The organism is Pseudomonas sp. Nvir, from assembly GCF_963778085.1.
In the GTDB taxonomy this organism is placed as follows: Bacteria; Pseudomonadota; Gammaproteobacteria; order Pseudomonadales; family Pseudomonadaceae; genus Aquipseudomonas; species Aquipseudomonas juntendi.
On sequence record NZ_OY970405.1, the window covers coordinates 230,687 to 286,500 of the forward strand.

The following is a 55,814-nucleotide window of genomic DNA, read 5'->3' on the forward strand; positions in this document are numbered from 1 at the left end:
AGCCAGGGCGGCACTGGTAAGGGCACGACCTCGAACTGGAATGATTCAGCCTCGAATACGACCGACAGCTTCGTGCTGTTGGGAGGCAGTTCTACAGTTCCCGGTTTGAGCAAGGTCTACGCTATTGGCTTGAACGACGACATCAGCCTCAATGATCTGAAGCCTTACGACAGCGCAGGCAAGCCGCAGACCAACATCGACCCGTCCGACCTGGCGAAGGCGATTCTCGGTCATACCGAAGCCACTTTGCCAGGTGCCGATACCATCGACGGTGGCAACGGCAACGACATCATCTTCGGCGACCTGATTACCCTCAATGGTGTCGTCAGCGAGGGCTACCAGGCACTGCAAACCTACGTTGCACAGAAGAGCGGCGTTGATGTCAGCTCCATCACCACCAGCAATGTCCACCAGTACATCACTGAGCATTACAACGAGTTTGACATCTCCGGCGCCAAAGACGGCAACGACATCCTGTCGGGCGGCAACGGCAACGACATTCTCTTTGGCCAAGGTGGTAACGACACGCTCGATGGTGGCAAAGGCAACGATATTTTGCTGGGCGGTACCGGGAACGACACCCTCATCGGTGGCCAGGGCGACGATATCCTGATTGGTGGCAGCGGCGCAGACACCTTCGTGTGGAAGGCGGGTGATTTCGGTAACGACGTCATCAAAGACTTCAAGATGGGGGACAAGGACAAGATCGACTTGAGCGATCTGCTGCAAGGCGAGAAGGGCAGCACCATCGACAATTACCTGAAACTCACCACGGTTGAAGGTACAACCACCTTGCAGGTCAGCAGCGAAGGCAAGCTCAACGCCGCAGGGGGTATCGCCAATGCCGATGTGACCATCAAGCTCGAAGGGGTGAACTGGTCCAACACCACGATCAACTCGTTGATCAGTGGTGCTGACCCGACCATCATCATCCATAACAAGGACAGCTGATGTGTTGAAGGGGCCGCGCCTTACCGTCGTGGCCCCTGCTTGATCCCACAAAGCCGCGCCCGCAAGGGCCCCATCAACCGGGTAATGGCCGTGCCGGCTCTTTCCCGGCATCTTCCGACAGCGCATACTCAGGCGTTGGGCCTGCGTGCCCGCTGATCTTTGCCTATGCTGCTGCCTACCAACAAGGAACCAAAGTGACGAGGGACACCGCCATGTTCTACGTGCAACGCAATGCCGCCGGTGAGTTGCTGCGTGTAGAGGCAGCCGCTTTTGATGCGTTCACCGAGATGCTCCCCGCCGACCACGCCGATATTCAGGAATGGTTTGCCGATGATGTCGTGGAAAACAGCCTCAATCAGCTCAAGCAAAGTGACCTGGACATGATCCGCGTACTTGAAGACCTGATCGATGTGCTGACTGCCAAAGGGGTATTCAAGATCACTGACCTGCCGCCGGGGGCACAGGCCAAGCTGCTGAACCGCGCTACCGCGCGCAAGGCCCTCAGCAGCCTGAATAACCTGATCGACGAAGATGAGCAGGGCGGGTTGATCTGAGGCTATGACGCCTCGGTTGCGATGCTATTGATATTCCTTAACGGTATTTAAAATATCTTGTTTATGACTTTATAGTTGCTTCCACTGCGTACCCGTCGACCAATCGATGCGCCGCACGACTTGAACCCACACGGGAAATCCCCGTGCGTTTCTGATCGTTGCGCGAATTGAAGTCGCGCACTGCGTGGGAGTGAATAATGTCAGCCGCCTCGAACGCATTGTCGATCATCGACAGCGCCCAGCCGCAACCCTTCGAAATCCGCCCGTTCGCCGGAGCCACCGGTGCCGAAATCATCGGCCTGGATCTGGCCAGGCCTGTCAACGCCGAGGATTTCAGCCGAATCCGTCGTGCCCACCTCGATCATCATGTGCTGGTGTTCCGCGACCAGCGCATCAGCCCGGAACAGCAAATAGCCTTCAGCCGACGTTTCGGCGAATTGCAGATCCACGTGCTCAAGCAGTTCCTGCTTGCTGGCCACCCCGAGATCCTGATCGTTTCCAACATCATCGAAAACGGCCAGCACATCGGTCTGGGTGACGCCGGCAAGTTCTGGCACTCGGACCTGTCATACAAGGAACTGCCTAGCCTGGGTTCCATGCTGCATGCGCAGGAGTTGCCCAGCGAAGGTGGCGACACCCTGTTTGCCGACATGCATAAAGCCTGGGACGCCGTGCCTGACGCCCTGCGCAAAGTGGTCGAAGGCCGCAGTGCCGCTCACTCGTACACTGCCCGCTACGCAGAAACCAAGTTTGAGGGCAACTGGCGCCCGACCTTGACTGCCGAGCAGCTGGCTCAGGTGAAGGAGGTCATCCACCCGGTGGTGCGTACCCACCCGGAAAACGGCCGTAGGGCGCTGTTTGTCAGCGAAGGCTTCACCACTCGCATTGTTGGCCTGCCAGACGACGAAAGCCGCGACGTGTTGCAACAGCTGTACGCCCTGAGCGTACTGGAGCAGAACCTCTATCGCCACCAGTGGCAGCCCCATGATCTGGTGTTCTGGGACAACCGCTCGCTGATCCACCTGGCTACCGGTTGCCCCTCCCACCTGCGGCGCAAGCTCTACCGCACCACTATCCAGGGCGATGCCCCTTTCTGAAGACTGAGGAAACCATCATGCGCAAACCCATCAGCCGCCTGGCGGCAAGTATCGGCTTGGGCGTTAGCCTGGTCGCCAGCAGTCTGGCAGCCCCTGCCGTGGCACGAGCAGAAGGCAAGATCCGCATAGCCGAGCAGTTTGGCATCGTCTACTTGCTACTTAACGTGGTACGCGACCAGCACCTGATCGAGAAGCACGGTAAAGAGCAGGGCATCGACATCGAAGTCGACTGGGCCCAACTGTCGGGTGGTTCGGCCATCAATGACGCTTTGCTGTCTGGCTCGGTGGACATCGCCGGCGCTGGCGTCGGCCCGCTGCTGACCGTCTGGGACCGCACCAAGGGTCGGCAGAACGTCAAGGCCGTGGCTTCGCTGGGCAACTTCCCGTATTACCTGGTCAGCAGCAACCCCAATGTGAAGACTATTGCCGACATCTCCGACAAGGACCGCATCGCGGTGCCGGCGGTAGGCGTTTCGGTGCAGTCGCGCTTCCTGCAGTACGCCGCTGCCCAACAGTGGGGCGACAAGGAATACAACCGGCTCGACAAGTTTACCTTGGCGGTACCGCACCCAGACGCCACTGCCGCGTTGCTGGCCGGCGGCACCGAACTGAACGGGCACTTCTCCAATCCGCCGTTCCAAGATCAGGTACTGGCCAACAAGAACGTGCACGTGGTGCTCAACAGCTATGACCTGCTCGGCCCCAACTCGCCGACGTTGCTGTTTGCCACCGAAAAATTCCGCAAGGACAACCCAAAAACCTACAAGGCCTTTGTCGACGCCCTGGCCGAAGCGGCAGACTTCGCCCAGAACGATAAGGCAGCCGCTGCCGATACCTACATCCGCGTGACCAAGGCCAAGATCGACCGCGACGCGCTGATCAAGCTGATCGACAACCCGCAATACGAGTTCACAATCACGCCAAAGAATACCTACAAGCTGGCCGATTTCCTGTATCGGGTCGGCGCCATCAAGCACAAGCCCGAATCGTGGAAGGACTATTTCTTCCAGGATGAACGCCCGTTGCAGGGGAGCTGAGCGATCATGACCGCCCCTTTGCCAGGCCACGCGGCCAGCAACCTGAGCCGTGTCGCCACACCGCCTTTGCTCAAGGTGGACAACCTCAGCCTCGAATACCGCACCGCGCAGCGCGTGGTGCGCGCTACTCACCAAGTCAGCTTCGAAGTCGACCTTGCCGACCGTTTTGTGTTGCTCGGGCCGTCCGGTTGCGGCAAGTCCACCTTGCTCAAGGCAGTAGCCGGGTTCATTGCGCCCGAGGAAGGGCAGATGCTGTTGCAGGGCCAGGCGATCCGCGGCCCAGGGCCTGACCGTATTGTGGTGTTCCAGGAGTTCGACCAGCTGCCACCGTGGAAAACGGTCAAGCAGAATGTCATGTTCCCGCTACTGGTGTCGGGCCAGCTAACACGTGCCGAGGCCCAGGAGCGAGCGCTGCATTACCTGGACAAGGTCGGCCTGGAGGCTTTCGCCGATGCCTACCCACACACTTTGTCGGGCGGCATGAAAGCTCGCGTAGCGATTGCTCGCGCCTTGGCCACGCAGCCGAAGATCCTGCTGATGGACGAGCCGTTTGCTGCTCTGGACGCCCTGACCCGGCGAAAGATGCAGGAAGAATTGCTGTCGTTATGGGAGGAAGTCCGCTTCACCTTGCTGTTCGTGACCCACTCCATCGAAGAAGCACTGGTGGTCGGCAACCGCATCCTGTTGCTGTCGCCCCACCCAGGGCGGGTGCGTGCTGAGGTGCACAGCCATCAGTATGACCTGGGCAGCTTGGGCGGGAGTGACTTCCAGGCCAGTGCCCGGCGCATTCACCGCTTGCTGTTCGACGAGGCGGATACGCCCGAGCCGCATGAAGGTCTTGGCTTCAACGATATTCGCGTTGCTTACTGAAGGAGTCTCAGCCATGACCACTACCCCTTTACGCCGGGAATATGAAGTGCAACTGCAGCCCCTGCTCAGTGTGCCTGTGGAGCGGCAATTACCCTTGGCCCAGCGCCTGTGGCAGCAGCGCTGGCTGCGCAAGGCGGCACTTCTGTTGGTTATCGCCGTACTCTGGGAGGCGGTCGCCCGCTATCAGAGCAATGACTTGCTGCTGCCCGGCTTCTTGCAAACCGCCGTGGCCCTCTGGGACGGCCTGGTCAGTGGCGAGCTGCTGGCCAAGGTCGGGGTTTCGCTGGTAATCCTGATCAAAGGGTATGTGCTGGGTATCGTCCTTGCCTTCGGCCTGACCAGTCTGGCCGTTTCGACCCAATTGGGGCGTGACTTGCTGGGCACGCTGACCTCGATGTTCAACCCACTGCCGGCCATCGCGCTGTTGCCACTGGCCTTGCTGTGGTTCGGCCTGGGTGATAACAGCTTGATCTTCGTGCTGGTGCATTCGGTGCTCTGGGCGCTGGCGCTCAACACCTACGCTGGGTTCCTCGGCGTGTCCGAGACCCTGCGCATGGCAGGCCGCAACTATGGCCTGAAAGGTCTGCGGCTAGTGCTGTACATCCTGGTGCCGGCGGCCTTGCCATCGATCCTGTCGGGTTTGAAGATCGGTTGGGCATTTGCCTGGCGCACCCTGATCGCTGCTGAGCTGGTGTTCGGGGCCAGCAGTGGCAAAGGCGGGCTTGGCTGGTACATCTTTCAGAATCGCAACGAGCTGTATACCGACAAGGTGTTTGCCGGGTTGGCGGTGGTGATCCTGATTGGTCTGCTGGTAGAAGGACTGGTGTTCAATACCCTTGAGCGGCTGACCGTGCGGCGCTGGGGGATGCAGCGCTGACCTGTACCGGCCCGGACGCCGGCAAGCCAGCGCCTAAGGTCGGCGACAATCTTGCTTGCGGCGTTTGGCGTGCCCGAGCTGGCTTGACGGGGATAGGGGCAGTACAGGCTACAGCTTCTGGTACTGCGCAGCCGCATTGCTCAGGGTTTTGCCAATCTCCTCGCGTAACCCCGTCGGCTGCTCCACCACCACCCCATCACCCTGGCTCAACAGCCACCAGCGCAGCGGCCAGCCATCGCTGACCGTGGCTCGCAGCCGGTGCCCATGCTCCAGCGCCGTCAGCTGCATGTCGCTGCTCAGCGGCGCTTCGCGCAACTGCCGCGCCAATGCATCCCTGATCCACGCCACCAACTCCACGCCCTCCCCCTGGGCCGGTTGCAATGCATCGCCGCGCAAGTGGCTCAACAAGTCGAAATTACCGCGCAGTTCGCCCACGGCACTGGCCGCCCAGTGCCAGCCGAACGGTATGCTCTTGTCATTGCGCTCCAGCGGAAAAATCAACGAAAGCTCATTCAGGTCGCGTTCAACGGTACGCTTGCTGACAGTGAAGCCCACGTCGCGCAGGCGCCACACCAGCTCGGCGCTGGTAATGCCCGGGGAGCGACTGGGTAGCTGACGCAGCAGCGCCCATTGACGGCTGAGGGTGGCGCGAGTGGTGGCGAACGGCAAAAGATAACGTCCTTGTCTAGGCTTGCCGTCATAGCATGGCGGCAGGCGAGGGGCATGGCAATTGGCCACGACCTGCTCAGATCAAGTAAGTCGCATTTGGTTGCCTGGTGCCGAATCGTTCGCGACAGGTTTTGACGTGACATCACGCAGAATCACGCCTCATCACAGCCGAAGGTTGGGGTTGTGCGTCGTTCAATGAGGATGAACATGTCTGCTGCCAGCAATATCCATTCGCTGCTTGCCCGCCTTTTGCCCGAACGGGTCATCGCCGCCCCGGCACCGGCCGGCAGGCGGCATCGGTTGTTCGCCGGGGTAGGCTTGCCCAGCCAGCGCTCGCTGCTGATCAACCGCCTGGACGAAGCCAGTGACCTGCAGGCGGTTTACGCCGACCTGCGCCGCCAGGCATTGCAAGGTAGCGTAGCGGCACTCAACGACCTCGGCTGGATCTGGCTCAACGGCAAGTATTGGCGCGCTGACACCGTGTTGGCCGGGCACCTGTTGCGCATGGCGGCACTGCAGGGCAATGCTGCTGCGTGGTTCAACCTGGGGCAGCAGCATTACTTCGGCAAGGGTATCGACCCCTCCTATGCCCAGGCGGCGGATTGCTACCGGCAGGCCTTCGAGCGCGGCATGCTGCATGCCGCGGCGGCCCTGGGTGACCTGTATGAAGAAGAAGTGTGCGATGGCGAGCAGCAATGGCAGGTAGACCTGGTGCAGGCCTACCAGTGGTTCATGCGCGGGGCCGAGCGTGGCGAAGCGCGTTGCCGCTTCGAGGTGGGTTATCGCTTGATGCACGGGTTGTACGTGGAACCCGACATCAAGGCTGCATCGTACTGGCTGGAACTGGCGGCAGCCGCAGGGGTGGTACAGGCGGCCGAAGAGCTGGCGGTGCATTTCAGCAGCCGTGACAGCGTGCGCTACCTGCAGTGGCGCGACCGCGCCTTGCAGATGGGCAGCACACTCGCCCTGACCATGAAGCTGGAAGACCAGATACACCCCTGATTCCCCCGCTCGCACAGGCGACCACAGGCTGCAGTATGTGTGCAATACCTGTGGGAGCCGGCTTGCCGGCTATAGGGCCAGCACAGGCAATACACCCTCCAGCATGCACAACCATTCATCCATACCCCTCGTCACCCGCTGTTGACGACAGGGGGAGGTACGAGCGTATATTGATAGTTAGCAAACTATGAATATACCTGGATACTGTTCATGTCCCTTGATCTCCTGCGCCTGCAGGTCAGCAGTGGCATGGTAGTTGCGGCTCGCCATTGGCGGCGCATCTGCCATTGCGCGTTGACCAGTTACGGCATCTCCGAGGCCTGCGCTGCGCCGCTGCTGATGATCGTGCGCCTCGGCGACGGTGTGCATCAGGTAGCGGTGGCCCAGGCAGCCGGCCTGGAAAGCCCGTCACTGGTACGCCTGCTCGACCAACTGTGCAAGGCCGGCCTGGTCTGCCGCAGTGAAGACCCCCTCGACCGTCGCGCCAAGGCCCTGAGCCTCACCGCAGAAGGCCGCCGCTTGGCCGAAGCTATCGAAGCCGAACTGGTGCGCGTGCGCAGGGATGTGCTGCAAGGCATCGATCAGGCTGACCTGGAAGCCGCCTTGCGCGTGCTGCGCGCCTTCGAGGCTGCCGGCCTGGGCGGTGCAGGCGGGGTGGCATGAACGGCTTCTTCAGCTCGGTCCCCCCGGCGCGGGACTGGTTCTACGGTGTGCGCACCTTCGCGGCCTCGATGATCGCCCTGTACATTGCCCTGCTCATGCAGTTGCCGCGGCCCTACTGGGCCATGGCCACGGTGTACATCGTTTCCAGCCCCTTCGTTGGCCCAACCAGCTCCAAGGCGCTGTACCGTGCCGTGGGCACCTTGCTCGGTGCCGGGGGGGCGGTCCTCCTGGTGCCACCGCTGGTACAGTCGCCGTTGCTGCTGAGCATTGCCATCGCCCTGTGGACCGGCACCCTGCTGTTCCTTTCGCTGAACCTGCGCACGGCCAACAACTACATGCTGATGCTGGCCGGCTACACCTTGCCGATGATCGCACTGGCGGTTGTGGATAACCCCCTGGCGGTGTTTGAGGTCGCGTCTTCCCGCGCCCAGGAAATCTGCCTGGGGATTGTCTGCGCAGCCGTCGTTGGCGCCATTTTCTGGCCTCGCCGGCTGGCCCCAGTGGTGGTCGGCGCCACCGGCAACTGGTTTACCGAGGCCCTTAACTACAGCGATACCTACCTGGCCCGCGCTGGCAGCACCGCCAAGGTCGGCGGCATGCGCGGGGCGATGGTCACCACCTTCAACTCGCTGGAGCTGATGATCGGCCAGCTCGGCCACGAAGGGGCTGGCCCGCACACCCTGAAAAACGCCCGTGAACTGCGTGGGCGGATGATTCACCTGCTGCCGGTCATCGATGCGCTCGATGATGCGCTGGTTGCACTGGAGGGCCGCGCCCCGGCTCAGTTCGCCCAGTTGCAGCCTGTGCTCGCCAGCGCTCGCGAATGGCTGCAAGGGACTGCCGCCAGCGCTTCTGTCGCCCGCTGGGCTGCGCTGCACGAGCAGATCGAGCGCCTGCAGCCCGCTGCCGCCATGCTCGACCAGCGCGCCGAGCTGCTGTTATCCAACGCCCTGTACCGGCTGACCGAATGGGCCGACCTGTGGCAGGACTGCTGCACCTTGCAACATGCCCTGCGCACCGACGATGCCACGCCCTGGCGGGCCGTGTACCGGCACTGGCGCCTGGGCCGCCTGACACCGTTCTTCGACCGTGGCCTGATGCTGTACTCGGTGGCCACCACGGTGCTGGCGATCATCGTCGCTTGTGGCCTGTGGATTGGCCTGGGCTGGAACGACGGCGCCAGCGCGGTAATTCTCGCGGCCGTGTCGTGCAGTTTCTTCGCGGCCATGGACGACCCGGCACCGCAGATCTACCGGTTCTTCTTCTGGACCTTGCTGTCGGTGATCTTCTCCAGCCTGTACCTGTTCCTGGTGCTGCCCAACCTGCACGACTTCCCGATGCTGGTGCTGGCCTTTGCTGTGCCGTTCATCTGCGTCGGCACCCTGACCGTGCAACCGCGTTTTTACCTGGGCACGTTGCTGACCATCGTCAACACCTCGACTTTCATCAGCATCCAGGGCGCCTATGATGCCGACTTCTTCACCTTCCTGAATTCCAACCTGGCCGGCCCTGTCGGCCTGCTGTTCGCCTTCATCTGGACGTTGGTCATGCGCCCCTTTGGGGTAGAGCTGGCTGCCAAGCGCATGACCCGCTTCGCCTGGCGCGACATTGTCGAAATGACCGTGCCGGCGACCCTGGCCGAACACCGCAAGCTTGGCGTGCAGATGCTCGACCGCTTGATGCAGCACCTGCCGCGCCTCTCGCAAACGGGCCAGGACAGCGGTGTAGCACTGCGTGACCTGCGTGTTGGGTTGAACCTGCTCGACTTGCTGGCCTACCTGCCGCGCGCTGGTCAGCAGGCCCGTGAGCGGCTCAATACCGTGGTTGACGAAGTGGGTGCGCACTACGCCGCCTGCCTGCACGCTGGCCAGCGCCTGCATGCGCCGGCTGCGCTGCTGCGCAACATGGAGCGGGCGCGGCTGGCGCTGAACCTGGATGAACTGTACGAGCGTGGCGATGCCCGCACCCACCTGCTGCATGCGCTGAGCGGCCTGCGCCTTGCCCTGCTGCCAGGTGTGGAGGTGATGCTCGAACCCGCCGAACAACTGCAACTGCCTGCCGGCCTCGACGGAGCGCCCCTGTGATTGGTGAACTGGATATCAGCGGGGTGTTCCTGCCCACGCTGTTGGTGATGATGCTTGGCACCTACCTGCTGTTCCTTGGGTTGCACGCGGTGCTGGTGCGCATGCATTTCTACCGCCTGGTCTGGCACCGGGCGTTGTTCAACGTTGCCCTGTATGCCGTGCTGCTTGGCGCGGTGGACCACTTTTGCCGAAACCTGATGCTGCCATGAAAAAACCTTTGCTGACCCTGGGCCGTGTGGTCCTGACCTTGCTGGTAGTGACCTTCGCCGCCGTGCTCGTATGGCAGATGGTCGTCTACTACATGTTTGCGCCCTGGACGCGCGACGGCCATATCCGCGCCGACGTGATCCAGATCGCCCCCGATGTGTCGGGCTTGATCCAGAAAGTCGAGGTGCACGACAACCAGACAGTCAAGCGCGGCGACGTGCTGTTCACCATCGACCAGGACCGCTTCACCCTGGCCCTGCGCCAGGCCAAGGCCACCCTCGGCGAGCGCCAGGAAACCCTGGCCCAGGCCTCCCGCGAAGCACAGCGCAACCGCAAGCTGGGCAACCTGGTGGCGGCCGAGCAACTGGAGGAAAGCCAGTCCCGCGTGGCCCGCGCCCGCTCGGCCGTCAGCGAGGCACAGGTGGCAGTCGATACCGCCCAGCTCAACCTCGACCGCTCGGTGGTACGCAGCCCGGTGGACGGTTACCTGAACGACCGTGCGCCGCGTAACCACGAATTCGTCACCGCCGGCCGCCCGGTGCTGTCGGTGGTCGACAGTGCCTCGTACCACGTCGACGGTTACTTCGAAGAAACCAAGCTTGGCGGCATCCACCTCGGCGATGCCGTGGATATCCGCGTGATGGGCGACAACACCCGCCTGCGCGGCCATGTGCAGAGCTTTGCCGCCGGCATCGAAGACCGCGACCGCAGCAGCGGCGCCAACCTGCTGCCCAACGTCAACCCGGCGTTCAGCTGGGTGCGCCTGGCCCAGCGTATTCCAGTGCGCATTGCGTTTGATGAAGTGCCAGAGGAATTCCGCATGATCGCCGGGCGTACCGCCACGGTGTCGATCATCGAGGGCCAGCATCCATGAAACAGCTCATCCTGGCTGGCCTGTGCCTGTCGCTGGGGGCCTGCATGATGGTCGGCCCCGACTATGAGGTGCCGAAGGACGCGGCGGTGCAACGCAGCGACCTCAATGGCCCGCTGCGCCAGGATGCCGACAGCGTGGTTTCGGCGCCGGTGCCCGAGGACTGGTGGCAGCTGTATCAGGATCAACGGCTGAACGAGCTGGTGCGCCAGGCCCTGAGTGCCAATACCGAGCTGCGCGTAGCCGCGGCCAACATCGCCAAGGCCCGCGCCCAGGTCGAAGTGGCCGAGTCGCAAGGTGGCTTCAACGGCGGCGTCAAACTGGGTGCCCAGCGCTTGCAGGAGTCTGGCGAAGCTTTCCTGCAACCTGAGAAGGTGCCGGTGGCCAACATTGGCGAGGCCATCATCAGCGCTTCGTATCAGTTCGACCTGTGGGGCACGTTCAAGCGTGGTACCGAGGCTGCAAAGGCCAATGCAGACGCGGTGCAGGCTGCTGCCGATACCGCCCGCATCACCTTGGTGGCCGACGTGGTCAAGGCGTATACCCAAGTGTGCTCGGCCAACGAGGAATACCACATCGCCCGCCAGTCGCTCGACTTGCAGGAGCAAAGCGTAAAGCTTAACCAGCGCTTGCGTGATGCAGGTCGTGGCGATGAAACCCAGGTCACCCGCTCGCAGACCCAGTTCAAGTCCTTGCGCGCCGAACTGCCGCGCTTCAAGGCCGAGCGTGAAACCGGCCTGTACACCTTGGCTGCGTTATTGGCCAAACCGGTAGACCAGTTGCCCGCCGGAACCGCCGATTGTGCCGAGCTGCCGCACCTGAACCAGTTGGTGCCGGTGGGCGACGGTGCTGCGTTGCTCAAACGCCGGCCTGATGTGCGCCAGGCCGAACGCCAGCTGGCCGCAGCAACTGCCTCTATCGGGGTTGCTACCGGCGCGCTGTACCCGGACATCAGCATCGGTGCCCAGGTGGGCACGATTGGTATTCTGGAAAACCTTGGTGAGCCGTCGACCAACCGCTGGGGTTTCGGCCCGCAGATCAGCTGGAGCATCCCCACCAACGGCACACGCGCCCGCATCCGCATGGCCGAAGCCTCTACGCAAGCAGCCTTGGCGAATTTCGACGGTGTGGTGCTGAACGCCATCCGCGAGACCCAGACTCGCCTGGCGCAGTACAGTGCCCTGCTGGACCGGCGTGACGCACTGGCCGAGGCAGAGAAGTCGGCCAAGGATGCGGCTGACCAGACGCACCGGTACTACCAGGCCGGGCGTGAGTCGTTCCTGGCGGACTTGCAGGCGACCCGCACCTATACTGACATGCGCGCGCAACTTGCAGCGGCCGATAGCCAAGTGGCGTTGGGGCAAATTGGTGTGTTCCTCGCCCTCGGTGGTGGCTGGAAGGACACCTTAAAGCCTTGAGGCCCAATCGCCGGCAAGCCAGCTCCCACAGGGAAAGCGCCAGCCCTGAAGGTTGTGCAGTACCTGTGGGAGATTCTATGGTTCCTGGCAAGGGTAGCCGGAGCATCTTCAGCGCCTGTGAGATCGAGCGCCGCCCGCGCGGCGCAATCGCGAGCTGCGCTCGCTCCTACGTTTGTTTCGGGCCAGTAACGCCTGTGACAGGCGCGCGCGGCCGCCTTGTTTGTACGGCGCGATATTGAGGCATGCACCAAGGCGTTCGCGCGCGAATCCCACAGGAATAATTGGCCCGAAACAAACGTAGGAGCGAGCGCAGCTCACGATTGCGCCGCGCGGGCGGCGCTCGCTCTAACAGGCGCTGCCATACCTTGTGGCAAACACCTGTCAGCCCTAAGGCGATCCCTGCGGGGCTTGCCTGCGATAGGGCCCCCGCAGGCAACATCTGGTCAGAGCCAAATCGCATCCCAATGCGGATAATCCCCAGCCCTCGCAACAAGACCCGCCCGCTTGGGGTTCATGACGATATATCGCGCCACATCCTGCACATCCTCCTCACGCCGCACGGCCCGGTCATGAAACCCCTTCTGCCAGAGCTGGCCGCTTCGCCCTCGATGCCTGTTGATCATCATGGTGCTACGGGACTTCACCCTGCGCATCAGCCGCTTCAGGCTGGCCGGCCCGAGCTCGACCAACCAGTGGAAATGGTCAGGCATCACCACCCAGGCAAGCGATCGGGCGCGACCTTCCTCTTCAGCCTGGCGGAACTCGGCCACCAGCAAGCGGGCTGAGCGAAAGTCATTGAAGATTGGGGCTCTTGCCAGGGTGGTGCTGGTAAGCAAATACAACCGACGGGTTTCCGAAAACCGGCCAAGCCGTAGCTGCTTTGAATGGGGACGATCCATGTTCCCTGCCTCTTGAATAGTGGCTCAACAGGCTAGTGGGTAAGGACCTACCCGCGGTGAATCATTTGGTACCCGGTGTTTCCTGTGGCATCGGTGCCTCCTTCATCGCCGGCAAGCCTGCCCCCAGATACCGTGCCATCCCGCGTGATCTTATTTGTACCAAGATTTTTCATGAAATCCGCCCAGCACCCTTGAGTGAAGCAAAGTGGAAGTGAACAATGTTCTCTTTCGCATTCCCTTCGAGACTGGCCATGAAAACCCGTTCCCGTCCGCTTACCTCGCTGCCGGCTTTATTGCTCGGCACGGTGCTGGCGCTGTGCAGCGCTGCGGCATTGGCCGAAGCCCCCGCCGAGGCTACCAAGGCCCTGCACCTGCTTGACTACATTGGTGCCGACTACCCGCCAACCGTGAGTGACGGCAAGGTGGTCGACAGCGGCGAATACGACGAGCAGCGCGAGTTCGGCGCGGTACTGGCCGAACTGGTCAAAGGCCTGCCTGCAAATGCCGAGCACGCGGCACTGGAGCAGGGCGTGCAAGCGCTGCGCCAGGCCATCGACCAGCGTCTGGACGGCCCAGCGGTATCCAGGCAGGCCCGGCAACTGGGCGCACGCCTTGCGGTGGCTTATGAGGTGAGCCAAGCCCCGATAATCACCCCGGACCCGGCCCGTGGTGCTGCCCTGTACGCACAAAACTGTGCCATCTGCCACGGTGAAAGCGGCGCGGGCGATGGCCCGGCAGGCGTCGGCCTGGAGCCCGCGCCGGCCAACCTGCGCGACGTCGCGCGCCTTGACCAGTTGAGCCTGTTCGACCTCTACAACACCCTTGCCCTGGGCATCGACGGCACCGAGATGCCGTCCTTTGCCGACCAGCTGGACGACCGCCAGCGCTGGGACTTGGCGGCCTACATCGCCAGCTTCACCGCCAAGCCGGAAGCCGGCAAAGGCGACAAAACCTGGAACATCGCCGACCTGGCCCGCCAGACCCCGGCCGAAATCGCCGCCCACGAAGGCGCCGCGGCCGTGGAAGCATTCCGCGCCCAGCGTGCCCAGCCGCCGCAGGTCAAGCGTGGCCCTGCGCAATTGCTCGAATACACCGCCAGTACGCTCGACAAAAGCCTGGCCGCTTACCGTACAGGCGACCGCGACCAGGCTTATGACCTGTCGGTTGCGGCCTATCTTGAGGGCTTCGAGCTGGTAGAAAGCTCGCTGGACAACATCGATACCCAGGCGCGCAAGGCCACTGAAAAGACGCTGATGGCCTACCGCCAATCCTTGCAGGATGGCCTGCCCGTGGGCCAAGTCGAGCAGCGCCTGGGCGAAGCCAAGGTCAAGCTTGAGCAAGCGGCAAAGCTGCTGGGTAGCGACGGCCTGAGCTGGTCGCTGAGTTATGTCTCAGGCCTGCTGATTCTGTTGCGTGAAGGCCTTGAGGCGATTCTGGTGCTGGCGGCGATCCTGGCGTTCCTGCGCAACACCGGCCAGCAGTCAGCGGTACGCAGCGTCAACATCGGCTGGGGCCTGGCGCTGGTCGCTGGCTTCGCTACCTGGGCGCTGGCGGCCTATGTGATCAATGTCGGTGGTGCCCAGCGTGAGTTGCTGGAGGGCTGCACGGCGCTGTTTGCGGCCGTGATGGTGCTGTGGCTTGGGGTATGGATGCACGACCGACGCCACGCCGCTGCGTGGACGGACTACATCAAGAACAGCCTGGTCAGTGGTGGCGGGCGCTTTGGCTTCGCGGTGCTGGCGTTCTTCTCGGTGTACCGCGAGTTGTTCGAAGTGATCCTGTTCTATGAAACCTTGTGGCTGCAGGCGGGCCCTGCCGGGCACCAGGCGGTGCTGGCAGGCGGCGCCACGGCGTTGGTGCTGCTGGTGGGCCTGGCTTGGGTGATATTGCGCGGTTCGGCCAAGCTGCCCCTGACGCTGTTCTTCAGCATCAATGCGGCACTGCTGTGCACGTTGTCAGTGGTGTTCGCCGGGCATGGCATAAAGGCGCTGCAAGAGGCTGGGGTATTGGGCACGCGGCCGGTGGCGTTCTTCGAGTTCGACTGGCTGGGGATTCATCCCGACGCCTACTCGCTGTCGGCGCAGGCGGTGGCGTTGCTGGCGATCATCTTGCTGTACGGGCGCTCGCGCTTGGCAGAGAAGCGCAGGGCAACTGCTAACTAAAACCCTGCGCCGTCCCCCTGTAGGAGCGGCCTTGTGTCGCGATCGGGCCGCAAAGCGGCCCCAGGATTTCGGCAGCGCTGCACAAATTGTCGGGGCCGCTCTGCGGCCCGATCGCGACACAAGGCCGCTCCTACACACTTGACCGCGAAGGGCACTCAGGCCGGCTGTGGCGCCTTGAGAATGTTCTGCAACAGCTGCACACTTTCAACCGCGTCATGACCCAGGCTGGTCAGGTAGCCGCCATCCGGTTGGTCGGTCAGCCCCTTTTCATGCAGGCGTTGCGCAGCGGCGACCAGGGCGGGGGATGCAGTGCTGGTTATCTTGATGCCTTCCTGGCTGCTGTCGTGCTTGAACAGCGCGAGTACTTCCATTTCATCGATAAGATCGGGGGTAAAAGGCATGGTAACTCCTGACTTCCAGACGAGGATTACGGCACTTTCTACGGTGCCTGATCTTCGAGTGTAGCCGGGTTATTCGTCCTCGCCTTGATCCATCTCAGGTGGCAGCTCGGGCAGCGCACGCAGGGCTTTTTCGTACCACTCGCCGTTGAACGCGCGGTCTTCTGCCAGCATGTTGTCAATCTCGTAGGCCAGCACATGGGCCATCACATTGAGAATGTCTTCACGTTCCCAACCAACCAGGGTCAGCTTGTTGAAAGTGGCCTTGGCCGCCGGCGGCTCGCCGCTTTCGATCTGGTTCTCGATGGCTTGGGTCAGCGTTGCCTCGGCGAAGGCTTCGTCGTCATTGTCGATGTCGGTGGGCTCGCTCATTGGCGGTACTCCTGTGGTGGGATGCACAGTGTGCCACGCCTGTAGCGGCAATGCCCGGTCATAGACGAGGTGCATGACGCTGGTCAGGAACAGGCTTACGGTCTATAAAAGCCGAGCCAAACCCCTTACGGCCCGGAGGCTGTTACCTCATGCTCAAGCTTCATGGATTCTCGGTCAGCAACTACTACAACATGGTCAAGCTGGCGCTGCTGGAAAAAGGCCTGCCTTTCGAAGAGGTCACCTTTTACGGCGGCCAGGCGCCAAAGGCGCTGGAAGTGAGCCCGCGGGGCAAGGTACCGGTGCTGGAAACCGAACACGGTTTTCTCAGCGAAACCAGCGTGATCCTTGACTACATCGAGCAGACTCAGGGCGGCAAGGCGCTGCTGCCGGCCGACCCGTTCCAGCAGGCCAAGGTACGCGAGTTGCTCAAGGAAATTGAACTGTACATCGAGCTGCCAGCCCGTACCTGCTACGCCGAGTCCTTCTTTGGCATGGCGGTAGAGCCACTGGTCAAGGATAAGGCACGTACCGACCTGCTGGCCGGCTTCGCCACGCTCAAGCGTAACGGGCGCTTTGCGCCGTATGTAGCGGGTGAGCAACTGACGCTGGCAGACCTGATGTTCTGCTTCTCGGTCGATCTGGCTTATGCGGTGGGTAAGAAGGTGCTGAACATCGACCTGCTGGCGGACTTTCCGCAAGCCAAGGCGTTGCTCCAGCTGATGGGTGAGAGCCCGCACATGGCGCGGATCGTGGCAGACAAGGAGGCAGCGATGCCGGCCTTCATGGAGATGATTCGCAGCGGTAAGCGCTGAGCCTGGTGTTGAGCCCTTCGTGGGCACGCCCGCTCCCACAGTGGGAGCGGGCGTGCCCACGAACGAGGGCGAAGCCCTCGCCTTGGGGCTTAGCGAGACGCCAACAGGGCTTTGCCACGAACAACGGCAGCCCGCACCTGCGCCGGCGCCGTACCACCAATATGGTCACGCGCATTGACCGACCCTTCCAAGGTCAGTACGGCAAACACATCCTGCTCGATCTGGTCGCTGAACTGGCGCAGTTCGTCCAGGCTCATCTCGGCCAGGTCCTTGCCGGTATCCACCCCATACTTCACCGCATGGCCAACGATTTCGTGGCAGTCGCGGAACGGCAGGCCACGGCGTACCAGGTAGTCGGCCAGGTCGGTTGCCGTGGAGAAGCCACGCAGCGCCGCTTCACGCATGATGGCGTGCTTGGGCTTGATCGCCGGGATCATGTCGGCAAAGGCACGCAGCGAGTCGCGCAGGGTATCGGCAGCGTCGAACAGCGGCTCCTTGTCTTCCTGATTGTCCTTGTTGTAGGCCAGCGGCTGGCCTTTCATCAGGGTCAGCAGGCCGGTCAAGGCGCCGAACACGCGGCCGGTCTTGCCACGTACCAGCTCTGGCACGTCGGGGTTCTTTTTCTGCGGCATGATCGAGCTGCCGGTGCAGAAGCGGTCCGGCAGGTCGATGAACTGGAACTGCGCGCTGGTCCACAGCACCAGCTCTTCGGAGAAGCGCGAGAGGTGCATCATCGCCACGCTGGCTGCAGCGCAGAATTCGATGGCGAAGTCACGGTCCGAAACGCCGTCCAGCGAGTTGCCGCCCACGGCCTCGAAGCCCAGCAGCTTGCAGGTCAGTTCGCGGTCGATCGGGTAGGTGGTACCGGCCAGTGCGGCGCTGCCCAGCGGCATGCGGTTGGTGCGCTTGCGGCAATCGACCAGGCGCTCGTAGTCGCGGCTGAGCATTTCGAACCAGGCCAGCAGGTGGTGGCCGAAGGTGACCGGCTGCGCGGTCTGCAGGTGGGTGAAGCCCGGCATGATGGTTTCGGCTTCGCGCTCGGCCTGCTCCAGCAGGCCCTGCTGCAGGCGGGTGATTTCGGCCAGGATAAGGTCGATTTCATCGCGCAGCCACAAGCGGATATCGGTTGCCACCTGGTCGTTGCGGCTACGGCCGGTGTGCAGCTTCTTGCCGGTGATGCCAATGCGGTCGGTCAGGCGTGCCTCGATGTTCATGTGCACGTCTTCAAGGTCGACGCGCCAGTCGAAGTTGCCGGCCTCGATCTCGGCCTGGATGGTTTTCAAACCATCGATGATGGTGTCGCGCTCGGCATCGCTGAGCACGCCGACTTGCGCCAGCATGGTGGCATGGGCGATCGAACCCATGATGTCGTGGCGGTACAGGCGCTTGTCGAAATCGACCGAGGCGGTGAAGCGGGCGACGAAGGCGTCGACGGGCTCACTGAAGCGGCCGCCCCAGGACTGATTGGTCTTGTCGGTGCTCATGGATTCACTCATTGCAGGCGTGAACGAAAAAGTGGCGCCGATAATAACAGGGTTGGGACGGCTGCCGCAGGGCGCCGGTCGACAGAAATGCCCGCAAAATGGCAGTGAATCATTTGAAGGAATGAACGGCAGTGTTCCACGGACCGTCTACAGTTGGACAGAAGACTGGCAGTGAATCTGCCGTCCGAGTGAATCTTTGGCCATCGCACCGGTCTAGAGCGTGACCGCAGTGTCGCTCGAACCACACCTGTCTACGCTATACCTGTGCGAGACTCATTCAGGAATCCAGCGCAATTATGAATGTCCTGATCGTTGATGACGAACCCCAAGGCCGTGACCGCCTTAGCCGGCTGCTCGGCGAACTGGAGGGTTACACCGTGTTGGAGCCCAGCGCTACCAACGGGGAAGAGGCCCTGACCCTGATCGACAGCCTCAAGCCCGACGTGGTGCTGCTGGACATCGCCATGCCAGGCCTGGACGGCTTGCAGGTCGCGGCCCGCCTGTGCGAGCGCGAGGCGCCGCCAGCGGTGGTGTTTTGCACCGGGGATGACCAATACAGTGCCGAGGCATTCAAGGACAGTACCCTCAGCCATGTCGCCAAACCTGTTCACCCTCAGGCCCTGCGGGATGCACTGCGCAAGGCCGATAAACCCAACCGAACGCAACTGGCGGCACTGACGCGGCCGGCCAATGAAGGCGGTGGCCCGCGCAGTCATATCAGCGCCCGCACCCGCAAAGGTATCGAGCTGATTCCGTTGGACCAGGTGGTCTACTTCATTGCCGACCACAAGTACGTAACCTTGCGCCACGACGGTGGGGAAGTACTGCTCGACGAGCCGCTCAAGGCGCTGGAAGACGAGTTTGGCGACCGCTTTGTACGTATTCACCGCAATGCCTTGGTTGCCCGGGAACGCATCGAACGCCTTCAGCGCACGCCCCTGGGCCACTTCCAACTGTTCCTAAAAGGCCTGAACGGCGATGCCCTTACCGTAAGCCGGCGTCATGTGGCCGGTGTGCGCAAGATGATGCAGGCCCTCTGAACCGGTGCCCGCATGGCAAGGGCTGGGCCCTTGCTGGCCGGCAGGTCGGCCCCACCGTCAGGGTGCAGGGCAGCCCTGAAGGGGCCCTTAGCTGATCCACATCTGCTAGCGATCCTTGCGATGCTGTTATGATCCACGGCATTTCTCTGGATCGGGGCGTTTCATGTCCACTCGCGAAATCCGCATTGCCACCCGTAAAAGCGCCTTGGCCCTGTGGCAGGCCGAATACGTCAAAGCCCGCCTTGAGCAGGCCCACCCTGAGCTGCGGGTGACCCTGGTGCCCATGGTCAGCCGCGGGGACAAGCTGCTCGACGCGCCGCTGGCAAAAATCGGTGGCAAGGGGTTGTTCGTCAAGGAGCTGGAAACCGCCCTGCTGGACAACGAAGCCGACATCGCCGTGCATTCGATGAAGGATGTGCCCATGGACTTCCCCGAGGGGCTGGGCCTGTACTGCATCTGCGAGCGGGAAGACCCACGTGACGCCTTTGTCTCCAACCATTTTGCCAGCCTTGAAGCGTTGCCTGCCGGCAGCGTGGTCGGCACCTCCAGCCTGCGCCGCCAGGCCCAACTGCTGGCGCGTCGCCCCGACCTGCAGATCCGCTTCCTGCGCGGCAACGTCAACACCCGCCTGGCCAAGCTCGACGCCGGCGAATACGACGCCATCATCCTCGCGGCCGCCGGCCTTATCCGCCTCGGTTTCGAAGACCGCATCACCGCCACCATCAGTGTCGACGACAGCCTGCCTGCCGGTGGCCAGGGGGCGGTAGGCATCGAATGCCGTAGCGCCGACCACGCGATCCATGCCTTGCTGGCGCCGCTGCACCACCATGACACGGCTGACCGGGTGGTGGCCGAACGCGCCATGAACAAGCGCCTGAACGGCGGTTGTCAGGTGCCGATCGCTTGCTACGCGGTGCTGGAAGGCGACCAACTGTGGTTGCGCGGCCTGGTCGGCCAACCGAGTGGCGGCACCCTGCTGGTGGCCGATGCCCGGGCCCCCCGTGCAACTGCCGAGGCCCTTGGTGTAGAGGTCGCCGAACATCTGCTGGGGCAGGGTGCCGAGGCCATCCTCAAAGAGGTCTATGGCGAGGCCGGCCACCCGTGAGCCAATGGCGCCTGTTGCTGACCCGGCCTGCCGAGGACTGTGCGGCGCTGGCGCAAAGCCTGGCGGCAGCGGGGGTGGCCAGCCACTGCCTGCCGTTGCTGGAGATCGAACCCGTGCAAATCCAGGCTGGGCAGCGCGCGTTGCTGCAGGGCCTTGGTGGCTTCCAGGCGATCATCGTGGTCAGCAAGCCAGCTGCACGGCTGTTGCTGGAACAGTTGGCCAACGCCAGCCTGCAGCCGCCCGTTCAAGGCTGGTTCACCGTAGGCGAGGCCACTGCCGCAGTGTTGCAGCAGGCGGGTCTGAGGGTGAATTGCCCGCCGCGTGGCGACGACAGCGAAGCACTGCTGATGCTGCCGGCACTGCGCCAGGCGGTTGCCGTGCCAGCAGCGCGGGTATTGATCGTTCGCGGCGTTGGAGGTCGCGAACTGCTGGCAGAGCGTCTTGCAGAGCAAGGTGCTAGTGTCGATTATCTGGAACTGTATCGTCGCTGCCTGCCGGTTTACCCCGCAGGCACGCTGATGCGCCGCATCGAAGCGGAACGCCTCAATGGCCTGGTGGTCAGCAGTGGGCAGGGTTTGGAACATTTGCAGCAACTGGCTGGCGCCGATTGGCCACAGCTGGCCCGGTTGCCGTTGTTCGTGCCGAGCCCGCGGGTAGCCGGGCAGGCCAGGGCCGCTGGGGCCCAACAGGTTGTGGATTGCCGTGGCGCCAGTGCCGCGGCCTTGCTGGCAGCTGTGCAGTCTTGCACTGCACCTGCCTCTTAAGGCGCTAAGCTGAACGCGATGCGCCCCCATGCAAAGGATGGATACGTGAGCGAGACTGTCTTGTCCAATAACGATCAGCCGTCGGCGCAAACGCCGGCGGATCCCGTTACCACCCCGCCTGCCAAGCGCTCCGGCAATGGCCTTGCTGCGCTGGCCTTGCTGCTCGGCGCGGCCGGGGTGGCGGTAGGTGGCTGGGGTGCCTGGCAGGTGCGTCAACTGCAAGGCAGCGAGTTCGACCAGGGCCAGCACATCGAGGCGCTTAACCAGCGCGCCGAGGCCTTGCAACAGCGTGAGCAGCAGATCAGTGCGCAACTGGCCAGCCTGCCAGCCGCCAGCGAACTGGAAGACCGCCGGCGGCTGGTAGCGCAATTGCAGGGCGACCAGCAGCGCCTCAGCCAGCGCCTGGAAACCGTGCTCGGCGAAAGCCGCAAGGAGTGGCGCCTGGCAGAAGCCGAGCACCTGCTGCGCCTGGCTACCCTGCGCCTGTCGGCCTTGCAGGACATCACCAGCGCCAAGGCCCTGGTCGAAGGTGCCGACGAGATCCTGCGCGAGCAGAGCGACCCAGGTGCCTTTGCCGCCCGCGAGCAACTGAACCGCAGCCTGGCCACGCTCAACAGCACCCAGCAACCAGACCGCACGGGCCTGTTCCTGAAGCTGGCTGCGCAGCGTGACTTGGTCCAGCAACTGAGCGCGCAGTCGCCGGAGTTCGACAGCAATGCCGATGCCCTCGGCGCCTTGACCGCCGATGGCGACGGTGTCAGCCGCCTGTCGCAGTGGTGGGCGGAAATCTCCAAGTATTTCCAGGTTGACTTCAATGCCGACGAAAACGTGCGCCCATTGCTGGCCGGGCAGCAACTCAACCAGTTGCGCCTGGCATTGAGCCTGACCATCGAGCAGGCCCAGTGGGCGGCGCTCAATGGCGACGCGAAGGTCTATACCCAGGCGCTGGATGATGCCCGCAGCGTGCTGCTGGCCAACTTCAATGCCGACAACCCGCAAAGCAAGGCCATGCTCGACAGCCTGAATGCCTTGGCCGAGCAGCCAGTGTCGGTGGTCACCCCTGACCTCAGCGAGAGCCTGGCAGCCGTGCAGGCCTACATTCAGCGCCGCCATCTGCCGGCTGAGGCCGAGGGGGGCAAGCCATGAAGCGAGTCTACCTGCTGGCCGTACTGGCCATCGTGGTCGCTGCTGCGCTGGGTGTCGCCGTCGCCAAGCACAGCGGTTACGTACTGGTTTCCTACGGTGGTTTCCGTTATCAATCGGGGCTGTGGGCGGCGTTGGGTGGGCTGCTGGCGGTCGTTCTGGTGTTGTGGTTGCTGCGCTACCTGGTGGGGCTGTTGCTGACCTCCAGCGGCGTGGTCAACCCTTGGTCGCGGCGCAACCGCCGCCGGCGTATTCGCCTGGCAATCGAACAGGGCCAGCTGGACCTGGCCGAGGGTCGCTGGGCCAGCGCCCAGCGCCATTTGCATCGTGCCGCGGAGGCCGAGCGCCATCCCCTGCTGTACTACCTCGGTGCAGCGCGTGCCGCCAACGAGCAAGGTCGCAGCCAAGACAGCGACAACTTGCTGGAGCGTGCCCTGGAGCGCCAGCCACAGGCAGAACTGGCCATTGCCCTGACCCATGCCCAACTGCAGATGGACCGGGGTGAATGCGATGGCGCGCTGGAGACCTTGCTGGCCATGCAGGAGCGCCACCCGCACAACAGCCAGGTCCTGCGGCTGTTGCAGCGCCTGTACCTGGAGCGCGGTGACTGGTCCGCCTTGATTCGCCTGTTGCCCGACCTGCGCAAGGGCAAGGTTCTACCGGCCGCCGAGCTTGCTGCCCTCGAGCAGCGCGCCTGGGGCCAGAACCTGAGCCTGGCGACAACCCGTGGCGAGGACGCGCAAAGTGCACGGCAGGCCCTGGAGCGCGCCTGGCAGCAACTGACTGCCGCCCAGCGTCAGGAGCCGCAACTCGTGCTGGCCTACGCTGAACAGCTACGCCAGGTAGGTGCCGAGAGTGATGCCGAACAGGCATTGCGCACGGCTCTCAAGCGGAACTACGAAAGCCATCTGGCTCGCCTGTATGGCCTGGTGCGTGGCGATGACCCGGTGCGCCAGTTGCAAACCGCCGAAGGCTGGCTCAAAGACCACCCACAAGATGCCAGCCTGTTGCTCACCCTTGGCCGCCTCAGCCTGCAGAACCGTCTGTGGGGCAAGGCGCGCGATTACCTGGAAAGCAGCCTGCGCATGGAGCGCAACCCCGAGGCCTGCGCCGAACTGGCGCGCCTGCTCGCCGGCCTGGGTGAGACGGAGCGCAGCAACCAACTGTTCCAGGAGGGCCTTGGCCTGCTCGACGAACGCCTGCTGGCGTTGCCGCTGCCAGAAGGCGTACGCGCCTGACCTACCCCATAGCCCGCGGCAAGGCGCGGGCTATGGGGGCTGGTGATTTATCTTCCGTTGCATGCTGAATCTGCATTCCCAGTCCTCAGTCGCCTCCTATTGAATAGACGGAAATTTCTTACGCGTTTCAGCGACTTGTCGTTGCTGTAGCGCCTTGAAACAAAGCCCGTCTTTCCTCTACCGTTCCAGGCCACACTCTCATCCCGGGACCTTCACCACCCATGCTGCTGGCCCGTTTGCGCACCTTGTTTCTTCCTGCTTGCCTGGCCGCACTGGCAGTGCTGGCTGCGTCCTTCCAATTGGATAACATGCTTGGGCTGGTGCCATGCCCGTTGCGCTTGAGCCAGCGGTTGCTGCTAGCCCTGTATGCCCTGCTGAGCCTGGCCAGCGTGCTGCAGGCACCGCGTGCACGTGGCCTGCGGCGTTACGCATGGGCGACGTTGGCCTGCTCGCTGGGCGGGGCGGCGCTGGCCGCGCGGCAGGTCTGGCTGCAGGGTGCTGAAAGGGTTGTAGATGCATGCCCGCTGCCGATCGGGCGTGTATTCGAGCAGGGTTGGGTGGAGGCGGCCCGGCAACTGCTATTCGGCGGCCCGGAGTGCAGCGCGCTGAGCTGGAGTTTTCTCGACCTGACCCTTCCCGAGTGGAGCCTGTTGGCTTTCCTGCTGCTGGCGGCGCTGCCCGCGAGTTGCCTGCTGGCGTATCGTTTCCGCACGCTGGCAGGCACTTGACCAGGCGCAAGGTTGAGTCATCAGAATGACCAATGGCCATGTAACACGGTATTAAACACTTGTATGAAGTTTGTCCACTGCGTACCTTGAAGGGCAACACGTGCGGGAATAATCTCGCAGCACGGATACTCAAAACACAACTGCTCGATGCCGTCCTGCTGATATCACCTTTGTGCGCGCCTTCGCAGCGCGAGGTGCAGCGGCATCTACCCAGAAGGGAAGAGATCGCCATGCTCGATAGTTGTCAGAACGCTCAGGAACGCTGGGGTGGGGTTCACGAACTTATTGATCGTTGGCTGGAGGAGCGCAAGGAATTGGTGCAGTCTTTCCGCGCGTTGCGCGCCAAAGAGCTGGCCTTCGCCGACAAGGATACGAACGGGGATTTCTGTGGCCTGCTTGTGGACTACTGTTCGGCGTGGCACTTCGAGGTCTGCGAGCAGCTGGTCAGGGAAGCCAAGGCTTTCGGTGACGAGAAGGCACTGAAGCTGGCCGAAGAGATCAACCCACGCATTAATGACATCACGCAGATCGCGTTGGCTTTCAACGACCATTGTGCGAAAGCTGAGTGCAAGGACACAGAGCGCTTTGGCGAAAAACTGGGCAAGCTCGGTGGCCTGCTGCATGAGCGCTTCGAACTGGAAGACTGCCTGATCGAAGTGCTGCACAACGCGCACAAGGAAGAGGGCGCGGTACAGGCCTGATGGTTGGCGTCAGTCGCCAACCCCCAGCAGTTCGATCTCGAATACCAAGGGGGTATAGGGTGGAATCAAGTCGCCTGCGCCCTCGGCCCCATAGGCTTGTGCGGATGGAATGACAAGGCGCCACTTGGCGCCGACGTGCATCTGCGGCAACGCTACCTGCCACCCCTCGATCACCGAACCCAGGCTGAACCACTGTGGCGTCTGGTTCTGGTCGAATACCGAGCCGTCCGGCAACCTGCCTACGTAGCGCACCTGCACTTTGCCACCGGCTTTCGGCTGCGCGCCACTTCCTGCCTGCAGCTCGTTGTAAAGCACGCCCTCTGGCAACTCATGCACGCCAAAACACCCCCGCTCATTAGCCATGAAGCGTTTTTCCGCCGCTTGCTGCTTTTGCGCCTGGTCATCGCTTTCCTGTGCATCATGCTGCTGCAGCACGGCCTGCATGCGTGCCTTGTCGAGCTTCAGCGGCTGCCCTTGGTAGGCCTGGCGCAAGCCATCGACCAAGGCATCCAGTTGCAGGCCCGGCATGTCCTGGCGCAGCCGCTCGCCCAGGCTGGCCCCAAGGCTGTAGGCGAGATCGCGTTCATCACTGTCGGCCAGGGCGAGGGGCGCCAGCAGGCATAAACCTAAAACAAGAAATCGAGGCATGGTCAGTTCCTGCGCCAATGAGCGTGGAAGTATGCCAGTGTTGAATATGTGTATTGGCTTTTTCGCGGCTTTGCGTGGGTGCGGCTTTGAGTCGCAACAGGGCAGCGGCGCGGCAAGGCTTTGTCCAGCATCTACACTTACCCGCAGCTGCAAGCTTACAACGTTGCCCAGGCATGCAACGCGGCGTAACTATTACGGTCAACATGCCCTAGCGGCGGTAGCAGCAGAAGCATAGTATGAGCCGCACTCTCGTCAGCCAGGAGGTAAACCATGTCGGCCAAAAAGAAGCCAGTAAGTACGCCGTTACACCTGCTCCAGCAACTTTCGGGTAGCTTGCTCGAACATTTGGAAGAAGCCTGCTCGCAAGCGCTGGCTGATGCGGAAAAACTGCTGGCAAAGTTGGAAAAGCAGCGTGGCAAAGCGCAGGAAAAACTGCACAACGCTCGCTTGAAACTGCAAGGTGCAGCCAAGGCCGGTAAAGCCAAGGCACAGACCAAAGCGCAAAAAGCCAGCGCTGAACTTGAAGAACTGCTGGACTCCCTCAAGGAGCGTCAAACCCAGACGCGCGCCTACATTCAGCAACTCAAGCGCGATGCCCAAGACAGCATCAAGTTGGCCCAAGGTGTAGGCAAAGTGCGTGAAGCCGCGACCAAGGCCCTTGACCAGCGTGCAGCCAAAACGGCCAAGCCAGCTGTTGCCAAGCCGGCGACCAAGCCAGCCGGTCGAGCCACTACCGCAGCCAAGCCAGCAGCTAGAGCCACCGCCGCCGCAAAACCTGCGTCTAAGCCAGCCGCCAAGGCCACCGCCGCCGCAAAACCTGCGCCCAAGCCAGCCGCCAAGGCCACTGCTGCCGCGAAACCTGTGGCCAAGCCAGCCGCCAAGGCCACTGCCGCCGCTAAACCTGCGGCCAAGCCAGCCGCCAAGGCCACTGCCGCCGCAAAATCTGCGGCCAAGCCGGCCGCCAAGGCCACTGCCGCCGCAAAACCTGCGTCCAAGCCAGCCGCCAAGGCCACTGCCGCCGCAAAACCCGCAGCCAAGCCAGTCGCCAAAGCAACAGCCGCCGCTAAACCTGCGCCCAAGCCAGCTGCAGCCAAGTCGCCAGCACGTACCGCAGCGAAACCGGCTGCCAAGCCTGCCGCCAGCAAGCCAGCCGCTGCCAAACCGGCTACACCTGCCCCCAGCACTCCGGCCGCTGATGCCAACTCGGCCACTTCGGTAGCGCCATCGGCGCCGGCCAGCACGCCTGCTCAGGCACCGTCTTCGGCGTCCTGAAGCGCTGCAGCCGCGGCGCGTAGCTGCAGCAACGCGTCATGTTGTCGGCCCTGGTCCGGCACCAGCCGGGCCAGCCAGTCGCCCGTGGGCTCAGCAGAGTCCGCGGGCCACTGCTGGGCACGTTCTTGCAAGCGTTCCAGCAACGCTCTTTCTGCCTGTAATTCCAACCCTTTCACTTGCTCGCGCACAAGTGCCAGCCGGCTATCCAGCTGTGCTGCCGCGCGCCATTGCTGGCGCAGGTCGCGTAGCGGGGTGACCACTGTCCGTTGCCAGGGGTCGGCAATGCCGTGCAATGCCTGCGCGCGCTGGTCCGTCACGGCAACCCCACGCGCCTGCAACCACGTGGCGCACAGCAGCAGGCAGACATCGCCACCCAGTGTTTGCAGTTCAAGGCAGGCGGCTTCTACGCCAGGCCTGGCGTACAAGGCCAGGGCGTGATTCCACAGGTCGGTGTGCATGGTTCCACTCGCGCTATGGGCCGAGGAAGCTGGTAGACTCCGCGACCATCATGATCAGACTATCCAACCTCACTTTACAGCGTGGTCCGCAGCGCTTGCTAGAAGGCGCCGAGATGACCCTGCACGCCGGTCACAAGGCCGGTCTTATCGGCGCCAACGGTGCCGGCAAATCCAGCCTGTTCGCCTTGCTGCGCGGTGAGCTGTCGCCCGATGCCGGCGACTGCCAGCTGCCCGGCGACTGGCGCATCGCCCACATGCGCCAGGAGGTTGATACCCTCGATCGCCTGGCCGTGGACTATGTGCTCGACGGTGACGTGCGCCTGCGCAAGGTCCAGGCCGAATTGGCGGCTGCCGAGCAAGCGCACGACGGCACCGCCCTGGCGCGCCTGCACAGTGAGCTGGAAAGCGCTGACGGCTACACCGCCGACGCTCGCGCCCGCAAGCTGCTGGCCGGCCTGGGCTTTACCAACGAGCAGATGGACCGCCGAGTCGGTGACTTCTCTGGCGGCTGGCGTATGCGCCTCAACCTGGCCCAGGCGCTGATGTGCCCGTCCGACCTGCTGCTGCTCGACGAGCCCACCAACCACCTGGACCTCGACGCCATTCTGTGGCTGGAAGACTGGCTCAAGGGCTACCCTGGCACGCTGCTGCTGATTTCCCACGATCGTGACTTCCTCGATGCCGTGGTCGACCATGTGCTGCATGTAGAGCAGCGCAAGCTGAACCTCTACAAGGGCGGCTATACCGCCTTCGAGCGCACCCGTGCCGAACGCCTGGCGCAACAGCAACAGGCCTACGAGAAGCAGCAGGCGCAGCGCGCGCACATGGAAAAGTACATCGCCCGCTTCAAGGCCCAGGCCACCAAGGCGCGCCAGGCGCAGAGCCGGATCAAAGCCCTGGAGCGCATGGAGGAGCTGTCGGCGGCGCACGTCGATTCGCCATTTGACTTCGTCTTCCGCGAGTCGCAGAAAATTTCCAGCCCGCTGTTGAGCATGTCCGAAGGCCGCCTGGGGTATGGCGACAAAGCCATCCTCGACAAGGTCAAGCTGCAACTCACCCCGGGCGCGCGTATTGGCCTGCTCGGCCCGAATGGCGCAGGCAAGTCGACGCTGATCAAGAACCTTGCCGGTGAGCTGGCGCCGTTGTCCGGCCGGCTGGTCCGCGGCGAGAACCTGGCCGTGGGTTATTTTGCCCAGCACCAGCTGGACTCGCTGGACGACAAGGCCAGCCCGCTGCTGCACTTGCAGCGCATTGCCCCCGCCGAGCGCGAGCAGACCCTGCGCGACTTCCTGGGAGGCTTCGATTTCCATGGCGCCCGTTGCGACGAGCCGGTGGTGAACTTCTCCGGTGGCGAGAAGGCACGGCTGGCGCTGGCGCTGATCGCCTGGGAACGGCCGAACCTGCTGCTGCTCGACGAACCCACCAACCACCTCGACCTGGAAATGCGCCTGGCGCTGACCATGGCCTTGCAGGAGTTCGCCGGCGCCGTGGTAGTGGTATCCCACGACCGTCACCTGCTCAAGAGCACCACCGACGACTTCCTGCTGGTCGCTGACGGCAAGGTCGACACCTTCGACGGTGACCTGGACGACTACAGCCGTTGGCTGGTCGAGTATCGCCAGCGCAGCGCGCCGGCCAGTACTGCGCCGGTCAACCCGGACAAGACCGACAAGAAAGCCCAGCGCCAGGCCGCCGCGGCCTTGCGCCAGCAATTGGCCCCTCACAAGAAGGCCGCTGACAAGTTGGAAGCCGAGCTCAATCAGGTGCACGCGCAGTTGGCCGAAATCGAGACGGCGCTGGGCGACGCCGGCCTTTACGATGCGGCGCGCAAGGATCAATTGCGTGACCTGCTGGCGCGCCAGACCAAGCTCAAGCAACGTGAAGGGGAGCTGGAAGAGGGCTGGATGGAAGCGCTGGAAACCCTCGAAAGCATGCAAGCCGAGCTTGAGGCGCTGTCCTGATGGAGGAGCTGCGTGGGTTGCTGCCTGGGCAGTGGATGGACACCTTATGGCTGGGCTTGCAGATCCTCCTTATCCTGGCGGTGGCTTTTGTCCTGCAGCGCATCGTGGCCCGTGGCCTCAGCCGCCTGGGCCAGCGCTACCCCTTGCCACCGGAGTTGCTGGTGCCCGTGCGCGGTGGCCTGCGCTGGTTGATCATGGGCAGCGCGCTGCTGTTCGTGCTGGAGCGCCTGGGGGTTTCGGCAACGGTGCTGTGGACGGCCCTGTCCGGTTTCGTGGCGGTGGCGGCGGTGGCGTTCTTCGCCATGTGGAGCGTACTGTCCAACCTGCTGTGCGCGGTGCTGATCTTCACGGTCGGGCCGTTTCGTATTGGTGATGTGGTCGAGCTGGTCGACACCCTCGACAAGCCGGGCGTAAAGGGCCGGGTAATCGCCATCAACCTGCTGTTCACTACCCTGCTGGAAGTGCCCGAGGCAGGCGGGGCATTGGTGCAGGTGCCGAACAGCCAGTTCTTCCAGAAGTCGGTGCGGCGCTGGCGGGGGGCCGAAGTGCAGGCCATGCACAAGGACGTGTTGCTCGAGGCGGACTGACACAGCCCGCACAAGCACGCTAAATTCTGCAAAATTTGCTGGTCATATTTTCACCAACACCTTAGCTTAATCTTTTGCAACATTAGTGCGAGCGAGGTGTGTGATGTCGATGGAAGTATGGTTGGGCTTTTTTGCCGCCTGCTGGGTGATCAGCCTTTCCCCTGGCGCCGGGGCGATTGCCTCGATGTCCAGTGGCCTGCAATACGGCTTCTGGCGCGGTTACTGGAATGCCCTGGGCCTGCAACTGGGCCTGATTTTGCAAATCGCCATCATCGCCGCCGGCGTGGGCGCCGTGTTGGCCGCCTCGGCCACGGCGTTCCAGTTCATCAAGTGGTTTGGCGTCGCTTACCTCGTTTACCTGGCGTACAAGCAATGGCGTGCGCTGCCAATGGCCATGACCGATGAGTCGGGCGTGCGCCCCATCGGCAGGCCGTTGAGCCTGATGTTCCGCGGTTTCCTGGTCAACGTCAGCAACCCCAAGGCGCTGGTGTTCATGCTTGCGGTGCTGCCGCAGTTCATCAACCCGCATGCACCGCTGCTGCCGCAGTATGTGGCAATCACCCTGACCATGGTCAGTGTCGACCTGTTGGTAATGGCGGGCTACACCGGCTTGGCCGCACGGGTATTGCGCCTGTTGCGTACTCCCAGGCAGCAGAAGCGCTTGAACCGCACGTTTGCCGGGTTGTTCATCGGTGCGGCGGCGTTCCTGGCGACCTTGCGCCGCGCACCCGTCTGACAGGCGCGCTGCGATAAATGCAGGTTCGATCGAGTCTTGTCCGTCGGGGTGCTGTCTATCAGGGGGCGGATGATCACGATCATCCGTTTCACATGAGCATGGAGCCGAACTTGCAACTGGTGCTCTCAACCCATGCCGGGCCGGCAGCTTCGATGCACGCCCCGGCACCGAGGAGGAAACATGGACAAGCCGATTCATCCTTTGTCGGAAATCTTCAAACAGTTGGGGCTGTCTGACGACCCGGTCGAAATCGACCGCTTTATCACGACACACTCACCGCTCGAGGACGATGTGAAACTGGTAGATGCGCCTTTCTGGAGCGACTCGCAGCGCGCGTTCCTGAAAGAAAAATACATCGCCGATGACGACTGGATCCCGATGATCGACCAACTCAACGAGGCGCTTCACCCCCTGAAAAAATAAAGCGCCGAGCGGCACCTGACGAGTGAATGGCCGTTGCTATGCTCAGGAAAACAACCGGGGATAGCGCGATGAAAGATCCCTACGTATCAGGTTTCTGGTGCTCCGTTTCCATCCTGGGCATTCTGACGGCCAGTTACTTCTACGGCATCAGGCAGGCGCATCAACTGAACCAGGCGGTGCAGTTCCTCTACGCCGCCGCCGCGGTCACCGTGGCTGTCGCCGTGGTGGCGCTGGCCTGGGTCGCCTGGCAGCAGTTGCACCTGAACAAGCGCGAAGTGATCCAGGGGCGCACGTTGCTGACCATCTGGAACACCAAAGTTGCGCTACGCCGCGTCGAAACGGTCTTCGATCGTTATTTCTGGGGGAGCTACTGGCATTCGGGGCGCACTTTCGAAGAGGTCATGGGCGAACTCAAGGGCACCCCGCTGGAGCAAAGCCTTGATGCGCTGAAGCGCCAGTGCCGGGTGCTCGACCGCGAAATCCACGACCACCATCATCATTGGCTGGCCAACGCCCGCGACCTGTCCAGCGTGGCCCAGGCCATGGCCCGCGAGCGCTACCAGCTGGACCTGGGCGAACCCACGCAAAGCGGGCATGGCAATACCGCTGTGCTCAATCGCGACCTCGAAGTGCTGGTCTACACCTGGTCGGCGCGCCTGCGCAGTTTTGACCACCAGCTGGACGAACTGGAGCGCGGCTACCACTGAAAGCGCTTATTCGCCGCGTATGTATTGCTCCAGCTGCTTGATCAGGCTGGCTTGCTCGGCAATGGTTTCCTTCACCAGGTCGCCGATCGACAACAGCCCTAGCAGCTCGCCATTGCTCACGACCGGCAAGTGGCGCAGGTGGCGGTCGGTCATCAGGTTCATGCAGTACTCGAGGTTCTGCCTGGGCTCGACCGTGACCACTGGTGCACTCATGATTTCCCGTACCGGGGTGGCGGCAGAAGAGCGGCCCTTGAGCACCAGCTTGCGTGCATAGTCGCGCTCACTGACGATACCCACCACCTGCTTGCCCTCGACTACCGGCAGTGCACCGATGTTTTTCTCCGCCAGCATTTTCAGGGCGTCGAGCACCGAGTCATCCGGGCCGATGGTGTACACGGTCTGGTGCTGGGACTTGGTCTTGAGGATTTGTTCGACGGTCTTCATACGGGCCTCTGCGGGTGGAAAAGCGCTGTCTCGGTGTAACTAAAGCATCCGGTACGGCGCTCTGCACGGCAATGCAGGAAACGGCATGGAGTCGATTGAAAAACGTCATCGGTGTGCGCCTATGCGGGCCTCTTCGCGGCTAAAGCCGCTCCCACAGGTGTGTCATTGGCCTCAGAGCCTGTGATGCACCCTATGGGAGCGGCTTTACCGGTGCAGCCGATCAGAGGTTCGGCATTTGCCCGATCCGCGCGACCATTTCGCTGACGACCTGCAGGTCCAGCATGAACTGCTCTACCGTCTTGAACTCGTTGTCGTTGTGCCCGGTGTACTTCACGTCTGGCATGGCCAGGCCGAACTGCACGCCATTGGGCAGGTCGTGTACCGACGTGGCACCCGCCGAGGTGCCGAACTCATGCTTCATGCCCAGGTTCTCGCTGGCCACCGCCAGCAGAGCCTTCACCCACTCGCCCTCGGGGTTGCGATACATCGGTTCGTCCAGGCTATGGTCGAAGGCCACCGAGGTGCGGCTCTGCCGGGTCCATTTGTCCAGTCTGGTGGCCAGTTCGTCCTTGATGGTGGCAAGCGGCTTGCCCTTGGGAATGCGCAGGTTCACCGCCAGTTTCAACCCTTTGTCGGCCACCCCTACATAGGTCAACGACGCGGTCAGCGGGCCCATGAACGGGTCTTTGAAGGCCACGCCCAGCTTGTTGCCCAGGTAGTCCAGGCCCCAGTTGTCGGCAGCGTAGCGGGCGGCGTCGGTGAATTGGTTGTGCTTGAGCGGTACTTGCTGGCCCACGCCAGCAAGGAAGTCGAGCATGCGTGCAACCGGGTTTACCCCGGACTCCGGCTCCGAGGAATGCGCGGAAACCCCGGTTACTGTCAGCACCACCTGCTTGCCGTCGGCCTTGGCGTCGATGCTGAAGTCACCACCGTGCTGCTTTACATACCCGGCGCCGGCTTGCTGCAGTTGTTTGGCGAGTGCTGCCGGGTTGTCGGTGGCCAGGGTTGCGACCGAGGTGGTGGGGATCTGGTTGGTGGCCAGCCCGCCAGTCAGGTTGATGATTTCAGCACCTTCACCCGTGGCCGGGCGTTTGCTGAAGCTGGCCATGATCGTACCGTAGCCCTTCTCGGCAATGACCACCGGGTAGCCGCCATCCAGCGCCAGGTTGTAATCAGGCGTGGGGTTGCGCTCGAAGTAATAGGGGATCGCATCCCCACTGGTTTCTTCCGTCGTGTCGATCAGCAGCTTGAATTGGCGGGCCAGTGGCAGGTTTTCGTCCTTGGCCACTTTCAACGCATACATCGCGACAACGATGCCATTCTTGTCGTCTTCGGTGCCGCGGCCATACATGCGGTCGCCAACCAGGGTGACCTTGAACGGGTCCAGGCGGGTGCCGTCGGCCAGCTTCCAGTTGTCCGGATTGACCGGCACCACATCGGCGTGGGCATGGATGCCGATCACTTCCTTGCCGCTGCCGAGCGAAATTTCGTAAACCCGGTTATCGATGTTGCGGAACGCCAGGCCGAAACTGTCGGCCAGTGCTTTGATCTTGTCGGCGATTTTCAGGAACGCCGGGTTTTCGTACTGCGGCGTACCCTCGACGTTGTAGGTTGGAATAGCCACCAGTTCGCGCAGGGTTTCAGTGGCAGCCTTGCCGTATTTGATGCGGGTATACAGGCCAAGCAGGCGGTTGATCTCGTCCTGTTGCCCGGCGGCCAGCGGTTTGCCGTTCAGGTAGGCCTGCAGTGTCGCCTCAAGGTTATCGGCCTTGGCCAGGTCACTGCCTTTGAGCTTGCCGAGGAACTGCTTGAAGTCACGCGGGTCGCTGCCGTCGAAGGTTTTGACGATTGCCGCGGCCTGTTGCTGAGTGAGGTTGGCCTGGGCCGGTTGGGTGAACAGGCCGATGCTGGCCAGCAACAGGGTGGTGGCGGTGAGTTTTTTCAGGTGCATGGTTGCGCGCATTCCTTCGCCATGGATTGTTATGGGGTACCCGTTGGAGCAACGGGAGGACGCCCACGCTAACATCAATGGCCAGTGGCACGGGAGTGCCAGAAACGCGACATGTCGCACAAATGAAAAAGCCCCGGGCACAGGCCCAGGGCTTTTTGATATGGCGCACTCGGCGGGATTCGAACCCACGACCCCTGCCTTCGGAGGGCAGTACTCTATCCAGCTGAGCTACGAGTGCAACGCGCACGCATGATACCCATCTGCGCCGGTCGCGTCCATCGCCTTGATCTGTAGCCTTTTTCCCGGTTGCCTGTGCCGGCCGGTTCGCGGCTGAAGCCGCTTCCACCCAGTGGGAGCGGGCGTGCCCGCGAAAGGGCCGGTTGCCAGTACGCAAATGATGACTTTTCCGCCAGGCTGTTCAACCATTCGTTCTTTTTTTCGAACAGCCTATTGTCCAACACCCCAGCAGCCGCTTAGCATTCGTTTGAGATTTCAAACGCTCGATGCCCTGCCTTGGGCGCTTTTCAACAATCAACAATTCGGGAAGCCGACATGCAGCTCAAAGACGCTCAGTTGTTCCGCCAGCAAGCCTACATCAACGGTGAGTGGCTGGATGCGGACAATGGCCAGACCATCAAGGTGACCAACCCGGCCACCGGTGAAGTCATCGGTACCGTGCCTAAGATGGGCACCGCGGAAACCCGCCGCGCCATCGAAGCTGCCGACAAGGCCCTGCCGGCCTGGCGTGCCCTGACCGCCAAAGAGCGCTCGACCAAGCTGCGTCGCTGGTTCGAACTGATGATCGAGAACCAGGACGACCTGGCTCGCCTGATGACCACCGAACAAGGCAAGCCGCTGGCCGAAGCCAAGGGCGAAATCGCCTACGCCGCCTCGTTCATCGAGTGGTTCGCCGAAGAAGCCAAGCGTGTTTATGGCGACACCATTCCGGGCCACCAGCCAGACAAGCGCCTGATCGTCATCAAGCAGCCAATCGGCGTAACCGCGGCCATCACCCCGTGGAACTTCCCGGCTGCCATGATCACCCGTAAAGCCGGCCCGGCCCTGGCCGCTGGCTGCACCATGGTGCTCAAGCCTGCTTCGCAAACCCCGTACTCCGCCCTTGCCCTGGTCGAACTGGCCCACCGTGCCGGTATCCCGGCTGGCGTGCTGAGCGTGGTTACCGGCAGCGCTGGTGAAGTGGGCGGCGAACTGACCGGCAACTCCCTGGTACGCAAGCTGTCCTTCACCGGCTCGACCGAAATCGGTCGCCAGCTGATGGAAGAATGCGCCAAGGACATCAAGAAGGTTTCCCTGGAGCTGGGTGGCAACGCCCCGTTCATCGTGTTCGACGACGCCGACCTGGACAAGGCGGTCGAGGGCGCGATCATCTCCAAGTACCGTAACAACGGCCAGACCTGTGTCTGCGCCAACCGTATCTACGTGCAGGACGGCGTCTACGACGCGTTCGCCGAGAAGCTGGCGGCTGCGGTGGCCAAGCTGAAGATCGGTAACGGCCTGGAAGATGGCACCACCACTGGCCCGCTGATCGACGGCAAGGCTGTCGCCAAGGTTCAGGAGCACATCGAAGACGCCGTTTCCAAAGGCGCCAAGGTACTGTCCGGCGGCAAGCTGATCGAAGGCAACTTCTTCGAGCCGACCATCCTGGTTGATGTACCGAAAACTGCTGCTGTCGCCAAGGAAGAGACCTTCGGCCCACTGGCGCCGCTGTTCCGCTTCCAGGACGAAGCCGAAGTCATCGCCATGTCCAACGACACCGAATTCGGCCTGGCTTCGTACTTCTACGCCCGCGACATGAGCCGTGTGTTCCGTGTTGCCGAAGCCCTGGAGTACGGCATGGTGGGTATCAACACCGGCCTGATTTCCAACGAAGTGGCGCCATTCGGTGGCATCAAGGCTTCTGGCCTGGGCCGCGAAGGTTCCAAGTACGGTATCGAGGACTACCTCGAAATCAAATACCTGTGCATCAGCGTTTGATCGCACGGTAACGGCTTTACCTCTGCCAGCGGGGCGCGAGAGCGACGTCTCGCTGGCCTTTTTTACATTGCAGTACCTGGTGGCCAGGGCGCTTGTGGCAGTCGATCAACGAATACTGTTCGCGAGCACTCCCAGCCACCCCCGAATAAAAGCGCCATTACTGTCGGCGCAATGAGGGCATTATGAGCAAGACCAACGAATCCTTGATGCAACGTCGTGTAGCTGCCGTCCCGCGTGGCGTTGGCCAGATTCACCCGATCTTCGTCGACAGCGCGAAGAACTCGACCGTGATCGACGTTGAAGGCCGCGAACTGATCGACTTCGCCGGCGGCATCGCAGTGCTGAACACCGGCCACCTGCACCCGAAAGTGGTTGCAGCCGTGCAAGAGCAGCTGACCAAGGTCAGCCACACCTGCTTCCAGGTGCTGGCCTACGAGCCTTACGTCGAGCTGTGCGAAAAGATCAACAAGCTGGTCCCAGGCGACTTCGACAAGAAGACCCTGCTGGTCACCACCGGCTCGGAAGCCGTTGAAAACGCCGTGAAAATCGCCCGTGCCGCCACTGGCCGTGCCGGCGTTATCGCCTTCACCGGCGGCTACCACGGCCGCACCATGATGACCCTGGGCCTGACCGGCAAGGTCGTGCCGTACTCCGCAGGCATGGGCCTGATGCCAGGCGGCATCTTCCGCGCCCTGTTCCCGAGCGAGCTGCACGGTGTGAGCGTTGACGACGCCATCGCCTCGGTCGAGCGCATCTTCAAGAACGACGCAGAGCCACGCGACATCGCTGCAATCATCCTGGAGCCTGTACAAGGCGAAGGCGGCTTCCTGCCAGCGCCTAAAGAGCTGATGAAGCGCCTGCGCGCCCTGTGCGACCAGCACGGCATCCTGCTGATCGCCGACGAAGTTCAGACCGGCGCTGGCCGCACCGGCACCTTCTTCGCCATGGAGCAGATGGGCGTTGCGCCTGACCTGACCACCTTTGCCAAGTCCATCGCCGGCGGCTTCCCGCTGGCCGGTGTATGTGGCAAGGCCGAGTACATGGACGCTATCGCTCCGGGTGGCCTGGGCGGCACCTACGCCGGCTCGCCGATCGCTTGCGCCGCAGCCCTGGCCGTGATCGAAGTGTTCGAAGAAGAGAAACTGCTGGACCGCAGCAAGGCAGTGGGTGAGCGCCTGACCACCGGCCTGCGTGAAATCCAGAAGAAGCACCCGATCATTGGCGACGTTCGTGGTCTGGGCTCGATGATTGCCGTCGAAGTCTTCCAGAAAGGCACCCACACTCCTGACGCCGCTGCTGTTGGCCAGGTTGTGGCCAAAGCCCGCGAAAAAGGCCTGATCCTGCTGTCTTGCGGCACCTACGGCAACGTTCTGCGGATTCTGGTTCCGCTGACCGCCGAAGACGCGCTGCTGGACAAAGGCCTGGCCATCATCGAAGAGTGCTTCGCTGAACTTGCCTGATGTGATGCGCTTCAGAAAAAACCCGCCTCGGCGGGTTTTTTTATGCCCGGTGATGCGTCGGAGGCTATGGTTGTTGGATGATGCGCCCAGCACGTTGTAAAAGGCTGAGGCAAGGATTTACAGGAGTAGTTGGCGATGAACGCTGCAGAGCCCACCCCACCGAGCGTACTGATCGTCGAAGGCGACCCATGGGTACGCGACATGCTCAGCGAGATGCTGCTGAGCGTTCGCTGCGATGCCCGCCTTCAGGTCTGCGCCGACGGCTCGCAAGCGCTCAGCGCCCTGGCCGCCAAGCCGGACCTGATCATTGCAGCACGTGAGCTGGCTGGCATCGACGGCCTCGACCTGCTGCGCAAAGTACGCGCCAAAGGGTCGGGGTTGCCGTTCATCCTCATGAGCAACCGCAGCGACAGTGCGAGTGTGCGTGAAGCCCTGCCGCTGCACCCCACGGCGTACCTGAGCAAGCCCCTGAACCTGGGTAACCTGCGCAAGCGCCTGGAACAGTTGCTGCTGGGCGTGGGCGAAGAAATCGCCTGCCCGGTGCCGCCCTTGCAGCCCGGTGCCAGCCTGCGCGCTTACCTCGAACAGCGCCGGGCTACTGCCGATGGCGGGCCGCTGCTGGCCGATTTGCAGGTGGCGATCAAGCGAGCCCTGAACCCTGAGGGCCTGAACCTGAAAGTGCTGGAAGAAGAAGTCTGCCGTGACCCGCAAGTGACCGCGGTGCTGATAGCGGCTGCCAACAGCGCAGCGCTGCACCGTGAAGCACCGGTGCAAACCCTGCTGCAAGCCCTGAACAAGCTGGGCAGCACGCAAAGCATGAACCTGATTCTGGGCATGACCCTCAAGCGCAGTGCCCGCCTCAGCGACCCCTTGCTGGCGCAGCATGCGGCGCAGTACTGGGATTTGTCCCTGCACACCGCCGAATATGGCCGTACGCTGGCGCGCCTGCTGGCGCTGGACGAAGGGCTTTGCTATTGCGCAGGGTTGCTGCATTGCCTGGGCGACCTGGCGGTGCTGCGCTGCCTGCAGGAATGGCGCCTGGCGGGCGGCGAGCTGGACGAAGACAAGGTCCAGTTGTCGCTCAACGAGTTCGGTGCCGCATTCGGCTCGGCGCTGCGCACCCGCTGGCGCTTGCCGTTGGCTTTACGCGAGCTGATCGCGGCGATCTATCAACTCGGTGGCGGGGTGTACTCGCGCGATATTCTGGCCATGAACCTGGCCGGGCAGTTGGCGCGGCTACCGGCTGGGCAGGGGCTGGCGAAGATTGCCAGTGGCAAGACGGCGCGTTTGCTGAAGATGGGCTTGCCGGAGCTGACCCGGTTGCGCAAGGTGGAGAACCCCGAAACCAGTTCGCAGCCCGCGGCTGAAGGCCCGATACAAGCCGACGATGCTCCTTGAGCCGGGCAGGCGTAAGGGGGTTCAACCGCGCACGATCTGGTTCTTGCCCTGCCGCTTGGCCTGGTACATCGCCGCATCGGCGCGGGCATACAGGCTGTCCAGCGCCACATCTTCAGCGGTCAACCCGGTAAGCCCCTGGCTCACCGTTACCCCGTAGGTGTGCGCCCCATGGCTGAAGCTCAAACGCTGAATCTGCCGCTGTAGCCGCTCGGCTATCTGCCCGGCCAGCTCGGCACTGCACCCTGGGAAGACTGCCGCGAACTCTTCGCCGCCAATACGCCCGAACAGGTCGCCACGGCGCAACACAGCCTTGCCGCTGTCGGCGATGTGCTGCAGCACCTGGTCGCCTTCCTGGTGGCCATAGCTGTCGTTTATCTGTTTGAAGTCGTCGATGTCCAGTAACAGGAAGGCCAACGGCGTGCCGTTTTCCCGGGCGCTGTCAAACGCCGCTTGGGCGCATTCGAAGAAGTGCCGGCGGTTGCTGCTTTGGGTCAGCACGTCAATGGTGGCCAGGCGCTGCAACTCGCCTTCCAGCTGCTTTTTCTCGGTGATGTCTTCGGCAATGCCGACGATGATCACGCGGTCGCCGTCATGCTGCTGGTTGATGTAGCACTTGTCGCTCAACCAGCGCACTTGCCCGTCGGCATTGATGATACGGTACTCGCGGTCCTCGACCGCGCCTTTGAGCAGCACCTGGGCCAGGCTGCGCTCGGCGTATTCCAGGTCGTCGGGGTAGATGCTGTCGCGCCACTCGTTGAAGTCGGCCAGTACCAGGCTGGCCGGGCGGCCGAAGATGCGCTCGTAGGCGGGGCTTACGTACAGCACTTCGCGTGTTTCCCAATCGAAGGCCCAGAGCACCGCGTTGACACTCTCGAGCAACGAGCTGAACAGCTGTTCGCGTTCGCTCAGGCGGGCGACTTCACCTTGCGCATGAAGGAGCGCCAGTAAAGTGCGGGCGGCTCCCGGTGGTACCGGGCCTGGCGATGTCATTGGAATATTCTTGGCCATGTGCACGTAGCGAGTCTCGACGTGAAAGCGTGCGGCCAGCATCCTGCCCGCCACGCGGGCGATGTGCGGGGTTTGAGTGGGGGCGAGGTGGGGAAGTTCCAGCTGGCACGCCCCATGCTGGGGCGTGCCGATCAACGGCGATCAGGCGCCGGTCGGGCGCAGTGAATAGGTTTTCAGCTGTGCCGCGAAGTCGCGCAGGGCTTGAATACCACTGGTTTCGGCTTCGTGTACCCAGTCCTTGATGGCGGCCAGCATGTCATGGCCGTTGGCGCTGGTGCGGGCCCAGATCTGCTGCAAGGCCAGGCGCTTTTCGTAGATGGTTTTCAAGGCCTGGCTGTGCGCAAGCATCGATTCGATGCGCACATGGTGGCGGTCTTCGAGCAGGCTGGTTTCACGGGATAGCAGGCGCTTGGCACGGCGGAAGTGGTGGCGCACCGAGGCGTCGACACGCGCCAGTTCCAGCTTTACCAGTGGGGCGATCACCAATTTGCGGTACTGGGCCATGATCTGGAAGCGGTTGTTGAGGATCGCCATGGCGGTGTCCATGTCCAGGCTACCTTTGCCTTCCACCCGATGGGCAATCGGCGCCACACGCTGCACCTTGGCCAGGCGCAGCAGGCAGAACAGGCGGATCCACGCCCAGCCCATGTCGAACTCCCAGCGCTTGACCGACAGCTTGGCCGAATTGGGGTAGGTGTGGTGATTGTTGTGCAGCTCTTCACCACCGATCACGATGCCCCACGGCACCAGGTTGGTGGCCGCGTCACGGCATTCGAAGTTGCGGTAGCCGAACGCGTGGCCCAGGCCGTTGACGACACCGGCAGCCCAGAACGGGATCCACATCATCTGGACCGCCCAGATGGTGATACCGAGGGTGCCGAACAGCAGCAGGTCGATCACGGCCATCAACGCGATGCCGCCCAATTTGTAACGCGAGTAAAGGTTGCGCTCGATCCAGTCATCAGGGCAGTTCTTGCCGTAGATGCGCAGGGTGTCTGGGTTGCGGGCCTCTTCACGATACAGCTCGGCGCCTTTGCGCAACACCGTGCTCAGGCCTTTGTGCACAGGGCTGTGCGGGTCGTCGGGTGTTTCGCACTTGGCGTGGTGCTTACGGTGGACCGCCGTCCACTCGCGGGTGTTCTGCGCCGTGGTCAGCCACAGCCAGAAGCGGAAGAAATGCTTGAGCGCGCCGTTGAGCTCAAGGGCCCGGTGCGCAGAGTAGCGATGCAGGTAGACCGTGACGCTGACAATGGTCACGTGGGTCATCAACAGGGTGATGCCGACCAGTTGCCAGGCCGACAAGTCGAGCAGGCCGTTGTACCACATAGATGTAAATGCCCTCGAAATGCGGGGGGAAGGGTCGATTATCCCTTGGTGGGGAAATAAAACCAGTCAACCTGTTCAGACAGGAGGTCACGACATGTTTCAGCCTTTATAATGCCCCTTTCTTTTCAATGGGCTATCCCACCCGACATGTCTGTTTCCGTTCGCGACGCCTTGCGCATGGCCGCGCTCTATGTGGTGCTCTCGATCCTCTGGCTGGTGCTGGCCGAGGTGATGCTTCAGAGCATGACCGACGACCCCCTGGCATTGACCGTGGGGCGGCAGATCAACGTGGTGGTGTGGGTGCTGTGCAGTGCCTTGCTGATTTACCTGTCCCGGGTGCGGCTGCTGCATTTCATCGGCCATGGCGCGCGGTTGCGCTGCGAAGACCGGGAACGCCTGCGCATGGCCGCCGCGGTGTTCGACAGTACCCTGGAAGGGGTGCTGGTAACCGACCGCCAGGGCCTGATCGTGCACGTCAACCGTGCCTTCATGCGCATTACCGGTTACCAGCAGCACGAGGTGATCGGCCAGCGCCCGAGCAAGTTCAAGTCGGGCCGCCATGGCCAGGCCTTCTACCAGCAGGTTTACGCCACCCTGGCTGAAAAGGGCGAGTGGAGCGGCGAAATCTGGAACCGGCGCAAAAGCGGCGAAATCTACCCGCAGTGGCAGACCATCTGCGCTATTCACGATGACGAGGGTGAGCTGAGCCATTACGTGGCCGTGTTCAGTGACATCAGCGCGATCAAGCATTCGGAGCAGGAACTGGCCTACCTGGCCCACCACGACCCGCTGACCGGCCTGCCCAACCGCTTGCTGTTCAACGACCGCGTCGAGCAGGCCCTGGCCGCGGCGCAGGCCAACAAGCGTGGGTGCGCCCTGCTGCTGCTGGACCTGGACCACTTCCAGAGCATCAACGATGGCCTTGGCCACACCATCGGTGACCAGTTGCTGAGGCTGGTGGGGGAGCGCCTGGGCAAGATACTGGGCAATGCTGTGACCTTGGCCCGGCTGGGCGGTGACGAGTTCGGCGTGCTGGCCGAAGGCTGCCAGCAAGTCGGCCAGGCAGGCAAACTGGCGCAGGGCATCATCGAGCGCATGCGCGAGCCGTTCCTGTTCGATGGCCATCGGTTGTTCATCAGTGTCAGTGCCGGTATCAGCCTGTTCCCCAGCGATGCCTTGTGTGCCGAACAGTTGCTGCGCAACGCCGATTCGGCTTTGTACAAGGCCAAGGGCAATGGGCGAGCCTGCTATGCGCTGTACACCGAAGAACTGACGGCCCACGCCCAGCACCGGGTTGAAACAGCGGGCGAGTTGCGCCGCGCACTGGAGCATGACGAACTGCGGGTGTTTTTCCAGCCGGTACACGACCTGGCGACCGGCAGCCTGGTCGGGGTCGAAGCGTTGGTGCGCTGGCAGCATCCGCAGCGCGGCCTGGTGCCGCCAGGCGAGTTCATCCCGATCGCCGAGCGTACCGGCCTGATTGCCGAAATCGATGCCTGGGTGCTGCGCCAGGCCTGCCGGCAAATGGTGCAGTGGCAGGCGCAAGGCCGGCAATTGGCGTTCGTGGCGGTGAACATCTCCAGCCGGCTGTTTGGCCAACATGAGTTGTACCGGCAAGTGGCCGACGTCCTGCACGACACCGGCCTGGCCCCCGCCTTGCTGGAGCTGGAAGTGACCGAAAGCGCTGTGATGGAAGACCCGGAGGTGGCGCTGGAGCAACTTCACCGCTTACGTGAGCTTGGCGTGACCCTGGCCATTGATGACTTCGGCACCGGCTACTCTTCGCTGCTGCGGCTCAAGCGTTTGCCCGTTCAGAAGCTGAAAATCGACCAGGGCTTCGTTGCCGGGTTGCCGCTGGATGAGGATGACATCGCGATCGTGCGGGTGATCATCGCCCTGGCCCGCAGCATGGGCATGCAGGTGCATGCCGAGGGTATCGAGCAGGCAGAGCAGGCCGCCTTCCTGCTGCAGCAGCAGTGCCAGCTGGGGCAGGGCTACTGGTTCGGGCGGCCGGTGCCGGCTGCGGATTTGCACTGGGATTGAGTGCCTCTTCGCGGGTTTGCCCGCGAAGAACTCAACGCTTGTTCAAGCCTTTTGCCAATCGGTCGCCACCCAGCTGGATCAACGCCACCAGCGCCACCAGCATGGCGATCACGGTCAGCATGATCTGGCTGTCGAAGCGCTGGTAGCCATACCGGTAGGCGATGTCGCCCAGCCCTCCGGCACCGATCGCCCCGGCCATGGCCGAGGAGTTGATCAGGGTCACCAAGGTGATGGTGAAACCGCCGACAATACCCGGCAACGCTTCGGGCAACAACACATGCCAGACAATGTGCCAGCGCCGGCAACCCATGGCCTGCGCGGCTTCCACCAAGCCATGGTCGACTTCGCGCAGGCTGACCTCGGCGATCCGGGCAAAGAACGGCGTGGCGGCGATGGTCAGCGGGACAACCGCCGCCCACACACCATAGGTCGTACCCACCACCAGCCGGGTGAACGGGATCAGCGCGACCATCAGGATCAGGAACGGGATCGAGCGGAACAGGTTGACGAAGGCGCCCAGTACCCGGTTCAGCAAGGCTGCCTCGAATATGCCACCCCTGCCGCTGGTGACCAGCAGCAGTGCCAGGGGTACCCCCAGCAGCAAGGCGATAAGCGACGACACGCCAACCATCAGCAGGGTATCGAGCAAGCCTTCCAGCAGACGATCAAACCACATGGCCCAGCACCTCTACGTTGTCCGCCCAACGGCGGGCGCGTTGCAGCAATTGTTGGGTATCGTGCGGTGCGTGCTGCACCGACAGGATCAACTGGCCCAGGGCGTGCTCGCCAATGGTCGCCACGCCGCCCTGCAGCAAGCGCACGCGACCGCCCAGGTCGTGGAACAGGGCAGACAGTTCAGGCTCGCCAAGTACACTCAGTTGCAATACCACGGCGCAGTCACGGCTTGTGGGGTGGGCCTGCAGGCTGGCTTGCAGCGCCGCAGGCAGCCGCGCTTGCAGCGGCGCAAGCAGGGTTCGGGTGACCTCGTGGTGAGGGGCGCCGAAGACACGCCAGACTTCGCCCTGCTCAACCACCTCGCCGCGGTCCAGCACCACCACCCGGTGGCAGATATCACGGATGACCGCCATCTCGTGGGTAATCAGCACGATGGTCAGGCCCAGGCGCCGGTTGATATCGCGCAGCAGTTCCAGGATCGAGGCCGTGGTCTCCGGGTCCAGCGCGGAGGTGGCTTCGTCGCACAGCAGGATCTCGGGGTCATGCACCAGTGCCCGGGCAATGCCCACGCGCTGTTTCTGCCCGCCTGACAATTGCGCGGGGTACACGTGGTGTTTCTCCTGCAGGCCGACCAGTGCCAGCAGCTCCCGGACCTTGCGTTGTCGCTCGCCCTTGGCCACGCCCGCCACCTTCAAGGGCAGCTCGACGTTCTGCCACACTGTCTTCGCCGACAGCAGGTTGAAATGCTGGAAGATCATGCCGATACGCCGACGCAGCGCCACCAACTGGTCGTCATCGAACGCCGCGATGTCCACCTGGTCGATCAGTACCCGGCCGTGGCTGGGGCGTTCCAGGCGGTTGATGGTGCGTAGCAACGAAGATTTGCCGGCGCCGCTGCGGCCGATGATGCCGAACACTTCGCCCTGGCGAATGTTCAGGTCAATGCCGTGCAAAGCGGGTTGCGCCTGCCCAGGGTAGGTCTTGCCCAGGCCGATGAAGCGTACATGGGCTTGATTGATTTCCGGGTGCAGGGCGTGCTCCCTGGCCGTTGACGCTCGCGGTTGGGGGGTGGGCGCCTTGAATGCGCTGGCCTGGCTCATGTCAGCCTTCCCAACCGGCCTGGTACAGCTTGCCGTGAGCCTTGTCCAACGCTGCGCGTACGGCAGGCGAATGTTGGTAGATGTCGACGAACTGTGCCAGGCGTGGGTCGTTTTTGCTCTGCGGGCGAATCACGAATTGAATCACGTACTCCTTGTTTTCCAGACCGTCGAACAGCAGCGCTGAACTGGCATCGAAGCTGTTGGCCAGGCGAATGTATGCCGGGTACCCCTGCACCAGGTCGGCGTCGTCATAGGCACGCACCAGCTGCACGGCTTCGACTTGCAGGATCTTCAGCTTTTTCGGGTTGGCGACAATGTCGTCCTCGGTGGCTTTGTAGCCAACCCCTGGCTTGAGCGTGATCAACCCGGCCTTGGCCAGCAGTTGCAGGCCGCGGCCGCTGTTGATCGGGTCGTTGGCGATGGCCACGCTCGCCCCTTCAGGCAGGTCGGCGAAGCTTTTGTACTTTTTCGCGTACAGGCCCACGTTGTTGATAATGCCCGGTGCATAGGGCACCAGGTCGAAGCCCGCAGCCGCCTTGGCATTCTCCAGGAACGGGATGTGCTGGAAGTAGTTCACGTCGATGTCGCCGCTGTTGAGGCTGACATTGGGCGCGATCCAGTCGCTGAACTCGATCAGCTTCACCTCCAGGCCTTGCTTGTGGGCTTCTTCCACGGCGGCTTCCAGCGGGATCGCAAAGGCCGAGGTAGTGCCGATCTTCAGGGGTTCGGCGGCCTGGGCAGTGGCGCACAGGCCGAGGGACAGGGCGATGGCCACGACGGGCCGGAACAGTTTTTCAAGCATGGTGCAGGGCTCCAGTCGGTGCAGGGGTAGGGGTGCGGGTAAAGCGGTAAGCCGAACCAGGGTGGTCGGCGGGCAAGTGCGGGTGGTCGGCCTGGAACAGTTTCTGGCGCAGGGTGCCCTCGGCGTACGCGGTCTTGTAGCGGCCGCGTTGTTGCAGTTGAGGAACGACCAGGTCGATGAAGTCCTCAAAGCTCTCCGGGGTGACGGTGCGGGTCAGGTTGAAGCCGTCCAGGCCGGTCTCGTCGAGCCAGGCGATCAACTGGTCGGCGACCTGCTCGGGGTCGCCGACCACCTTCACGTAGCGCCCGCCCAGCGCGTGCTGTTGCAACAGGCGCCGGCGGGTCCAGGCGTTGCCCTGCAACTGGCGGGTGGCTGACTGAATGGCGTTGCCCTGGCTGAAGGGGATCGGCTCGTCCAGTGCATAGGCCCCGAAGTCAATGCCGGTCGAGGCCGCAAAATGTGCGACGCCGGCCTCGGCGCTGGCGTGCTGCAGATACTCGGCATGCTTGGCCTGGGCCTGTTGCTCGGTCGCCGCGACGATCACCGTGATGCCCATGAATACCTTGACCGCCTGCGGGTCGCGCCCGGCAGCCGAGGCAGCCGCGCGTACCTGCTCGACCTGGGCGCGGGCCGCGGTCTTGTCCTGAGCACTGATGAACACACATTCGGCATGTTGCCCGGCGAAGCCCAGGCCCCGTTGCGAACTGCCTGCCTGGAACAGTACCGGAGTGCGCTGCGGCGAGGGTTCGCACAGGTGGTAGCCCTCGACCTTGTAGAACTCGCCCTGGTGCTGCACCTTGCGCACCTTGTCGGGGCGGGCATAGATGCGCTGCTCGCGGTCAGCGACCACCGCGTCGTCAGCCCAGCTGCCCTCCAGCAGCTTGTACAGCACCTGCAGGTATTCGTCGGCCTGGTCGTAGCGGCGGTCATGTTCGGGTTGCTGTGCCAGGCCCATGGCGCGGGCGGCACTGTCGAGGTAACCGGTGACGATGTTCCATCCAACCCGGCCCTGGCTCAGGTGGTCCAGGGTGGATAGGCGTCGGGCGAACAGGTACGGCGCCTCGTAGGTCAGGTTGGCGGTAAGGCCAAAACCCAGGTGGCGAGTGACGGCGGCCATGGCCGAAACCAGCAGCAAGGGGTCATTGACCGGCAACTGGATGGCCTCCTTGAGGGTGACGTCCAGCGATTGCCCATAGATATCGTAGGTACCGACGATATCGGCGATGAACAGCCCATCGAACAGGCCGCGCTCCAGCAGGCGTGCGAGCTGGGTCCAGTACTCCAGGCTGGTGTACTGGGTCGAAGTGTCCCGTGGGTGGGTCCACAGGCCGTGGTTGATGTGCCCGACACAGTTCATGTTGAAGGCATTGAGCAGGATTTGCTTGGCCATCAGAGCGTCCCCCGGCGTGGCGGATTGACGTCGTTGAGGTAGTAATTGCCGATGGCGTGGTATTTCCAGCGGACCGGGTCGTGCAAGGTGTGCACGCGGGCGTTGCGCCAATGGCGGTCGAGGTTGTGCTCGGCCAGCGTCGCTTGGCTCCCACTCAGTTCGAACAGGGCAGTGCCGGCGGCAAGCGCGATTTCCGTGCTGATGGCACGCGCTTCGGCCACGGCGATGGACGCCGCGGCGACGGTGTCGGCGGTGCTGTCGTTGCGGGCGCGGTCGAGGTATTCGCCAGCGCGTTCCAGCAGGGCTTCGGCCGCGTGCAGGCGGATCGCCAGGTGGCCGAAGCTTTTCAGCGTCAGTGGGTCATCGCTTGCCTTGTCCAGGCCTGCGTCGACCCATGGTCGGCTGCGGGTGCGCACGAAGTGCAGGGCATCCTCGTAGGCGGCGCGGGCGATGCCGGTGTCGATGGCGGCGTGAAGAAGCTGCGCCAGCGGGCCGACCGGGGTGGGGCGCTCGAAGGCACTCTGGAAAGGCACCACGTCCGCTGCGCTGACGTAAACGTTGTCCAGCAGAACCGAGCCACTGCCGGTGGTGCGCTGACCAAAGCCGCTCCAGTCGTCGATCACCTGCACGCCCTGGCTATCGGCCGGCACGAACACCAGGTGCTGCACGCCCTGTTCATCGACCACCGACGTAGGAATACGCTGGGCGTAGATGGCGCCAGTCGCGTAGAACTTGCGGCCATTGATGCGAAAGCCGTCACCGTCACGGCTCAGGCGGGTGGTGCGTTCGTTGGCGGTCTTGGTACCCAGTTCGGCCAGGGCATTGCCGAAACGGCGGCCGGCCAGTACTTCGCCATACAGCCGCTTCTGTTGTTCGGGGCTGCCGTTTACCCGCAGTACTTCCAGGCTGTAGAAATGATTCTGTGGGATCTGCCCCAGCGAGCCGTCGGCCTGGGCGATGCGGGCGATGACCTTGGCCAGGGTGACGTTGGACACGCCAGCGCCGCCGAAGGCCTTGGGCACACTGATGGCCCACAGGCCGGAGCGGGTGAACAGGTCCAGTTCGCTGTGCGGCAGCCGGCGTTCGCGGTCGCGCAGGGCGCTGTCGCGGCGCAGTTGTTGGGCGATTTCGTCGGCGACATGCAGGGCTTGGGTGTCGCTGGTGATGATTCTGATGGTCATGGGTTTCTCCGGGCCTTGGGAGCGCTATGCGGCCCATCGCGACACAAGGCCGCTCCTGCAGGGATACGCGGTTCCATGCCGGTCCGCGCCACGGGTAGGAGCGGCCTTGTGTCGCGATGGGCTGCAAAGCAGCCCCCAAGGCCATTGAATTCAGATCCAGGAATGCCGCGCGGGCAAGGTCCCGTTAAGGTGGTAAGCCCCAACCGCGTGGTACTTCCAGCGCACCGGGTCATGCAGCGTGTGCACCCGGGCGTTGCGCCAGTGGCGGTCGAGGTTGAATTCGGCAAGGGTGGCGCGGCTGCCAGCCAGCTCGAACAGCTTTTCGCTGGCCTGCAGGGCAATTTCAGTGGTCAGCACCTTGGCTTCGGCCACCGCAATGGACGCGCGCGCAGCGCTCGCGGCATCCACGGGCGCGGCGCTGACCTCGTCAAGCACCTGCGCGGCCTTGCGCAGCAACGCTTGCGCCGCATGCAGTTCAAGCTTCAGGCGCCCGACGTCAGCGATCACGTAAGGATCGTCGCTGGCGCGCTCGACATTGACGTCGACCCAAGGCCGCGACTTCTCGCGAACGAACTTGATCGCATCTTCGATGGCCGCTTCAGCGATACCTGCATCGATTGCTGCCTGGATCAACTGCGAGACCGCGCCCTGGGTATTGGGTATATCGCGCTGGCGCCAGTTATCGATCACCAGCGCCGCCTCCACCGGCACCTGGTCCAGCAGTACCGTGCCGCTGGCGGTGGTGCGCTGGCCAAACCCGGACCAGTCATCGACGATGCGCAACCCCGGGCTGCCTCTACGTACGAACGCCAGGCGCTGACGGCCGTCGTCGTCCAGGGCTTTGACCGCTACCCAATGGGCGAACAGGGCGCCGGTGGAATAGAACTTCTCGCCACTGATGCGATAACCGTCGCCGTTGCGGGTGATACGCGCGGTGAGCGTGAGGGTGTCCTTGGTGCCGCGTTCGGGCCCGGCATTGCCGATGCGCCAGCCTTCGAGCACGCTGCGGAAAACAAACGCCTGTTGCGCTTCGCTTGCCGTCAGGCGCAGCAATTGCAGGATGCCGAACTGGTTCTGCGGGATCTGCCCCAGGGCCGGGTCGGCGGCGCTGATCAGGCGGAACACTTCGGCGATGGTGGCGAACGAAACATCGGGGCCACCGTGGGCCTTGGGTACGCTGATGCTACCCAGCCCGCTGCGGGTGAACAGCTCGACCTCGGCCCATGGCAGCTTGCGTTGCTGGTCGCGGCGGGCGGCATGCTCGCGGGCGACCTCGGCCAGTTCGCGTGCCGCTTGCAAGGCTTCGGCGTCGTTGCGCAACACCTTGGCTGGCAGCAACGGGGGAGCGCTGTCGAGATCGCTGTGTAATAGGCTGTTGGGTTGGCTGGACATCAGTACCGCTCCTTGGCTGTACTCAATGCCCTGGCGTTACGCACTGGGGAAATTGTGATGCTGACCATTCCTGACCTCGCGAAAAGTAAAGCCGCTACAGCTGGTCGCGGCGAACGTGTGCTGGTCCGGTGGTCCGGTTGATATACCCTAATGCTTTATAAAAATTTAATGAACTAACTCTTTGGAATATATATAGAAGGAGAGATTTCCGCGGCTACGCCGACCTCTTCGCGGATGAACCCGCGAAGGGCCCAGAGCAGGCCTACTCGGAAGCAGCAGTCCCAAGGAACTTGCGCAAGAACTGCCGGGTACGCTCTTCCTTCGGCGCAGCAAACAGCGCTTTGGCCTCGCCTTGCTCCACGATCACGCCTTTGTCGAAGAAGATCACCCGGTTAGCCACGTCACGGGCAAAGCTCATTTCGTGGGTGACGATGACCATGGTGCGCCTTTCTTCCGCCAGGCCGCGAATGGTCGCCAGCACTTCACCCACCAGTTCCGGGTCCAGCGCCGAGGTCGGCTCGTCGAACAGAATCACCTCGGGCTCCATGGCCAAGGCGCGGGCGATGGCCACCCGCTGCTGCTGGCCACCGGACAGGCGACGCGGGTAGGCATCTTCCTTGCCCGCCAGGCCAACCTTGGCCAGCAAGCGGCGGCCCAGTTCGACAGCCTGTTCGCGCGGGGTCTTCTTGACGATCACCGGCCCCTCGATCACGTTTTCCAAGGCTGTGCGGTGCGGGAACAGGTTGAAGTTCTGGAACACGAACCCGGCCTGCTGGCGCAACCGGCGGATCGCACTTTGCTGCCCCCCCAGTGGGCGGTTGGCATCGATGCTGATGGCGCCGATCTTTATCTGCCCGGCGTCGGGCGTTTCCAGCAGGTTCAGGCAGCGCAGGAAGGTGGTCTTGCCCGAGCCGCTGGGGCCGATGATGGCCACCACCTCGCCGGGCTGTACGGTCAGGTCAATGCCGTTGAGCACGGTCTGGCCCTTGAACCGCTTGGTCAGGCCTTTGACTTCAATCATGCTCAATGCTCCTGGTCATGCTGGTTGACCCGCGCTTCCATACGGTTCTGGAAGTGCGCGAGGATGCTGCACAGCACCCAGTAGATAACCGCCACCGCCACGTACATGGTGAACACTTCGAAGGTGCGTGCAGTAATCAGCTGGGCCTGGCGGAACAGCTCGGGTACCTGGATGGTGGCTGCCAGGGCGGTGTCCTTGACCAGCGAAATGAAGCTGTTGCCCAGCGGTGGCAGGGCGGTGCGCAGGGCCTGGGGCAGGATCGCCCGGCGCATGGCCTGCACCCGGGTCATGCCGATGCTGGCCGCAGCTTCCCATTGGCCACGGTCAATCGATGAAATCGCCGCGCGCAGGATTTCGCAGATGTAAGCCGCCATGTTCAGCGACAGGCCAATCAGCGAGGCCGGGATAGGGTCGAGTTCGATCCCGATCTGCGGCATGCCGAAATAGATCACGAACAGTTGCACCAGCAGCGGCGTGCCGCGAAAGAACGACACATAGATCCGCGCCAGCCAGTTGAGCGGCAATACCTTCGACAGCCGCATCAGCGCCAGGGCAAAGCCCAGCACCAGGCCGAAGAACATGCCGCCCACGCTGAGCAGTACGGTGTAACCCGCGCCCTTGAGCAGGAAGGGCGCGGAGTCGGCTACGAGTTGCAGGCTTTCAGCGATCATTTAGTGACATCGGCACCGAAATATTTTTCTGACAGCTTGGCCAGCGTGCCGTCAGCCTTGAGCTTGTCGATGGCCTTGTTGATGGCCGCCAACAGTTCAGGCTCGCCCTTGCGTAGAGCCACGCCGCTTTCCAGGCGCGAGAAGGCATCGCCGGCCAGTTCTGTGTCCTTGGCTTTCTGCGCGTATTCCAGCGCCGCCAGGCGGTCGATCAGGATGGCGTCGATGCGGCCGTTGCGCAGGTCGGCGAATTTGCTCGGGTCGTCTTCATAAGTGCGCACTTCGGCTTTCGGTACGTCTTGTTTCACCCACTGCTCGTAGTTGGTGCCCAGACCCACGCCGACCTTTTTGCCGGCCAGATCCTGCGCACCGTTGATATTCAGCTGCTCGGCCTTCTTCTTGAGGATCAGCGCCTGGATGCCGGAGATGGTGTAAGGCTCGGAGAAGTCATACTTCTTCTTGCGTTCTTCCGAGATGGTCACCTGGTTGACCACGATGTCCAGCCGTTTGGACTCCAGCGCGGCCAGAATACCGTCCCACTTGGTTGGCTGGATCTTGGCCTTGACCCCCAGCTCTTTGGCCAGCAGTTCGGAGAGCTCGACTTCGAAACCGGTCAGCTTGCCGTTTTCATCCTGAAAGCTGAACGGCGGGTAGGTGCCTTCGAGGCCGACGTTGATCACGCCTTTTTCCTGAATGGTTTTCAGCTCTTCGCCGGCGAAGGCCTGGCCGAGCAGACCAGCACCCAGCACAAGGGCCAGGCTGGCATTGAGTAGCGGTTTGGCGAACTTCGACATGGCAGAGCCCCGCGCGTGTTGTGTAGGGAGAGGGTGGCGACTATAGAATTGGCTTTTTAGGCCTGGAAATAATAAAAAATTATTTTGTTATTTCCATTTTGTTCGTTATCAGAGCGTGATTGCTTTGAGGGTAGGCGAGGTTGCCTGCGCCGTCACCGCAGGGTGTGCCCGACATGGCGCAGGATGGAATAAAGCGTAGTTTTTTCCAAGAGGCGGATTTGCCGTAGAGTGGATTGCACGCAGGCACGCCCGGCCCTTTCGCGGGCATGGCGAAACAACCCGATGGCCTATACGGCAGGAGAAAACCGTGAGCGAACAACCATTATCCGGGCGCTGGCAGTTGCAGAGCATCGTAACCGGCCTGCGCGGCGCGCGTGAGCAGTGGCGCACCCGCAATGGCCGCAGCAGCGGCGAGCAGGGTGGCCGCGAGCTGCCGTCGCGCGAGGCGATGCGGCAGATCCTCGAGCAACTCTGTGGTGCGCTGTTCCCTATGCGCCTGGGCCCGGTCGACCTGCGCGAAGAGAGTGAAGATTTCTACGTGGGCCACACCCTCGATGCCGCCCTGACCGCCTTGCTGGCCCAGGCCCGCCTGGAGCTGCGTTACGCCGCCCGGCAAAGCCAGGCCGAGCTGGCCGGTGTGGATGCTCACGCGCTGAGGCTGGTACAGGATTTCGCGGCAGCCTTGCCAGCGCTGCGGGTGTTGCTCGACACCGATGTGCTGGCTGCCTACCACGGCGACCCGGCGGCCCGTAGCGTCGATGAGGTACTGCTGTGCTACCCGGGCATCCTGGCGATCATCCACCACCGCCTGGCGCACCATCTGTACCGGGCAGGCCTGCCACTGCTGGCGCGCATCAGTTCGGAACTGGCGCATTCAGCCACCGGTATCGACATTCACCCTGGCGCGCAGATCGGGCCGAGTTTCTTCATCGACCACGGTACGGGGGTGGTCATCGGCGAAACCGCGATCATCGGCGAGCGCGTGCGTATCTACCAGGCTGTGACCCTTGGCGCCAAGCGTTTCCCAAGCGACGAGTCGGGCACCTTGCACAAAGGCCTGCCACGCCACCCAATCGTCGAAGACGATGTGGTGATCTATGCCGGCGCCACGGTACTGGGGCGCATCACCATCGGCAAAGGCTCGACCATTGGCGGCAACGTGTGGCTGACCCGCAGTGTGCCAGCCGAGAGCAACATCACCCAGGCCAACTTGCAGCTGGATTGCCAAGACAAGCATTGACCTGAAATTTGCCTGGCGTGCACCGGCACTTTTGAAGGTGAAACGGGCTCCTACAAGGACCGCACAGCGAGCGACCGATGTGCGCGCCAGGCGCGGGTTCGCCCGCGAAAAGGCCGGGCCAGAAGCGCGCCAGTCGGCGCCCCAATTCGCATTGAACACCGATCCATGTTTAACTTGAACGCTTGTTCAATGAAAAACGCTGGTCCGCTGCCGGTGTTCAACAGGAGGATTCCTTTGCTGAACCCGTTCATTCCGAACCTCACGTCTTTTGACGAGGTGCCTGCCCCATGAGTGCACCGACCCCATCCCTTTCCACCAGCAAGATCCGCATGAACCCGCCGGTGTTCTACTTTGCGGCAAGCTTCATCCTTATCTTCGGCCTGGTGGTCATCTCCAACCCGCAAACCGCAGGCGACTGGTTGCTGGCGGCGCAGAACTGGGCGGCCAATACGGTCGGCTGGTACTACATGTTGGCAATGACGCTGTACCTGGTCTTCGTGGTGGTCACCGCCTTGTCCGGCTACGGCAAGATCAAGCTCGGTGCCGACCACGACGAGCCCGAGTTCAGTTACCTGTCATGGGCCGGCATGCTGTTTGCGGCTGGCATCAGCATTACGTTGTTCTTCTTCTGTGTGTCCGAACCGCTGACCCATATGCTGCAGCCGCCCCAAGGCGAAGCGGGCACTGCCGAGGCCGGGCGCCAGGCCATGCAGATCCTGTTCCTGCACTGGGGGTTGCATGGCTGGGGCGTGTTCGCCTTCGTCGGCATGGCGCTGGCCTACTTCGCCTACCGCCATAACCTGCCGCTGGCGTTGCGTTCGGCGCTGTACCCGCTGATCGGCAAGCGCATCAACGGGCCGATCGGTTATGCGGTGGACGGCTTCGGCATCATCGCCACCGTGTTCGGCCTGGGCGCCGACATGGGCTTTGGCGTGCTGCACCTGAATGCCGGCCTGGATTACCTGTTCGGCATCAGCCACAGCCAGTGGGTGCAGGTGATCCTCATCACCCTGATGATGGGCGCGGCGGTGGCCGTAGCCGTTGCCGGGGTAGAGAAGGGCGTGCGGGTAATGAGCGACATCAACCTGTTCCTGGCCTGCGCATTGCTGCTGTTCGTGCTGTTCGCCGGGCCTACCCAGCACCTGTTCAACACCCTCATCCAGAACCTTGGCGATTACCTGGGCGCCTTGCCGCGCAAGAGCTTCGACGTGTATGCCTACGGTGAGAACCGCGACTGGCTGGGTGGCTGGACAGTGTTCTACTGGGCCTGGTGGATTGCCTGGGCGCCGTTCGTGGGCTTGTTCATTGCGCGCATTTCCCGCGGCCGTACCATCCGCGAGTTCGTCTTTGGCGTGCTGCTGATCCCGCTGGGCTTCACCCTGGCGTGGATGTCGATCTTCGGCAACAGTGCCCTGGACCAGGTCATCAACCACGGCATGACCGCGCTGGGCCAGTCGGCCTTGGACAACCCGTCCATGAGCCTGTACCTGCTGCTGGAAACCTACCCCTGGAGCAAGGTGGTGATCGCCACCACGGTATTCATCAGTTTCGTGTTCTTCGTCACCTCGGCCGACTCTGGCACCGTGGTGCTGTCGACCTTGTCGGCCACCGGTGGGGATGCCGATGAGGACGGGCCGAACTGGCTGCGCATTTTCTGGGGCGCGATGACCGCGCTGGTCACCAGTGCGCTGTTGTTCGCGGGCAGCATCGATTCGCTGAAGTCGGCGGTGGTACTGACCTCGCTGCCGTTCTCGTTGATCTTGCTGTGCATGATGTGGGGGTTGCACAAGGCGTTCTACCTGGAGTCGCAACGGCAGATCGCGCAAATGCACTCGCTGGCACCGTTCGCCCAGTCACGCCGCGGCCGCGGCGGCTGGCGCCAGCGCTTGAGCCAGGCGGTGCACTTCCCGTCGCGTGACGAGGTGTACCGCTTCATGGACGATGTGGTGCGCCCGGCGATTGCCGATGTGCGTGAGGTGTTCGAGCAA

Annotated in this window: 53 protein-coding genes and 1 tRNA gene (2 of these 54 running past the window's edge); 33 read left to right on the forward strand and 21 right to left on the reverse strand. The window is 62.8% G+C overall.

Annotated features, from left to right (window positions below; genetic code table 11):
* The 6 genes from AACG97_RS01295 to AACG97_RS01320 all read left to right on the forward strand — a co-directional run.
* On the forward strand, positions 1 to 951 hold the final stretch of the coding sequence (locus AACG97_RS01295; protein ID WP_338463290.1) for a retention module-containing protein. The gene continues 21,561 nt to the left of window position 1, outside the view; the window shows 951 of its 22,512 coding nt (coding positions 21,562–22,512); its start codon lies beyond the left edge, outside the window; its stop codon occupies positions 949 to 951.
* Between the two features lie 212 nt (positions 952 to 1,163).
* Positions 1,164 to 1,505, forward strand: a complete 342-nt coding sequence (locus AACG97_RS01300) for a hypothetical protein (RefSeq protein ID WP_009682385.1) — start codon at positions 1,164 to 1,166, stop codon at positions 1,503 to 1,505.
* 197 nt (positions 1,506 to 1,702) lie between these two features.
* Positions 1,703 to 2,602, forward strand: coding sequence for a TauD/TfdA dioxygenase family protein (locus tag AACG97_RS01305; RefSeq protein WP_029885341.1), 900 nt, complete (start codon positions 1,703 to 1,705; stop codon positions 2,600 to 2,602).
* A 17-nt stretch (positions 2,603 to 2,619) separates the two neighbouring features.
* On the forward strand, positions 2,620 to 3,639 hold the full coding sequence (locus AACG97_RS01310; protein WP_009682387.1) for an ABC transporter substrate-binding protein: 1,020 nt from the start codon (positions 2,620 to 2,622) through the stop codon (positions 3,637 to 3,639).
* A gap of 6 nt (positions 3,640 to 3,645) precedes the next feature.
* The gene (locus AACG97_RS01315) at positions 3,646 to 4,509 is read left to right on the forward strand and encodes an ABC transporter ATP-binding protein (protein WP_197885656.1); all 864 of its coding nucleotides are present in this window, start codon (positions 3,646 to 3,648) and stop codon (positions 4,507 to 4,509) included.
* Between the two features lie 13 nt (positions 4,510 to 4,522).
* A complete protein-coding gene (locus AACG97_RS01320) occupies positions 4,523 to 5,386 on the forward strand; it encodes an ABC transporter permease (protein ID WP_197885657.1) in 864 nt (287 codons plus the stop codon).
* A 108-nt stretch (positions 5,387 to 5,494) separates the two neighbouring features.
* On the opposite strand, the gene AACG97_RS01325 is transcribed toward AACG97_RS01320, so the two are convergent.
* Positions 5,495 to 6,055: a WYL domain-containing protein gene (locus AACG97_RS01325; RefSeq protein ID WP_009682390.1), complete on the reverse strand. Its 561-nt coding sequence runs from the start codon at positions 6,053 to 6,055 to the stop codon at positions 5,495 to 5,497.
* A 207-nt stretch (positions 6,056 to 6,262) separates the two neighbouring features.
* Here AACG97_RS01325 and AACG97_RS01330 point away from each other — a divergent pair, with 207 nt between their 5' ends.
* From AACG97_RS01330 to AACG97_RS01355, 6 genes are all read left to right on the forward strand, one after another.
* Positions 6,263 to 7,057, forward strand: coding sequence for a tetratricopeptide repeat protein (locus AACG97_RS01330; protein WP_033690303.1), 795 nt, complete (start codon positions 6,263 to 6,265; stop codon positions 7,055 to 7,057).
* A 210-nt stretch (positions 7,058 to 7,267) separates the two neighbouring features.
* Entirely contained in the window at positions 7,268 to 7,720 is a 453-nt protein-coding gene (locus AACG97_RS01335; protein ID WP_029885345.1) for a MarR family winged helix-turn-helix transcriptional regulator, read from the forward strand.
* A complete protein-coding gene (locus AACG97_RS01340; RefSeq protein ID WP_232554960.1) occupies positions 7,717 to 9,804 on the forward strand; it encodes an FUSC family protein in 2,088 nt (695 codons plus the stop codon). The genes AACG97_RS01335 and AACG97_RS01340 overlap by 4 nt, the downstream gene beginning before the upstream one ends.
* Positions 9,801 to 10,013, forward strand: a complete 213-nt coding sequence (locus AACG97_RS01345; RefSeq protein ID WP_009682394.1) for a DUF1656 domain-containing protein — start codon at positions 9,801 to 9,803, stop codon at positions 10,011 to 10,013. The genes AACG97_RS01340 and AACG97_RS01345 overlap by 4 nt, the downstream gene beginning before the upstream one ends.
* Complete coding sequence (locus tag AACG97_RS01350; protein ID WP_197885659.1) at positions 10,010 to 10,885, forward strand: efflux RND transporter periplasmic adaptor subunit; 876 nt, start codon at positions 10,010 to 10,012, stop codon at positions 10,883 to 10,885. The genes AACG97_RS01345 and AACG97_RS01350 overlap by 4 nt, the downstream gene beginning before the upstream one ends.
* Positions 10,882 to 12,300 carry an efflux transporter outer membrane subunit gene (locus AACG97_RS01355; RefSeq protein ID WP_047149957.1) on the forward strand — a complete coding sequence of 473 codons (1,419 nt, stop codon included), beginning with the start codon at positions 10,882 to 10,884 and terminating at the stop codon, positions 12,298 to 12,300. Before AACG97_RS01350 ends, AACG97_RS01355 begins: the two co-directional genes overlap by 4 nt.
* 443 nt (positions 12,301 to 12,743) lie before the next feature.
* Here AACG97_RS01355 and AACG97_RS01360 read toward each other — a convergent pair whose 3' ends face one another.
* Positions 12,744 to 13,199: an REP-associated tyrosine transposase gene (locus tag AACG97_RS01360; RefSeq protein ID WP_144187348.1), complete on the reverse strand. Its 456-nt coding sequence runs from the start codon at positions 13,197 to 13,199 to the stop codon at positions 12,744 to 12,746.
* 218 nt (positions 13,200 to 13,417) lie between these two features.
* Between AACG97_RS01360 and AACG97_RS01365 the strand changes: the two genes are divergently transcribed.
* On the forward strand, positions 13,418 to 15,361 hold the full coding sequence (locus tag AACG97_RS01365) for a cytochrome c/FTR1 family iron permease (protein ID WP_225786161.1): 1,944 nt from the start codon (positions 13,418 to 13,420) through the stop codon (positions 15,359 to 15,361).
* Between the two features lie 155 nt (positions 15,362 to 15,516).
* On the opposite strand, the gene AACG97_RS01370 is transcribed toward AACG97_RS01365, so the two are convergent.
* The gene (locus AACG97_RS01370) at positions 15,517 to 15,762 is read right to left on the reverse strand and encodes a TIGR02647 family protein (protein ID WP_009682190.1); all 246 of its coding nucleotides are present in this window, start codon (positions 15,760 to 15,762) and stop codon (positions 15,517 to 15,519) included.
* A gap of 69 nt (positions 15,763 to 15,831) precedes the next feature.
* Positions 15,832 to 16,131 (reverse strand): hypothetical protein, encoded by a 300-nt coding sequence (locus AACG97_RS01375; protein ID WP_029887274.1) that lies wholly within the window; start codon positions 16,129 to 16,131, stop codon positions 15,832 to 15,834.
* 149 nt (positions 16,132 to 16,280) lie between these two features.
* Between AACG97_RS01375 and AACG97_RS01380 the strand changes: the two genes are divergently transcribed.
* On the forward strand, positions 16,281 to 16,943 hold the full coding sequence (locus AACG97_RS01380; protein ID WP_144187352.1) for a glutathione S-transferase: 663 nt from the start codon (positions 16,281 to 16,283) through the stop codon (positions 16,941 to 16,943).
* Positions 16,944 to 17,032: 89 nt separating this feature from the next.
* On the opposite strand, the gene argH is transcribed toward AACG97_RS01380, so the two are convergent.
* A complete protein-coding gene (argH, locus tag AACG97_RS01385; protein WP_029887272.1) occupies positions 17,033 to 18,427 on the reverse strand; it encodes an argininosuccinate lyase in 1,395 nt (464 codons plus the stop codon).
* A 296-nt stretch (positions 18,428 to 18,723) separates the two neighbouring features.
* Here argH and AACG97_RS01390 point away from each other — a divergent pair, with 296 nt between their 5' ends.
* The 7 genes from AACG97_RS01390 to AACG97_RS01420 all read left to right on the forward strand — a co-directional run bounded on the left by AACG97_RS01390 (position 18,724) and on the right by AACG97_RS01420 (position 25,146).
* Positions 18,724 to 19,467, forward strand: coding sequence for a LytR/AlgR family response regulator transcription factor (locus AACG97_RS01390; RefSeq protein WP_115293226.1), 744 nt, complete (start codon positions 18,724 to 18,726; stop codon positions 19,465 to 19,467).
* Positions 19,468 to 19,630: 163 nt separating this feature from the next.
* The gene (gene hemC / locus AACG97_RS01395) at positions 19,631 to 20,572 is read left to right on the forward strand and encodes a hydroxymethylbilane synthase (protein WP_009682196.1); all 942 of its coding nucleotides are present in this window, start codon (positions 19,631 to 19,633) and stop codon (positions 20,570 to 20,572) included.
* Positions 20,569 to 21,336 (forward strand): uroporphyrinogen-III synthase, encoded by a 768-nt coding sequence (locus tag AACG97_RS01400; RefSeq protein ID WP_009682197.1) that lies wholly within the window; start codon positions 20,569 to 20,571, stop codon positions 21,334 to 21,336. Before hemC ends, AACG97_RS01400 begins: the two co-directional genes overlap by 4 nt.
* A 45-nt stretch (positions 21,337 to 21,381) precedes the next feature.
* The gene (locus AACG97_RS01405; protein ID WP_047150044.1) at positions 21,382 to 22,482 is read left to right on the forward strand and encodes a uroporphyrinogen-III C-methyltransferase; all 1,101 of its coding nucleotides are present in this window, start codon (positions 21,382 to 21,384) and stop codon (positions 22,480 to 22,482) included.
* Complete coding sequence (locus AACG97_RS01410) at positions 22,479 to 23,717, forward strand: heme biosynthesis HemY N-terminal domain-containing protein (protein ID WP_125855090.1); 1,239 nt, start codon at positions 22,479 to 22,481, stop codon at positions 23,715 to 23,717. The genes AACG97_RS01405 and AACG97_RS01410 overlap by 4 nt, the downstream gene beginning before the upstream one ends.
* Positions 23,718 to 23,938: 221 nt before the next feature.
* The gene (locus AACG97_RS01415) at positions 23,939 to 24,445 is read left to right on the forward strand and encodes a disulfide bond formation protein B (RefSeq protein ID WP_197885528.1); all 507 of its coding nucleotides are present in this window, start codon (positions 23,939 to 23,941) and stop codon (positions 24,443 to 24,445) included.
* Positions 24,446 to 24,675: 230 nt separating this feature from the next.
* Positions 24,676 to 25,146 carry an Rsd/AlgQ family anti-sigma factor gene (locus AACG97_RS01420; protein ID WP_009682203.1) on the forward strand — a complete coding sequence of 157 codons (471 nt, stop codon included), beginning with the start codon at positions 24,676 to 24,678 and terminating at the stop codon, positions 25,144 to 25,146.
* Positions 25,147 to 25,155: 9 nt separating this feature from the next.
* Here AACG97_RS01420 and AACG97_RS01425 read toward each other — a convergent pair whose 3' ends face one another.
* Positions 25,156 to 25,794, reverse strand: a complete 639-nt coding sequence (locus AACG97_RS01425) for an FKBP-type peptidyl-prolyl cis-trans isomerase (RefSeq protein WP_197885527.1) — start codon at positions 25,792 to 25,794, stop codon at positions 25,156 to 25,158.
* A gap of 270 nt (positions 25,795 to 26,064) precedes the next feature.
* On the opposite strand from AACG97_RS01425, the gene AACG97_RS01430 reads away from it, so the two are divergent.
* On the forward strand, positions 26,065 to 27,066 hold the full coding sequence (locus AACG97_RS01430) for an AlgP family protein (protein ID WP_125855089.1): 1,002 nt from the start codon (positions 26,065 to 26,067) through the stop codon (positions 27,064 to 27,066).
* Here the strand turns inward: AACG97_RS01430 and AACG97_RS01435 are convergent.
* Positions 27,042 to 27,524 carry a TIGR02444 family protein gene (locus tag AACG97_RS01435; protein ID WP_009682207.1) on the reverse strand — a complete coding sequence of 161 codons (483 nt, stop codon included), beginning with the start codon at positions 27,522 to 27,524 and terminating at the stop codon, positions 27,042 to 27,044. The two genes, AACG97_RS01430 and AACG97_RS01435, sit on opposite strands and share 25 nt — an antisense overlap.
* 50 nt (positions 27,525 to 27,574) lie before the next feature.
* Between AACG97_RS01435 and AACG97_RS01440 the strand changes: the two genes are divergently transcribed.
* From AACG97_RS01440 to AACG97_RS01460, 5 genes are all read left to right on the forward strand, one after another.
* Entirely contained in the window at positions 27,575 to 29,485 is a 1,911-nt protein-coding gene (locus AACG97_RS01440; RefSeq protein WP_009682208.1) for an ATP-binding cassette domain-containing protein, read from the forward strand.
* Entirely contained in the window at positions 29,485 to 30,072 is a 588-nt protein-coding gene (locus AACG97_RS01445) for a mechanosensitive ion channel family protein (protein ID WP_009682209.1), read from the forward strand. Before AACG97_RS01440 ends, AACG97_RS01445 begins: the two co-directional genes overlap by 1 nt.
* Positions 30,073 to 30,175: 103 nt before the next feature.
* Positions 30,176 to 30,808: a LysE family transporter gene (locus AACG97_RS01450; protein WP_009682210.1), complete on the forward strand. Its 633-nt coding sequence runs from the start codon at positions 30,176 to 30,178 to the stop codon at positions 30,806 to 30,808.
* Positions 30,809 to 30,988: 180 nt separating this feature from the next.
* Positions 30,989 to 31,231 (forward strand): DUF2789 domain-containing protein, encoded by a 243-nt coding sequence (locus AACG97_RS01455; RefSeq protein ID WP_009682211.1) that lies wholly within the window; start codon positions 30,989 to 30,991, stop codon positions 31,229 to 31,231.
* Positions 31,232 to 31,299: 68 nt separating this feature from the next.
* Positions 31,300 to 31,938, forward strand: a complete 639-nt coding sequence (locus AACG97_RS01460; RefSeq protein WP_009682212.1) for a hypothetical protein — start codon at positions 31,300 to 31,302, stop codon at positions 31,936 to 31,938.
* Between the two features lie 6 nt (positions 31,939 to 31,944).
* Here the strand turns inward: AACG97_RS01460 and AACG97_RS01465 are convergent, their stop codons facing one another.
* The 3 genes from AACG97_RS01465 to AACG97_RS01475 form a co-directional block, all read right to left on the reverse strand.
* Positions 31,945 to 32,382 carry a CBS domain-containing protein gene (locus AACG97_RS01465; protein WP_009682213.1) on the reverse strand — a complete coding sequence of 146 codons (438 nt, stop codon included), beginning with the start codon at positions 32,380 to 32,382 and terminating at the stop codon, positions 31,945 to 31,947.
* 220 nt (positions 32,383 to 32,602) lie between these two features.
* Positions 32,603 to 34,333 carry a dipeptidase gene (locus tag AACG97_RS01470; protein WP_197885524.1) on the reverse strand — a complete coding sequence of 577 codons (1,731 nt, stop codon included), beginning with the start codon at positions 34,331 to 34,333 and terminating at the stop codon, positions 32,603 to 32,605.
* 161 nt (positions 34,334 to 34,494) lie between these two features.
* Positions 34,495 to 34,571, reverse strand: a tRNA-Arg gene (locus tag AACG97_RS01475).
* 314 nt (positions 34,572 to 34,885) lie between these two features.
* On the opposite strand from AACG97_RS01475, the gene gabD reads away from it, so the two are divergent.
* From gabD to AACG97_RS01490, 3 genes are all read left to right on the forward strand, one after another.
* Positions 34,886 to 36,328, forward strand: a complete 1,443-nt coding sequence (gene gabD / locus AACG97_RS01480; protein WP_009682215.1) for an NADP-dependent succinate-semialdehyde dehydrogenase — start codon at positions 34,886 to 34,888, stop codon at positions 36,326 to 36,328.
* Positions 36,329 to 36,510: 182 nt separating this feature from the next.
* Positions 36,511 to 37,788, forward strand: a complete 1,278-nt coding sequence (gabT, locus tag AACG97_RS01485; protein WP_029884784.1) for a 4-aminobutyrate--2-oxoglutarate transaminase — start codon at positions 36,511 to 36,513, stop codon at positions 37,786 to 37,788.
* 135 nt (positions 37,789 to 37,923) lie between these two features.
* A complete protein-coding gene (locus tag AACG97_RS01490) occupies positions 37,924 to 39,186 on the forward strand; it encodes a response regulator (protein WP_009682218.1) in 1,263 nt (420 codons plus the stop codon).
* 21 nt (positions 39,187 to 39,207) lie between these two features.
* Here the strand turns inward: AACG97_RS01490 and AACG97_RS01495 are convergent, their stop codons facing one another.
* Positions 39,208 to 40,236, reverse strand: coding sequence for a GGDEF domain-containing protein (locus AACG97_RS01495; protein WP_029884782.1), 1,029 nt, complete (start codon positions 40,234 to 40,236; stop codon positions 39,208 to 39,210).
* A gap of 99 nt (positions 40,237 to 40,335) precedes the next feature.
* Positions 40,336 to 41,520, reverse strand: coding sequence for a delta-9 fatty acid desaturase DesA (gene desA / locus AACG97_RS01500; protein ID WP_115293233.1), 1,185 nt, complete (start codon positions 41,518 to 41,520; stop codon positions 40,336 to 40,338).
* 147 nt (positions 41,521 to 41,667) lie between these two features.
* Between desA and dibA the strand changes: the two genes are divergently transcribed.
* Positions 41,668 to 43,563, forward strand: a complete 1,896-nt coding sequence (gene dibA / locus AACG97_RS01505) for a phosphodiesterase DibA (RefSeq protein ID WP_197885522.1) — start codon at positions 41,668 to 41,670, stop codon at positions 43,561 to 43,563.
* A 31-nt stretch (positions 43,564 to 43,594) separates the two neighbouring features.
* Here dibA and AACG97_RS01510 read toward each other — a convergent pair whose 3' ends face one another.
* The 9 genes from AACG97_RS01510 to tcyJ form a co-directional block, all read right to left on the reverse strand.
* Positions 43,595 to 44,239 carry a methionine ABC transporter permease gene (locus tag AACG97_RS01510; RefSeq protein WP_009682222.1) on the reverse strand — a complete coding sequence of 215 codons (645 nt, stop codon included), beginning with the start codon at positions 44,237 to 44,239 and terminating at the stop codon, positions 43,595 to 43,597.
* A complete protein-coding gene (locus tag AACG97_RS01515; RefSeq protein WP_110678933.1) occupies positions 44,229 to 45,338 on the reverse strand; it encodes a methionine ABC transporter ATP-binding protein in 1,110 nt (369 codons plus the stop codon). Before AACG97_RS01515 ends, AACG97_RS01510 begins: the two co-directional genes overlap by 11 nt.
* Before the next feature lies 1 nt (position 45,339).
* Complete coding sequence (locus tag AACG97_RS01520) at positions 45,340 to 46,140, reverse strand: MetQ/NlpA family ABC transporter substrate-binding protein (RefSeq protein ID WP_029884778.1); 801 nt, start codon at positions 46,138 to 46,140, stop codon at positions 45,340 to 45,342.
* Positions 46,133 to 47,530, reverse strand: a complete 1,398-nt coding sequence (locus AACG97_RS01525) for an LLM class flavin-dependent oxidoreductase (protein ID WP_197885521.1) — start codon at positions 47,528 to 47,530, stop codon at positions 46,133 to 46,135. Before AACG97_RS01525 ends, AACG97_RS01520 begins: the two co-directional genes overlap by 8 nt.
* The gene (locus AACG97_RS01530) at positions 47,530 to 48,711 is read right to left on the reverse strand and encodes an SfnB family sulfur acquisition oxidoreductase (RefSeq protein WP_125855084.1); all 1,182 of its coding nucleotides are present in this window, start codon (positions 48,709 to 48,711) and stop codon (positions 47,530 to 47,532) included. Before AACG97_RS01530 ends, AACG97_RS01525 begins: the two co-directional genes overlap by 1 nt.
* Before the next feature lie 150 nt (positions 48,712 to 48,861).
* Positions 48,862 to 50,103 carry an SfnB family sulfur acquisition oxidoreductase gene (locus AACG97_RS01535; RefSeq protein WP_232555158.1) on the reverse strand — a complete coding sequence of 414 codons (1,242 nt, stop codon included), beginning with the start codon at positions 50,101 to 50,103 and terminating at the stop codon, positions 48,862 to 48,864.
* Between the two features lie 262 nt (positions 50,104 to 50,365).
* Positions 50,366 to 51,124 (reverse strand): L-cystine ABC transporter ATP-binding protein TcyN, encoded by a 759-nt coding sequence (tcyN, locus tag AACG97_RS01540; RefSeq protein ID WP_029884774.1) that lies wholly within the window; start codon positions 51,122 to 51,124, stop codon positions 50,366 to 50,368.
* Between the two features lie 2 nt (positions 51,125 to 51,126).
* On the reverse strand, positions 51,127 to 51,795 hold the full coding sequence (gene tcyL, locus AACG97_RS01545) for a cystine ABC transporter permease (protein WP_009682229.1): 669 nt from the start codon (positions 51,793 to 51,795) through the stop codon (positions 51,127 to 51,129).
* Complete coding sequence (gene tcyJ / locus AACG97_RS01550; protein ID WP_161893222.1) at positions 51,792 to 52,586, reverse strand: cystine ABC transporter substrate-binding protein; 795 nt, start codon at positions 52,584 to 52,586, stop codon at positions 51,792 to 51,794. Before tcyJ ends, tcyL begins: the two co-directional genes overlap by 4 nt.
* 307 nt (positions 52,587 to 52,893) lie before the next feature.
* Here tcyJ and epsC point away from each other — a divergent pair, with 307 nt between their 5' ends.
* Both epsC and betT read left to right on the forward strand, forming a co-directional pair.
* Positions 52,894 to 53,826 carry a serine O-acetyltransferase EpsC gene (gene epsC / locus AACG97_RS01555; RefSeq protein WP_197886233.1) on the forward strand — a complete coding sequence of 311 codons (933 nt, stop codon included), beginning with the start codon at positions 52,894 to 52,896 and terminating at the stop codon, positions 53,824 to 53,826.
* Between the two features lie 287 nt (positions 53,827 to 54,113).
* A protein-coding gene (gene betT, locus AACG97_RS01560) for a choline transporter BetT (RefSeq protein WP_009682232.1) crosses the window boundary here: on the forward strand, positions 54,114 to 55,814 show its 5' portion. 303 nt of this gene lie beyond the right edge of the window; the window shows 1,701 of its 2,004 coding nt (coding positions 1–1,701); it begins with the start codon at positions 54,114 to 54,116; the stop codon falls past the right edge of the window.

Bases quoted from the DNA above. Each gene is read 5' to 3' on its own strand.
- AACG97_RS01300 (WP_009682385.1), top strand. From the start codon at position 1,164: ATGTTCTACGTGCAACGCAATGCCGCCGGTGAGTTGCTGCGTGTAGAG.
- AACG97_RS01305 (WP_029885341.1), top strand. From the start codon at position 1,703: ATGTCAGCCGCCTCGAACGCATTGTCGATCATCGACAGCGCCCAGCCG.
- AACG97_RS01310 (WP_009682387.1), top strand. From the start codon at position 2,620: ATGCGCAAACCCATCAGCCGCCTGGCGGCAAGTATCGGCTTGGGCGTT.
- AACG97_RS01315 (WP_197885656.1), top strand. From the start codon at position 3,646: ATGACCGCCCCTTTGCCAGGCCACGCGGCCAGCAACCTGAGCCGTGTC.
- AACG97_RS01320 (WP_197885657.1), top strand. From the start codon at position 4,523: ATGACCACTACCCCTTTACGCCGGGAATATGAAGTGCAACTGCAGCCC.
- AACG97_RS01330 (WP_033690303.1), top strand. From the start codon at position 6,263: ATGTCTGCTGCCAGCAATATCCATTCGCTGCTTGCCCGCCTTTTGCCC.
- AACG97_RS01335 (WP_029885345.1), top strand. From the start codon at position 7,268: ATGTCCCTTGATCTCCTGCGCCTGCAGGTCAGCAGTGGCATGGTAGTT.
- AACG97_RS01340 (WP_232554960.1), top strand. From the start codon at position 7,717: ATGAACGGCTTCTTCAGCTCGGTCCCCCCGGCGCGGGACTGGTTCTAC.
- AACG97_RS01350 (WP_197885659.1), top strand. From the start codon at position 10,010: ATGAAAAAACCTTTGCTGACCCTGGGCCGTGTGGTCCTGACCTTGCTG.
- AACG97_RS01355 (WP_047149957.1), top strand. From the start codon at position 10,882: ATGAAACAGCTCATCCTGGCTGGCCTGTGCCTGTCGCTGGGGGCCTGC.
- AACG97_RS01360 (WP_144187348.1), bottom strand. From the start codon at position 13,199: ATGGATCGTCCCCATTCAAAGCAGCTACGGCTTGGCCGGTTTTCGGAA.
- AACG97_RS01365 (WP_225786161.1), top strand. From the start codon at position 13,418: ATGTTCTCTTTCGCATTCCCTTCGAGACTGGCCATGAAAACCCGTTCC.
- AACG97_RS01370 (WP_009682190.1), bottom strand. From the start codon at position 15,762: ATGCCTTTTACCCCCGATCTTATCGATGAAATGGAAGTACTCGCGCTG.
- AACG97_RS01375 (WP_029887274.1), bottom strand. From the start codon at position 16,131: ATGAGCGAGCCCACCGACATCGACAATGACGACGAAGCCTTCGCCGAG.
- AACG97_RS01380 (WP_144187352.1), top strand. From the start codon at position 16,281: ATGCTCAAGCTTCATGGATTCTCGGTCAGCAACTACTACAACATGGTC.
- argH (WP_029887272.1), bottom strand. From the start codon at position 18,427: ATGAGCACCGACAAGACCAATCAGTCCTGGGGCGGCCGCTTCAGTGAG.
- AACG97_RS01390 (WP_115293226.1), top strand. From the start codon at position 18,724: ATGAATGTCCTGATCGTTGATGACGAACCCCAAGGCCGTGACCGCCTT.
- hemC (WP_009682196.1), top strand. From the start codon at position 19,631: ATGTCCACTCGCGAAATCCGCATTGCCACCCGTAAAAGCGCCTTGGCC.
- AACG97_RS01410 (WP_125855090.1), top strand. From the start codon at position 22,479: ATGAAGCGAGTCTACCTGCTGGCCGTACTGGCCATCGTGGTCGCTGCT.
- AACG97_RS01415 (WP_197885528.1), top strand. From the start codon at position 23,939: ATGCTGCTGGCCCGTTTGCGCACCTTGTTTCTTCCTGCTTGCCTGGCC.
- AACG97_RS01420 (WP_009682203.1), top strand. From the start codon at position 24,676: ATGCTCGATAGTTGTCAGAACGCTCAGGAACGCTGGGGTGGGGTTCAC.
- AACG97_RS01425 (WP_197885527.1), bottom strand. From the start codon at position 25,794: ATGCCTCGATTTCTTGTTTTAGGTTTATGCCTGCTGGCGCCCCTCGCC.
- AACG97_RS01430 (WP_125855089.1), top strand. From the start codon at position 26,065: ATGTCGGCCAAAAAGAAGCCAGTAAGTACGCCGTTACACCTGCTCCAG.
- AACG97_RS01435 (WP_009682207.1), bottom strand. From the start codon at position 27,524: ATGCACACCGACCTGTGGAATCACGCCCTGGCCTTGTACGCCAGGCCT.
- AACG97_RS01440 (WP_009682208.1), top strand. From the start codon at position 27,575: ATGATCAGACTATCCAACCTCACTTTACAGCGTGGTCCGCAGCGCTTG.
- AACG97_RS01445 (WP_009682209.1), top strand. From the start codon at position 29,485: ATGGAGGAGCTGCGTGGGTTGCTGCCTGGGCAGTGGATGGACACCTTA.
- AACG97_RS01450 (WP_009682210.1), top strand. From the start codon at position 30,176: ATGTCGATGGAAGTATGGTTGGGCTTTTTTGCCGCCTGCTGGGTGATC.
- AACG97_RS01455 (WP_009682211.1), top strand. From the start codon at position 30,989: ATGGACAAGCCGATTCATCCTTTGTCGGAAATCTTCAAACAGTTGGGG.
- AACG97_RS01460 (WP_009682212.1), top strand. From the start codon at position 31,300: ATGAAAGATCCCTACGTATCAGGTTTCTGGTGCTCCGTTTCCATCCTG.
- AACG97_RS01465 (WP_009682213.1), bottom strand. From the start codon at position 32,382: ATGAAGACCGTCGAACAAATCCTCAAGACCAAGTCCCAGCACCAGACC.
- AACG97_RS01470 (WP_197885524.1), bottom strand. From the start codon at position 34,333: ATGCACCTGAAAAAACTCACCGCCACCACCCTGTTGCTGGCCAGCATC.
- gabD (WP_009682215.1), top strand. From the start codon at position 34,886: ATGCAGCTCAAAGACGCTCAGTTGTTCCGCCAGCAAGCCTACATCAAC.
- gabT (WP_029884784.1), top strand. From the start codon at position 36,511: ATGAGCAAGACCAACGAATCCTTGATGCAACGTCGTGTAGCTGCCGTC.
- AACG97_RS01490 (WP_009682218.1), top strand. From the start codon at position 37,924: ATGAACGCTGCAGAGCCCACCCCACCGAGCGTACTGATCGTCGAAGGC.
- AACG97_RS01495 (WP_029884782.1), bottom strand. From the start codon at position 40,236: ATGCTGGCCGCACGCTTTCACGTCGAGACTCGCTACGTGCACATGGCC.
- desA (WP_115293233.1), bottom strand. From the start codon at position 41,520: ATGTGGTACAACGGCCTGCTCGACTTGTCGGCCTGGCAACTGGTCGGC.
- dibA (WP_197885522.1), top strand. From the start codon at position 41,668: ATGTCTGTTTCCGTTCGCGACGCCTTGCGCATGGCCGCGCTCTATGTG.
- AACG97_RS01510 (WP_009682222.1), bottom strand. From the start codon at position 44,239: ATGTGGTTTGATCGTCTGCTGGAAGGCTTGCTCGATACCCTGCTGATG.
- AACG97_RS01515 (WP_110678933.1), bottom strand. From the start codon at position 45,338: ATGAGCCAGGCCAGCGCATTCAAGGCGCCCACCCCCCAACCGCGAGCG.
- AACG97_RS01520 (WP_029884778.1), bottom strand. From the start codon at position 46,140: ATGCTTGAAAAACTGTTCCGGCCCGTCGTGGCCATCGCCCTGTCCCTC.
- AACG97_RS01525 (WP_197885521.1), bottom strand. From the start codon at position 47,530: ATGGCCAAGCAAATCCTGCTCAATGCCTTCAACATGAACTGTGTCGGG.
- AACG97_RS01530 (WP_125855084.1), bottom strand. From the start codon at position 48,711: ATGACCATCAGAATCATCACCAGCGACACCCAAGCCCTGCATGTCGCC.
- AACG97_RS01535 (WP_232555158.1), bottom strand. From the start codon at position 50,103: ATGTCCAGCCAACCCAACAGCCTATTACACAGCGATCTCGACAGCGCT.
- tcyN (WP_029884774.1), bottom strand. From the start codon at position 51,124: ATGATTGAAGTCAAAGGCCTGACCAAGCGGTTCAAGGGCCAGACCGTG.
- tcyL (WP_009682229.1), bottom strand. From the start codon at position 51,795: ATGATCGCTGAAAGCCTGCAACTCGTAGCCGACTCCGCGCCCTTCCTG.
- tcyJ (WP_161893222.1), bottom strand. From the start codon at position 52,586: ATGTCGAAGTTCGCCAAACCGCTACTCAATGCCAGCCTGGCCCTTGTG.